Origin of the sequence: Paenibacillus sp. MSJ-34, from assembly GCF_018918005.1 — a bacterium.
Lineage (GTDB): Bacteria > Bacillota > Bacilli > Paenibacillales > Paenibacillaceae > MSJ-34.
This window is the reverse complement of sequence record NZ_JAHLPR010000019.1, coordinates 1-57,671: the sequence shown is the minus strand read 5'-3', so window position 1 is coordinate 57,671 and position 57,671 is coordinate 1. Positions and strand designations below refer to the sequence as shown.

Annotated in this window: 52 protein-coding genes (1 of these 52 running past the window's edge); 42 read left to right on the top strand and 10 right to left on the bottom strand. The window is 51.9% G+C overall.

The genetic code is table 11. From position 1 onward, the window contains the following. The 8 genes from KQI79_RS11400 to crcB (KQI79_RS11365) all read left to right on the top strand — a co-directional run. Positions 1-469, top strand: partial view of a replication-associated recombination protein A gene (locus KQI79_RS11400; RefSeq protein WP_216538392.1) — the 3' portion only. The gene continues 854 nt to the left of window position 1, outside the view; only the last 469 of its 1,323 coding nucleotides appear in the window; its start codon lies beyond the left edge, outside the window; it ends in the stop codon at positions 467-469. Between the two features lie 125 nt (positions 470-594). Beyond that, complete coding sequence (locus KQI79_RS11395) at positions 595-2,073, top strand: spore germination protein (RefSeq protein WP_216538355.1); 1,479 nt, start codon at positions 595-597, stop codon at positions 2,071-2,073. Beyond that, complete coding sequence (locus KQI79_RS11390; RefSeq protein WP_216538354.1) at positions 2,070-3,251, top strand: Ger(x)C family spore germination protein; 1,182 nt, start codon at positions 2,070-2,072, stop codon at positions 3,249-3,251. The genes KQI79_RS11395 and KQI79_RS11390 overlap by 4 nt, the downstream gene beginning before the upstream one ends. 4 nt (positions 3,252-3,255) lie before the next feature. Further along, positions 3,256-3,468 (top strand): hypothetical protein, encoded by a 213-nt coding sequence (locus KQI79_RS11385; RefSeq protein ID WP_216538353.1) that lies wholly within the window; start codon positions 3,256-3,258, stop codon positions 3,466-3,468. Between the two features lie 20 nt (positions 3,469-3,488). After that, a complete protein-coding gene (locus tag KQI79_RS11380) occupies positions 3,489-4,583 on the top strand; it encodes a GerAB/ArcD/ProY family transporter (RefSeq protein WP_216538352.1) in 1,095 nt (364 codons plus the stop codon). A 74-nt stretch (positions 4,584-4,657) separates the two neighbouring features. Then, positions 4,658-6,001: a hemolysin family protein gene (locus tag KQI79_RS11375; RefSeq protein ID WP_216538351.1), complete on the top strand. Its 1,344-nt coding sequence runs from the start codon at positions 4,658-4,660 to the stop codon at positions 5,999-6,001. A 199-nt stretch (positions 6,002-6,200) separates the two neighbouring features. Continuing rightward, positions 6,201-6,620 (top strand): fluoride efflux transporter CrcB, encoded by a 420-nt coding sequence (gene crcB / locus KQI79_RS11370; protein ID WP_216538350.1) that lies wholly within the window; start codon positions 6,201-6,203, stop codon positions 6,618-6,620. Next, positions 6,617-6,970, top strand: coding sequence for a fluoride efflux transporter CrcB (gene crcB / locus KQI79_RS11365; RefSeq protein WP_216538349.1), 354 nt, complete (start codon positions 6,617-6,619; stop codon positions 6,968-6,970). Before crcB (KQI79_RS11370) ends, crcB (KQI79_RS11365) begins: the two co-directional genes overlap by 4 nt. A 6-nt stretch (positions 6,971-6,976) precedes the next feature. Here the strand turns inward: crcB (KQI79_RS11365) and KQI79_RS11360 are convergent, their stop codons facing one another. The 3 genes from KQI79_RS11360 to mnmA are packed head-to-tail and all read right to left on the bottom strand — an operon-like array spanning position 6,977 to position 10,142. Further along, entirely contained in the window at positions 6,977-8,206 is a 1,230-nt protein-coding gene (locus KQI79_RS11360; protein WP_216538348.1) for an MFS transporter, read from the bottom strand. Between the two features lie 40 nt (positions 8,207-8,246). Continuing rightward, entirely contained in the window at positions 8,247-8,993 is a 747-nt protein-coding gene (map, locus tag KQI79_RS11355) for a type I methionyl aminopeptidase (RefSeq protein ID WP_216538347.1), read from the bottom strand. A 21-nt stretch (positions 8,994-9,014) separates the two neighbouring features. Further along, positions 9,015-10,142: a tRNA 2-thiouridine(34) synthase MnmA gene (mnmA, locus tag KQI79_RS11350; protein ID WP_216538346.1), complete on the bottom strand. Its 1,128-nt coding sequence runs from the start codon at positions 10,140-10,142 to the stop codon at positions 9,015-9,017. A 242-nt stretch (positions 10,143-10,384) separates the two neighbouring features. Between mnmA and cymR the strand changes: the two genes are divergently transcribed. From cymR to KQI79_RS11275, 15 genes are all read left to right on the top strand, one after another. Beyond that, positions 10,385-10,804 (top strand): cysteine metabolism transcriptional regulator CymR, encoded by a 420-nt coding sequence (gene cymR, locus KQI79_RS11345; RefSeq protein WP_216538345.1) that lies wholly within the window; start codon positions 10,385-10,387, stop codon positions 10,802-10,804. 68 nt (positions 10,805-10,872) lie between these two features. Continuing rightward, positions 10,873-12,024, top strand: coding sequence for a cysteine desulfurase family protein (locus tag KQI79_RS11340; RefSeq protein WP_216538344.1), 1,152 nt, complete (start codon positions 10,873-10,875; stop codon positions 12,022-12,024). A 125-nt stretch (positions 12,025-12,149) separates the two neighbouring features. Beyond that, positions 12,150-12,671 (top strand): PRC-barrel domain-containing protein, encoded by a 522-nt coding sequence (locus tag KQI79_RS11335; RefSeq protein ID WP_216538343.1) that lies wholly within the window; start codon positions 12,150-12,152, stop codon positions 12,669-12,671. 12 nt (positions 12,672-12,683) lie between these two features. Then, entirely contained in the window at positions 12,684-12,896 is a 213-nt protein-coding gene (locus tag KQI79_RS11330; protein WP_216538342.1) for a hypothetical protein, read from the top strand. Positions 12,897-13,047: 151 nt separating this feature from the next. Then, complete coding sequence (locus KQI79_RS11325) at positions 13,048-14,115, top strand: AI-2E family transporter (RefSeq protein ID WP_216538341.1); 1,068 nt, start codon at positions 13,048-13,050, stop codon at positions 14,113-14,115. Positions 14,116-14,495: 380 nt separating this feature from the next. Next, complete coding sequence (alaS, locus tag KQI79_RS11320) at positions 14,496-17,129, top strand: alanine--tRNA ligase (RefSeq protein ID WP_216538340.1); 2,634 nt, start codon at positions 14,496-14,498, stop codon at positions 17,127-17,129. A gap of 88 nt (positions 17,130-17,217) precedes the next feature. Further along, complete coding sequence (locus KQI79_RS11315) at positions 17,218-17,478, top strand: IreB family regulatory phosphoprotein (protein ID WP_216538339.1); 261 nt, start codon at positions 17,218-17,220, stop codon at positions 17,476-17,478. 17 nt (positions 17,479-17,495) lie between these two features. Continuing rightward, the gene (gene ruvX / locus KQI79_RS11310) at positions 17,496-17,912 is read left to right on the top strand and encodes a Holliday junction resolvase RuvX (RefSeq protein ID WP_216538391.1); all 417 of its coding nucleotides are present in this window, start codon (positions 17,496-17,498) and stop codon (positions 17,910-17,912) included. 12 nt (positions 17,913-17,924) lie between these two features. Next, entirely contained in the window at positions 17,925-18,224 is a 300-nt protein-coding gene (locus tag KQI79_RS11305; RefSeq protein WP_216538338.1) for a DUF1292 domain-containing protein, read from the top strand. Between the two features lie 3 nt (positions 18,225-18,227). Then, positions 18,228-18,545, top strand: a complete 318-nt coding sequence (locus KQI79_RS11300; protein ID WP_216538337.1) for a DUF1292 domain-containing protein — start codon at positions 18,228-18,230, stop codon at positions 18,543-18,545. Between the two features lie 68 nt (positions 18,546-18,613). Then, positions 18,614-19,690 (top strand): endolytic transglycosylase MltG, encoded by a 1,077-nt coding sequence (mltG, locus tag KQI79_RS11295; protein WP_216538390.1) that lies wholly within the window; start codon positions 18,614-18,616, stop codon positions 19,688-19,690. A gap of 35 nt (positions 19,691-19,725) precedes the next feature. Continuing rightward, positions 19,726-20,670 (top strand): peptidase U32 family protein, encoded by a 945-nt coding sequence (locus KQI79_RS11290; protein WP_216538336.1) that lies wholly within the window; start codon positions 19,726-19,728, stop codon positions 20,668-20,670. A gap of 16 nt (positions 20,671-20,686) precedes the next feature. After that, positions 20,687-22,000: a peptidase U32 family protein gene (locus tag KQI79_RS11285; protein WP_216538335.1), complete on the top strand. Its 1,314-nt coding sequence runs from the start codon at positions 20,687-20,689 to the stop codon at positions 21,998-22,000. Between the two features lie 159 nt (positions 22,001-22,159). Then, on the top strand, positions 22,160-24,247 hold the full coding sequence (locus KQI79_RS11280) for a methyl-accepting chemotaxis protein (RefSeq protein ID WP_230191343.1): 2,088 nt from the start codon (positions 22,160-22,162) through the stop codon (positions 24,245-24,247). Positions 24,248-24,391: 144 nt separating this feature from the next. Continuing rightward, positions 24,392-26,224: a peptidoglycan D,D-transpeptidase FtsI family protein gene (locus KQI79_RS11275; RefSeq protein WP_216538334.1), complete on the top strand. Its 1,833-nt coding sequence runs from the start codon at positions 24,392-24,394 to the stop codon at positions 26,222-26,224. Here KQI79_RS11275 and ytvI read toward each other — a convergent pair. Continuing rightward, entirely contained in the window at positions 26,221-27,324 is a 1,104-nt protein-coding gene (ytvI, locus tag KQI79_RS11270; protein WP_216538333.1) for a sporulation integral membrane protein YtvI, read from the bottom strand. The genes KQI79_RS11275 and ytvI overlap by 4 nt on opposite strands. 122 nt (positions 27,325-27,446) lie before the next feature. Here ytvI and KQI79_RS11265 point away from each other — a divergent pair, with 122 nt between their 5' ends. Then, on the top strand, positions 27,447-28,829 hold the full coding sequence (locus KQI79_RS11265; RefSeq protein ID WP_216538332.1) for a polysaccharide deacetylase family protein: 1,383 nt from the start codon (positions 27,447-27,449) through the stop codon (positions 28,827-28,829). A gap of 89 nt (positions 28,830-28,918) precedes the next feature. Here KQI79_RS11265 and ilvD read toward each other — a convergent pair whose 3' ends face one another. Beyond that, a complete protein-coding gene (ilvD, locus tag KQI79_RS11260; protein WP_216538331.1) occupies positions 28,919-30,604 on the bottom strand; it encodes a dihydroxy-acid dehydratase in 1,686 nt (561 codons plus the stop codon). Positions 30,605-30,856: 252 nt separating this feature from the next. Between ilvD and KQI79_RS11255 the strand changes: the two genes are divergently transcribed. The 4 genes from KQI79_RS11255 to KQI79_RS11240 all read left to right on the top strand — a co-directional run bounded on the left by KQI79_RS11255 (position 30,857) and on the right by KQI79_RS11240 (position 36,648). Continuing rightward, positions 30,857-31,582: a YwiC-like family protein gene (locus KQI79_RS11255; RefSeq protein WP_216538330.1), complete on the top strand. Its 726-nt coding sequence runs from the start codon at positions 30,857-30,859 to the stop codon at positions 31,580-31,582. Between the two features lie 187 nt (positions 31,583-31,769). Further along, positions 31,770-34,871 carry a DEAD/DEAH box helicase gene (locus KQI79_RS11250; RefSeq protein WP_216538329.1) on the top strand — a complete coding sequence of 1,034 codons (3,102 nt, stop codon included), beginning with the start codon at positions 31,770-31,772 and terminating at the stop codon, positions 34,869-34,871. Next, complete coding sequence (locus KQI79_RS11245; RefSeq protein ID WP_216538328.1) at positions 34,871-35,740, top strand: SWIM zinc finger family protein; 870 nt, start codon at positions 34,871-34,873, stop codon at positions 35,738-35,740. Before KQI79_RS11250 ends, KQI79_RS11245 begins: the two co-directional genes overlap by 1 nt. 152 nt (positions 35,741-35,892) lie before the next feature. After that, a complete protein-coding gene (locus KQI79_RS11240; protein ID WP_216538388.1) occupies positions 35,893-36,648 on the top strand; it encodes a polysaccharide deacetylase family protein in 756 nt (251 codons plus the stop codon). 31 nt (positions 36,649-36,679) lie between these two features. Here the strand turns inward: KQI79_RS11240 and KQI79_RS11235 are convergent, their stop codons facing one another. Further along, a complete protein-coding gene (locus KQI79_RS11235) occupies positions 36,680-37,558 on the bottom strand; it encodes an AraC family transcriptional regulator (protein WP_253298090.1) in 879 nt (292 codons plus the stop codon). A gap of 160 nt (positions 37,559-37,718) precedes the next feature. On the opposite strand from KQI79_RS11235, the gene KQI79_RS11230 reads away from it, so the two are divergent. The 5 genes from KQI79_RS11230 to KQI79_RS11210 all read left to right on the top strand — a co-directional run bounded on the left by KQI79_RS11230 (position 37,719) and on the right by KQI79_RS11210 (position 43,855). Beyond that, positions 37,719-38,897 (top strand): galactokinase, encoded by a 1,179-nt coding sequence (locus KQI79_RS11230; RefSeq protein ID WP_216538327.1) that lies wholly within the window; start codon positions 37,719-37,721, stop codon positions 38,895-38,897. Between the two features lie 39 nt (positions 38,898-38,936). After that, positions 38,937-39,923 (top strand): UDP-glucose 4-epimerase GalE, encoded by a 987-nt coding sequence (galE, locus tag KQI79_RS11225; protein WP_216538326.1) that lies wholly within the window; start codon positions 38,937-38,939, stop codon positions 39,921-39,923. 4 nt (positions 39,924-39,927) lie between these two features. Then, positions 39,928-41,484: a UDP-glucose--hexose-1-phosphate uridylyltransferase gene (locus KQI79_RS11220; RefSeq protein WP_216538325.1), complete on the top strand. Its 1,557-nt coding sequence runs from the start codon at positions 39,928-39,930 to the stop codon at positions 41,482-41,484. 11 nt (positions 41,485-41,495) lie between these two features. Continuing rightward, positions 41,496-42,368, top strand: coding sequence for a hypothetical protein (locus KQI79_RS11215; RefSeq protein WP_216538324.1), 873 nt, complete (start codon positions 41,496-41,498; stop codon positions 42,366-42,368). 194 nt (positions 42,369-42,562) lie between these two features. Next, positions 42,563-43,855 (top strand): homocysteine synthase, encoded by a 1,293-nt coding sequence (locus KQI79_RS11210; RefSeq protein ID WP_216538323.1) that lies wholly within the window; start codon positions 42,563-42,565, stop codon positions 43,853-43,855. 56 nt (positions 43,856-43,911) lie between these two features. Here KQI79_RS11210 and KQI79_RS11205 read toward each other — a convergent pair whose 3' ends face one another. The 3 genes from KQI79_RS11205 to KQI79_RS11195 form a co-directional block, all read right to left on the bottom strand. After that, the gene (locus tag KQI79_RS11205) at positions 43,912-44,709 is read right to left on the bottom strand and encodes an ABC transporter ATP-binding protein (protein ID WP_216538322.1); all 798 of its coding nucleotides are present in this window, start codon (positions 44,707-44,709) and stop codon (positions 43,912-43,914) included. Further along, entirely contained in the window at positions 44,709-45,623 is a 915-nt protein-coding gene (locus tag KQI79_RS11200) for an ABC transporter permease (protein WP_216538321.1), read from the bottom strand. Before KQI79_RS11200 ends, KQI79_RS11205 begins: the two co-directional genes overlap by 1 nt. Positions 45,624-45,783: 160 nt before the next feature. Beyond that, the gene (locus KQI79_RS11195; protein WP_216538320.1) at positions 45,784-46,884 is read right to left on the bottom strand and encodes an ABC transporter substrate-binding protein; all 1,101 of its coding nucleotides are present in this window, start codon (positions 46,882-46,884) and stop codon (positions 45,784-45,786) included. Between the two features lie 298 nt (positions 46,885-47,182). On the opposite strand from KQI79_RS11195, the gene KQI79_RS11190 reads away from it, so the two are divergent. The 6 genes from KQI79_RS11190 (at position 47,183) to KQI79_RS11165 (ending at position 53,819) form a co-directional block, all read left to right on the top strand. Beyond that, a complete protein-coding gene (locus tag KQI79_RS11190) occupies positions 47,183-48,346 on the top strand; it encodes an iron-containing alcohol dehydrogenase (RefSeq protein ID WP_216538319.1) in 1,164 nt (387 codons plus the stop codon). A gap of 207 nt (positions 48,347-48,553) precedes the next feature. Next, positions 48,554-50,854 (top strand): bifunctional 2',3'-cyclic-nucleotide 2'-phosphodiesterase/3'-nucleotidase, encoded by a 2,301-nt coding sequence (locus tag KQI79_RS11185; protein ID WP_253298089.1) that lies wholly within the window; start codon positions 48,554-48,556, stop codon positions 50,852-50,854. Positions 50,855-50,965: 111 nt separating this feature from the next. Further along, positions 50,966-51,307, top strand: a complete 342-nt coding sequence (locus KQI79_RS11180) for a hypothetical protein (RefSeq protein WP_216538317.1) — start codon at positions 50,966-50,968, stop codon at positions 51,305-51,307. A 247-nt stretch (positions 51,308-51,554) separates the two neighbouring features. Continuing rightward, positions 51,555-52,097: an NfeD family membrane protein gene (locus KQI79_RS11175; RefSeq protein WP_216538316.1), complete on the top strand. Its 543-nt coding sequence runs from the start codon at positions 51,555-51,557 to the stop codon at positions 52,095-52,097. Beyond that, a complete protein-coding gene (locus KQI79_RS11170; RefSeq protein WP_253298088.1) occupies positions 52,081-53,628 on the top strand; it encodes a flotillin lipid rafts scaffold protein FloT in 1,548 nt (515 codons plus the stop codon). The genes KQI79_RS11175 and KQI79_RS11170 overlap by 17 nt, the downstream gene beginning before the upstream one ends. A gap of 53 nt (positions 53,629-53,681) precedes the next feature. Further along, positions 53,682-53,819, top strand: a complete 138-nt coding sequence (locus KQI79_RS11165) for a hypothetical protein (protein ID WP_216538315.1) — start codon at positions 53,682-53,684, stop codon at positions 53,817-53,819. An 82-nt stretch (positions 53,820-53,901) separates the two neighbouring features. Here the strand turns inward: KQI79_RS11165 and KQI79_RS11160 are convergent, their stop codons facing one another. Then, positions 53,902-54,735, bottom strand: coding sequence for an AraC family transcriptional regulator (locus tag KQI79_RS11160; RefSeq protein ID WP_216538314.1), 834 nt, complete (start codon positions 54,733-54,735; stop codon positions 53,902-53,904). A 143-nt stretch (positions 54,736-54,878) separates the two neighbouring features. Here KQI79_RS11160 and KQI79_RS11155 point away from each other — a divergent pair, with 143 nt between their 5' ends. From KQI79_RS11155 to KQI79_RS11145, 3 genes are read left to right on the top strand one after another with little or no spacing between them, the layout of a single operon-like run. Further along, positions 54,879-55,640: a sugar phosphate isomerase/epimerase family protein gene (locus tag KQI79_RS11155; protein WP_216538313.1), complete on the top strand. Its 762-nt coding sequence runs from the start codon at positions 54,879-54,881 to the stop codon at positions 55,638-55,640. 12 nt (positions 55,641-55,652) lie between these two features. Then, the gene (locus tag KQI79_RS11150; protein ID WP_216538312.1) at positions 55,653-56,738 is read left to right on the top strand and encodes a Gfo/Idh/MocA family protein; all 1,086 of its coding nucleotides are present in this window, start codon (positions 55,653-55,655) and stop codon (positions 56,736-56,738) included. Positions 56,739-56,763: 25 nt separating this feature from the next. Then, positions 56,764-57,492 carry a ThuA domain-containing protein gene (locus tag KQI79_RS11145; RefSeq protein WP_216538311.1) on the top strand — a complete coding sequence of 243 codons (729 nt, stop codon included), beginning with the start codon at positions 56,764-56,766 and terminating at the stop codon, positions 57,490-57,492. Positions 57,493-57,671 lie beyond the last annotated feature (179 nt).

Sequence of the window (57,671 nt, the reverse complement as noted above, 5' to 3'; positions counted from 1 at the left end):
CATGGATCCGATGGTGTTCATCCGCCGCTTGACCGTTGCGTGCAGCGAAGACATCGGACTCGCCAACCCGCAGGCGATGGTGCAAGCGGTAAGCGCTTTGGAGGCATATCAGCGCATCGGCTGGCCCGAAGCGAAATATATCGTCGCCCAGGCGATTCTGTTCGCGGTGGAGAGCCCGAAATCGAATGCGGTAGCGGTGGCGATCGGAAGAGTCATGGACGCATTCGATCAGATCAAATCGGCCGAGGTGCCGCTTCATTTGCGCGATACGCATTATAAGGGAGCGGACAAGCTCGGGCATAAGGGGTACAAATATCCGCATGATTATCCCGGGCATTATGTCGAACAAGATTATTTGCCGGAATCGATTCGCAACCGCGTATTTTACCAAGCAAGCGAACAAGGGACGGAACAAAAAATTAAAGCGAATCAGCAGCGGCGGCGCGGACGTTCGCCGGACAATGAATAAAGCTGTTATGAAACCTGAGGTTGCTTACGCCTCGGGTTTTTTCATGTGCGAAATAGGCCTAAAGAGTAAAAATTAACAAAATTGGGGAACCTATCGCTCAAAAGCGAGAATCGGGTGAAAATAACATGACAGAGGTGGCGGATACGCTCCAACAATTTAAAGAAGCGATGCAGGGCATTTCCGATGTCGTATATCACGAAGTCGAGCTCCAAGGGGGCGCTGCTTGCGTCCTTATTTATATACCGAGCATTACCGATTCAAACATGCTGCAAGAAAGCGTGCTGACTCCTTTGATCAAGGCGGCGCAGCAGCAAACCCCAGTCGAGCTCAATCAATCGATTTCAAATGGAAACGTCTTTCCGATGATAATCGAGCAAACGGCGTCCGTAGCCGAAGCGGTAACTTGTGTGCTGGAAGGGAAAACGGCGTGCCACATTCGCGGATTAAGCGATATATTTATATTGCCCTTGACGAACTACCAGAAAAGGTCGATTGCCGAAGCAAAAAACGAAATGGTTATCGTCGGACCGCAGGTAGCGTTCATCGAGGATATGGATTCGAACATTTCCTTGATCAGGCATCTCGTGAAACACCCGGATTTTAAAATTCAGCATTATAAAATAGGCAAATATTCCAATTCGGATATATGTTTGTTTTACATCGACGGATTGGTGAACCAGGAAGTGTTGACCGGATTAAAGGAAAAATTGGAAGGGATAAAGATGGACGGGGTGCTCGGAGTCAGCTATATTGTGGAGCAGATTGAGTCTACGACCTATACCCCGTTTCCGCTCGTGCAGTACACGGAAAGACCGGATACGGTCGTGTCCTCTCTCATGGAAGGCCGGGTCGGGCTGTTGGTGGAAGGAACGCCGAGCGCCGTCATCGTACCGGTCACCTTTTTTTCGCTGATGCAGGCCGCCGAAGATTATTTTCAACGGTTTTTCGCTACGACATGGATCCGCTGGATCCGCTATCTATTCATCTTTGTTTCTTTTTTGCTGCCTTCTCTCTATATCGCTGTCACGACGTTCCATCCGGAAATGATACCGTCCAACTTGCTGATTACGATCGCTTCCTCGCGCGAGCATATTCCTTTTCCGGCGCTTGTCGAAGCTTTTATGATGGAAATTACGTTCGAAGGGCTCCGAGAAGCGGGAATTCGCATTCCGAAGCCGATCGGACAGACGGTATCGATTATCGGAGGCATCGTCATCGGACAGGCTGCCGTTCAGGCGGGAATCATCTCCGCCCCCATGGTCATCGTCGTTGCCTTAACGGGAATCGCGTCATTCATTACGCCCAATTTCGAGCTTGCGCTCGCGTTTCGGCTGTTGCGTTTTCCGATTATGATTTTGGCCGGGACATTCGGCATGCTCGGCATCATTCTAGGCCTGTTCCTTATTATTTGCCATCTGGTATCGCTGCAATCGTTCGGGATCCCGTATATGAGTCCGCTGGCGCCGATCGTGTTCAAAGACTGGAAGGATACGTTTGTTCGAGCGCCTTGGAAGAAAATGATTGATCGTCCCGGGACGTATGAAAACCGTGACGAGCGCCGGCAAGATACCCATATCAAAAAAGATAAGGACAAGATCGTATGAAAGTTTGCAAAATCGGGGTTCTTTTATGCGCCATCAGTGTATTGTTGTCCGGCTGCTGGTCGACGATCGAATTGAACGACAGAACGTTCGTCAGCGGGTTGTTCGTCGACAAATCGCCCGTTCCGGGGGAAGTGCTGTTAACGATAGCCACTCCCCTGACGAACCGTATGACGTCGGGCGCGGAAGCGGGGGGGCCGAGTTCGTCGGGCAACCCGTACGCTACCGTGACGAAATCCGGAAAAACGTTCCCGGAAGCGATGCAAAAAATTCAAGACGATTTGACGCGCAAATTGACGTGGGGCCAAACTCGGATTATTGTCATGGGACGGGAGTATGCGGAACAAGGAACGAAAGAATTGTTCGAATGGCTCATCCGCCAACCGCAATTTCATTTGAAAACTTACATCATCGTCGCGCCCGGCAAATCGACGGAAATTACGGAGTTGACTCCCATCTACGAGCGTACGCCTACTGAAGTGCTGCGCGAATTCGTCAATTTAAAAGTGTTGATGCAAACGAGCGTCAAAAACTATTTGGAAGCGGTCATCGCCGGCCAGGACGTTGCCGCGAGCATTTTGACGTTCGGGAAAGTGAAGGCGGTTAGCGAGAAAGGAAAAGAAACGCCGTGGGCCGGCACCGACGGCGCAGCTTTGTTCAGCAACGGTAAACTTGTCGGCACTTTGAATATGAAAGAGACGAGAATGTTGTTATGGCTGAACAAGTCGCATCAAAGTCAAATACGAACCGTAGAGCTGGATGGGGGCAAAGAGAAGATTAGCGTCACGATGCGCCAATTAAAAAGACAAATTCGCCCGCAATTGTCCGGAAACAAAATCTTGTTTCACATTACGCTAACCGCGGAGGCGGATGTACTGTCGGCAGTCTCAAGCAAAGACTTATTGGATCCGAAGATCGTGCATAAAATCGAGCAAAAATTCGCGGACGATATCCGTTCCGACGCACTGGCGATGCTGAAAAAGACCCAACGGCTGAAATCGGACATTTTAATGCTCGGCTCGATCGTCGACTGGCGATATCCCCGCAAATGGAGAGAAATTAAAGACCATTGGCGCGATTATTATAAAGAAAATGTCGATATTCAGATTCAAGCCAATATTCGAATTTCACATTTCGGCTCGGAAACGGTGCCTTTTTGGCAGCATGAGAAGATGAGGTGAGGACATGGCAATTGTAACGGTTGTAATGATCTGCATCGGCTTGTTCGATTGGAGAATGGTTCGCCGCAATAGCAGAACCTACGAAAAAGCGGCTTATATTTGCGTCTGGTTCGTTTTCTTCGTTTACATGATGCTCTCCATCCCGTTAAGGTCTTTGGCGACGCCGAATACAATCGTGTCGTTTCTGTTCGGCTGGATGGATCGATGGTTTCCATAATGAAACAGGAGGGTGGCCGCATGAAATTTATATCGGGTTCGCAATTTTCACGATTTTGGATGGTATACCTTCTATCCGCGCCGTTTGCCTTTTTAATCCGTCCTTTGCTGGAGAAGGCGGATTATCAAGGGTGGATATCGCTTCTCGCCGCCTATACGATCAGTCTTGTTTTAGCTTATTTCGCTATCCGCCTCGGGCAGATGAATCTGGACAAGTCATGGGTGGAATTCGGCGGCAAAGTTGTCGGCAAATGGCCGCATTACTTTTTTGTATGCGTCTTTTGTTTTTATTGCATCCATCTCGCTTCGCTCAATGTGGAGGAATTTACGATCTTCTTCAGCTCGATCTATTTGGCCAACACGCCGGATTGGGTCGTTTCGTCCATTTTCGTGTTCTGCACATGTTTGGCCGCCCGTCTCGGCATTCGAACGATCGTCTATTTGGCGGATATTTTTTTCCTGCTGTCGTTTATCAGTCTCCTGCTCATTATTCCCGCATTAATGCCAAGCGCGAATTACAGCATGAGTATTGGAATGATTACCGATTTCGAATGGCAGAAAGTACTTGATTCGTTCTTCTACACCATCCCGTGGTTCGGCGAAATCGTGCTGCTTCTATTTTTGTTCCCGCATTTAAAGCAAGAAAAGAAATTGATGCGCTACGCCTTTTTGGGAAGCGTCATCGCCTGGCTCTCCGTCCTTGTTTTCTGGTATATGGCTCTATTGTTGTTCGGCCCGTATCTAGGCTCAAATTTAAGGTTTACAATGCTGGAAATGATCCGGTTTGCGGAGATCGGGCAGTTTCTGGAAAACATCGATCCGCTCGTTCTTTCTGTCTGGTCGACAACGCTGCTCATCAAAGACAGCTTGTTAATATTTATCGCATCCAAGTTGCTGGCTCAAATCGTCGGCTTCCGCGATCCGAAAACAACGACGTTTCTTATCGGAGCGCTGATTGTGACCATTGCCCACTTGTTCTCAAAGGAGCAGACGCTCTTTGCCAAAACGTTGAACTCAACTGGCCTGACCTTCTATATGCTGTTAGTGCAACTCATACCGATCGTTTACGTTGCGGTGCATGCGATCAAAGGGCGCTTCAGCGGCAAAGGCTCCTGACATCGCTACCGGCATGAACAAACGAAAGGAGGTGAACCTATCCGTCTGCACGGACGGGCGGGATAGGGACTAGGTTGAACGGTCCGTTGCCTGGCGCTGTATTGAATTTATTTCTCGTTCTGCTGCTTGTATTATTAAACGGTTTTTTCGTCGCGGCGGAGTTCGCCATGGTCAAAGTAAGAGGCAGCCGAATCGACGCACTGATCCAAAAAGGGGAGAAACGGGCGAATTTCGCCAGAAACGTCGTGGACAATCTCGATTCCTATTTATCGGCAACCCAACTGGGCATTACCCTCGCCTCGCTGGGGCTCGGCTGGATCGGCGAACCGGCGGTGGCCGATTTGCTGAGGCCTCTTTTCCATTCGTTAGGGTTGGGCGATGCATTGATTCATACCGTTTCGTTCATTATCGCCTTCGCGCTGATTACGATTTTGCATATCGTGCTGGGCGAATTGGCTCCGAAGTCGATGGCCATTCGGATGGCGGAAAAAGTTACGCTGCTGTCCGCGCCGCCGCTGGTCGTTTTCTATAAGACGATGTATCCGTTTATTTGGATACTGAACGGCCTCGCGAACGGATTGCTGAGATCGTTCGGCATCGCGCCGGCCTCCGAACATGAATCGGCGCATACGGAAGAGGAAATCCGGATTTTGATGAAAGAAAGCAACCAAAGCGGACTAATCGATAACACCGAATTAACGCTGGTCGACAATATATTCGAATTTGCCGACAGGACGGCAAGGGAAATTATGATACCGCGCACGGAGATGATCTGCTTATATACGAATTTGTCCCAAGAAGAGAACAAGGAAATCGCGCTCAAAGAAATGAAGACGAGATACCCGGTTTGCGATCAAGACAAGGATCATATAATCGGGTTCATTCACGTGAAAGATTTGTTGAAAGCACGGGAAATGGCGAACCGAATCCGCGATCAAGGCATGGGAGCCATGATCCGGCCGATTGCATCGGTTCCGGAATCGATACAAATCAGCACCTTGTTGAAAATGATGCAGAAAAACAAATCGCAAATCGCGATTTTAATCGACGAGTACGGAGGAACTTCCGGTCTGGTGACGCTGGAAGATATTATGGAGGAAATCGTTGGGGAAATTCAGGACGAATTTGACGAGGAAAGACCGGGCATCGAGAAAGTCGGAGATGATGAATATTCGATTGACGGGCTGTTGCTCATCGACGTCGTCAACGATTATTTCGGCCTCGATATCGATTCTGACGATTTCGATACGATCGGCGGATGGCTCTATTCGCAAATTGAAATTCCTCCCCTGCGGGGACAATCCGTGAAAAGGCATGAATACGAATTCGCCGTCGAAGAAACGGATCATTTGCGGATTTCTCGCATTAAGCTGTATAAACGGCGAAGCGCGGCGGCTTCCCTCGAGGATAGCGAGTAATATATGGGACTTATTCTAGGCTGTCGATGTGGAAGAAATTAACGGTAGTTTTTACCGGTAGTATACGCAAAAGTCGCTATACCCACAAATCAACTCCACATTTTGGAGCTATTCCAAAAAGGCGCTTTACGTCTCTGCGCGTGTCCAACAAGATATGATAAAATGAGAAACAGCCATCATATGGACAGGAGAGAGCGTCATGATAAAGAAAATGGCCGCCGTCGGAATCGGAGGCGGATTCGGGGCTTTGGCCCGTTATTTGATAGGACTCGCCTTTGTAACGGAGGCGGGGAAGTTTCCGGGAACGACTTTTGCGATCAATCTCTTCGGCTGTTTGTTTCTCGGCTGGTTTTTTACGGTTACGTCGGAGCGTCTGCCCGTTGCGCCCGGACTGCGGCTATTCGTCGGAACCGGGTTTACGGGAGCGTTTACGACATTCTCCGCCTTTTCCGTCGAAACGGTGCGGCTGTTTGAGCGCGGGCAGCCGGGTCTCGCTTTGCTTTATTCGCTCGGCAGCGTCGTTTGCGGCCTGTTGCTGGCCGGCGCGGGCATTGTATTGGGCCGGGCGGGACAAGCCTGGAAACGGCCCGCATCCGCGGAAAGGGGAGACCACGAATGATATGGTTGGTAGGTTTGGGCGGCGTCTGCGGCGCGATTGCCCGATTCTGGATCGGGCAATGGGTCGCGTCCCGGGCGCATTCCCCGTTTCCTTGGGGAACGTGGCTCGTGAACGTCGCCGGCTCGTTTGCGCTCGGTTGCTTGTCAGGCGCCGGACCAAGCGTTCACGATTGGGTTTATGCGCTGGCGGGCATCGGCTTTTGCGGTTCTTTTACGACATTTTCCACTTTCGGTTATGAAACGTTGCAATTGTTGGAATCGAAGCGGTATTTCCATGCCGCCGCATATATTGTCGGCTCCGTTGCGGTTTGCGCCGCATTTGCCTGGTTCGGCATCGTTGTATCGCGGTAAGCCCCCTTACCGGTCCAGCGTAACCGAGGCGGCGGAACGCTTGGCGCGATGGAATGAAGCGTGCATTATGAAAAAGGCGACCGCGACGGCTGAGCCGATCACGGCGACATAACTGACCTGCGTCATGCCTCCCGAATCGTACATGATGCCAAGAATATAAGGTCCGAGCACGCGGCCGACGCTGCCGATGCCGCCCGTGATGCCGAGATAGAACGGAGAATCGCCGCCGGCATTCTCGGTAATAAAGGCGGGAACCGTCGGGCCGATCAGCATTTCGCCGAAGGTGGTAACGATCATGCCCAGCACGATGAAGACATAGCTATGATTGGCCAAAATAATCATAAAGCCGAGCAAATAAAACACGGCGCTCGCCGTCAATTGGGAAGTCAAGCTTCGGGCCGCAAATTTTTTGATTAACATAATGACAGGCTGGCCGACGAAAATCAGTACGCCGTTGATCGTCCACAGCAAGCTGTACGCGGAAAGATCCATCCCTTCGTCATACAAAAACGGCGCGACTCCCGTTCCCCACATGGAGTTTGAAAACCAAACGAACAGACTGCCGAGCCCGACAAACAGATAAAGCTTGTAGGGAATGAGCAGTCGAAAAGCGCGGACGGCTCGTCCCGACCGCAGTCCTCTGGCCGATTTGTCCGGCAACTGATCCGTCTTCATCGTCCGCAGGAAAAAATAGAAAAAGGCGGCGAATAAGACCGATGTCGTTCCGTTCAGCATGAATGTGAGTTGGAAGGAATAGTTGGCAACCAAGCCGCCGAGCGCCGTGCCGATTGCAACGCCGATATTGTTGCCGACATAGGTGGCGTTGAACATCTCGCGGCTGCTGCCCGGCCAACGGAAAGCGATAAACGCCTGGATCGCCGGCATCGAGGCGGAGCTGAACAGTCCTAGCGCCGTCATAATGATCGCATAGACGGCGAACCGATCCGTCAGCATGAGCGAGAATTGCATCGCCGCCGCCAGCGCGAGCGCGCCGACGATGAGCTTTTTCACGCCCAAACGATGGTACAGCATCCCTCCCAGCAATTGCCCTATAATGCCCGCAAGCGAGTAAAGGAGGAGGACGAAGCCGGCGTCGGCCAGCGGCCGTTCGAAAAAGGTGTATACATAAAGCGTAGTCAACGGCCACATAAAAGCGCTGCCCAGCGCGTTGACAAAACTTGCAAAAATAAAAACGCCGGCTTCCCGAGGGAAGCCGTTTAACTTGAATAGTTTCATCCGATCACCCAATTATATGTTCAGAATAGAGGCAGATTCGTTATTGCGCCGTTAAGATGACCGGGCCGTCTTGCGTAATGGCGATCGTATGCTCGAACTGCGCCGACAATTTGCCGTCAAACGTTCTTGCCGTCCAGCCGTCGTCGTCGATAAAGATATCGTAGGTTCCTTGATTGATCATCGGTTCGATCGTAAAGACCATGCCTTCCTTCAACCGGAAGCCTCTGCCCGGCTTCCCGACGTGCACCATGTTCGGTTCTTCGTGCAACGACCGGCCCACGCCGTGTGCAAGCAAGTCGCGAACGACGGAATAGCCGTTCTTCTCCGCATGCTGCTGCACCGCATGCATGACGTCGCCGATCCGATTGCCCGGCACCGCTTGTTCAATGCCCAAATACAAACATTCCTTCGTCACTTCCACCAAGCGGCGCGCTTCGTCGGATACGTTTCCGACCAGATAGGTCCAGCCGGAATCGCCGAACCAGCCGTCCGCTTCGACGACAACGTCGATCGTAACGATATCGCCGTCTTGGAGCGGTTTTTTGTCCGGGAACCCGTGGGCGATCACATCGTTAACGGATGCGCAAGTCTCGCTGGGATAGCCTTTATAGCCTTTCGTAAATTGTTTCCCGCCCAATTGCGTAATGAGGCCGGCAACCATATCGTTAATTTCCAAGGTCGAAACGCCCGGCTTGATCATTTTAGCGATTTCGCGATGGCATGCCGCCACGATCTGCCCCGCTTTTTTCATTTGTTCGATTTCGGCGGGGGATTTTAATACGACCATGTGGTTCGACTCCTTTCCTCTTCACAAATTTGCGTTTTGTTCTATTTTATGCACCTGATCGATCATTCCTCCGCCCAAACATTCTTCGCCGTCATAGAAGACGACGGCTTGGCCTGGGGTGACCGCTTTTTGCGGCTGGTCGAACGTTACCCGCACCGTATCGCCGCCGGTCCATGCGATCGTAACGCCTTGATCGGGCTGACGGTAGCGGAATTTCGCCGTACAGCGCATTTCGCCGGCAGCCTCCAGGCGGTCATTGCCGCTAATCCAGTTGACTCCCGTCGCGACGAGGCCTGTCGAATACAGGCTCGGATGCCGGTCTCCTTGCACGACGTAAAGCACGTTGCGTTCCAAATCTTTATCGGCCACAAACCACGGCTCGCCTGTTCCCGAACCGCCGATGCCGAGGCCTTGGCGTTGGCCGAGCGTATAGTACATCAAACCGTCGTGGCGTCCTTTGATCTCGCCCGTCCGAATATCGATCATATCGCCCGCTTGTGCCGGCAAATAGCCGCTCAGAAACTCTTTGAAATTGCGTTCCCCGATAAAGCAGACGCCTGTGCTGTCCTTTTTCTTGGCCGTTGCAAGTCCCGCTTCCGCCGCAATTTTGCGCACTTCCTGCTTAGGCAAATGCCCGATTGGAAACATCGCTTTGGACAGTTGCGCTTGATTGAGCGCGTTCAGGAAGTAGGTTTGGTCTTTATTGCCGTCGATTCCGCGCAGCAGCCGGTACGCATCCCCGCTCCGCTCGACGCGGGCGTAATGTCCCGTGGCCAAGTAATCCGCTCCCAAATCGAGCGCGCGGTTCAGAAATTCGCCGAACTTAATTTCCCGGTTGCACATGACATCCGGATTCGGCGTTCGTCCCCGTTTATATTCATCCAAAAAATAGGTGAATACCTTATCGTAATATTCTTTTTCAAAGTTAACCGTATAATAAGGGATTCCGATTTGGTCGCACACGCGGCGCACGTCTTCTGCGTCTTCCTCCGCCGTGCAACGCCCGAATTCGTCGGTATCGTCCCAATTTTTCATAAATATACCGATGACGTCGTACCCTTGTTCCTTTAACAGCAAGGCGGTCACGGACGAATCGACTCCGCCGGACATTCCTACGACGACACGCGTATTCGCATTGGAATTCGACATGAACATCACCATTTTCTAAGAAAGTGTAAAAACTAAATCATATTTTATCACAACATGCAACTTCTTACGAATTACGTTCGTCTGATATGTTAAAAAGCATCATTTCGTATCGAAAGATACTAAAATTTTTTCATGAATATGTCAACGATTTTTTGCCCATACAAGAGATAAATATGTTAACATTAATCATAGGTGTATAATCGGAATACATAGTTTCAAAATCATGAAAGAGGTGCCTTTTTTTGAAAATATCGACGAAGGGCCGTTACGGCCTGACTATTATGATGGAATTAGCCGCCAAATTCGGCGAAGGGCCGATTTCTTTAAAAAGCATTGCCGAGAAAAACCAGTTATCCGAACATTACTTGGAGCAGCTTGTAGCTCCGCTGCGCAACGCCGGACTCGTGAAGAGCGTGCGGGGGGCGTACGGGGGATACACGCTGGCGAAAGAAGCGGAGCAGATTACCGCGGGCGATGTCATTCGCGTGTTGGAAGGCCCCATTTCACCGGTCGATTTCACGGAAGAAGACGATCCGGCCAAACGGGATTTATGGCTGCGCATTCGCGACGGAATCGCCCAAGTGCTCGATTCGACGACATTGGCCGATTTAATCGCTTATAAGGACGAAGGCGTCCAGGACAGTTATATGTTCTATATTTAGAAAGGTCGTTCAAGAAGCCCCCTTTTGACCTTTTTGTACTTATATTTAGGAGTAGGAGAACAACTTGGATGGCACCCATATATTTAGACCATTCCGCTTCAACCCCGATGCATCCCGAAGTGATCGAAGCGATGCTCGCCTATATGCGCGATCATTACGGAAACGCTTCGAGCGTGCATTCGTTCGGTCGCGCTGCCAAGCGGGCTCTCAGCGAAGCGCGGGATCAAATCGCACAACAACTGCATTGTCAATCTAACGAACTCGTATTTACCGGCGGAGGCACCGAAAGCGACAATACGGCGCTGTTCGGAGCGGCATCCGCCATGAGGGGCATCAAAAAACATATCATTACTTCCTCTGTCGAGCATCACGCCGTATTGCACACATGCAATCAATTGGAACGAATGGGGTACGAAGTCAGCTTCGTTTCGGTCGATTCCACCGGACAAGTGGACGTTAACGAAATCGAAGCCGCCATTCGCCCGGATACGTTCCTGATCAGTATCATGTACGGGAACAACGAAGTCGGCACGCTGCAACCGATCGAACCGATCGGAGAGCTGGCGCGGGCGCGCGGCATTTTGTTCCATGTCGACGCCGTTCAAGCGCTCGGCATGACGCGGCTCGATTTAGACGAGCTTCCCGTAGACCTCATGAGTTTTTCATCCCATAAAATAAACGGACCACAAGGCGTAGGCGCGCTTTACGTTTCGCGCCGCGCCAACATCGACCCGCTGCTGTTCGGCGGGCTGCAGGAGCGCAAACGTCGAGCCGGCACCGAGAATATTGCCGGCATTATCGGGTTTGCCAAGGCAGTACAGCTTGTCGCTTCGAATATTGCGGAACATGCGCGGCATCTTACGGAACTGCGCGAAGCGATGCTTCGGTTGCTGCGTGAGTCACTAGGCGCCGACCGGGTCGTCGTAAACGGTCATCCCACCGAGCATTTGCCGCATATCTTAAACGTCAGCTTCCCGGACGTTCCGACGGAAACGATGCTGATGAATTTGGACATGGAGGGGATTGCGGCTTCGAGCGGCTCCGCATGCACGTCCGGATCGCTGGAAGTTTCGCATGTGCTTGTCGCGATGAAGCTTCCGGAGCCGGTGTTGCGTTCGGCGGTACGATTTAGTTTCGGTTTGGGCAATACTATGAAAGACGTGGAAATCGCCGCCCAAAAAATTGCAACCATTGTAGAACGGATACGTAAAAAAAATTAGGGCTTTTTTTCGAAAAGAGAAGGGGGGATGAATTGACGAACACGTCGGTGACAAGGTCGTACAGCATGAAAACGATATGCGTATAAGATCAATCTACAAACCGAACGAGGAGGCGCCCTAACGCCGTGAGATTACAGGAAATGATCGGTTTATCCGTCTTGGAAGTGGAGAAGGGTAAGCAGGTCGGTAAAGTGAAAGATTTTTTGTTGACGGAAACTTGGGAGATCCAAGGTCTCGAACTTGAAGGTAAACGGTTATTTTCCTCAACAGTCAAGACGGTATTGTGGAATGACGTAATTGCTTACGGCGAAGATGCCGTAATGATTGTCAATAAACAGGCTGTCCGCCAGACGGAAGCTGTCGATATACAACATACATTTTTGAACGGAAACGGAAAAGTCAGGGACCTTCCGGTTGTGACCGCGAACGGAACGCGGTTGGGGAGCGTAACGGACGTTTACTTTGATCCCAAAATGGGTAATACAATGATAGGATTGGAAATTTCGGATGGTTTTATTTCAGATCTCATGGAAGGAAGAAGATGGCTGCGTTATTCCGCCGATATGAAGATTGGGCAAGATGCGGTTATCGTTCCGGAGCATTGCGAGCAGCATCTGGAGAAAATCATTACTCTTGTTAACGGATAGGTGGAATTTTATATGTTGAGGTGCCCAAATTGCAATTCCAAAGACATCGGCAAAATCGGCTCCCACCAGTTTTATTGTTGGGGCTGCTTTATCGAATTGACGGTGAACGGGGAAAAGATGTCCGTCTTTCAAGTGGAAGAAGACGGTACGCTCAGCTCGCTTGACGACTTGTTCTTCAGCGAGGAATTGCCGCAGGACGTGTCCCATATACATTTGTCGACGTAAGCGAAATGGACGCGACCGCCGTTTCCAACGCTCTTTCGCCGCAACCTGTGCGAGGTTCCGGTTGAAGGGGCGTTTTTTTTGCCGTGTAAATTCGTACCCTTGTACATATACTTTAGAGTAGAGCTCAAGTGACGAACGGTGGTGAACGGCATTGGAACGGTTTACGAAGAGCCGTCTGTTTACGTACGGCATTTATACATTGCTAGGCTTGCTGATTTTATATATGCTGCTGTTGATCAAACCGCTCATCGTCGGCGTTTACGATTTTTTGAAGGCGGTGCTGGCTCCGTTTATTATCGCGATGATCATTTCCTACGTCTTGAATCCGATCGTCGGTTTGCTCAAAGACCGCAAGGTGCCGCGCACGATGGCGGTGCTGCTTATTTATGCGGTTTTTTTGACGACGATGACGGTAATCATAATGAATTTAATTCCGATGTTTATGAAGCAGCTGCAGGAATTGAACGAACATATTCCGGAATTGACGATGCGCGCGCAAAGCATTGTCGACGACTTGAACCAATCGTTTTTGCCGCAAGGCGTGCGCACGGGCATTATGAAATGGACCGTACAACTGGAGAACAAGCTGGCCCAAAGCATCTCCGACTTTATGAACAATATCGGAGCGACGCTGAACGTACTGTTTATCGCGTTTATTATTCCATTCCTTATTTTTTATATTTTGAAGGATTTCGACGTCTTCGAACGCACCGCATTGAAATACGTTCCGAAATCGCATCGCAAACATACCGTCATGCTGCTGAAAGATATCGACGAAGCGCTCGGCAACTATATCCGCGGCCAGTTCATCGTTTGTTTCATTATCGGCATATTGGCCTATTTGGGCTATTGGATCATCGGCATGCCTTATCCGCTGCTGCTGGCCGCGGTGGTGGCGATTTGCAATATCATTCCTTATTTGGGCCCGTTTCTCGGGGCGGCGCCGGCCATTATTATGGCGTCGACGATCTCGCTCAAGATGGTGCTGCTCGTCGCTCTGGTGAACATGATTTGCCAAATTCTCGAGAGCAACGTCATCTCGCCGCAAGTGGTCGGACGCACGCTTCACCTGCATCCTCTGCTCATTATTTTCGCCTTGCTCGTCGGAGGGGAGATTGCCGGGGTGATCGGCTTAATTTTGGCGGTGCCGTTCTTCGCGGCGATGAAAGTCATCCTGCAGCATATATTTACTTATTATGTGCGGAGAAAGACGATTTGACAGGATGAAGCGAGGTAGCTATACTGTAAATGAAAAAATATGAAAACGATGATGAAATGAAGTAAGCCATAGACCATGATCCAGAGAGAAAACTCCGCGTGCGCGGCCGCTTAGGTTCGCGTTCGCAGGCTGCGAGAGTTTTTGCATGAAGGATGGCCGAAAGCTGATTTCGGAGTGCGGGCAAATCCGCCGGCCGGCCGACGTTAACGGCTATACGAGGAGATCGCTGCATGCGCTCGCAAAGAGCTGCATAAGGGCGATAACCAGGGTGGTACCGCGATGTTAGAGATCGTCCCTGTTACTAGGGGCGATTTTTTGTTTTTGAAGAGGTTGTTCAAAAGTTTATTCTATTTCATTTGAACTAATTGGAGGCAATTACGATGAAAGCTAGTGAAATTCGCTCGAAATGGCTGGACTTTTTCGCAGGCAAAGGCCATAAAATTGAACCAAGCGCTTCCCTTGTACCGCATAACGATCCGTCATTGCTATGGATTAACGCGGGAATGGCGCCGTTGAAGCCTTACTTCGACGGCCGCGTCAAGCCGGACAATCCGCGGATTGCCAACTCGCAAAAATGCATACGTACCAACGATATCGAGAATGTCGGCAAAACGCGCCGCCATCATACGTTTTTTGAAATGCTGGGCAATTTCTCGATCGGCGATTATTTCAAGGAAGAAGCGATTACGTGGGCATGGGAATTTTTGACCGACCCAAAGTGGATCGGTTTCGATCCGGAGAAGCTGTCGGTAACGGTCTATCCGGATGACGAAGAAGCGTTCCGGCTCTGGAATGAGAAGATCGGATTGCCTGCGGAGCGCATTTATAAGTTGGAAGACAATTTCTGGGATATCGGGGAGGGCCCGTGCGGCCCGTGCACCGAAATATTCTACGATCGAGGCGACGCTTACGGCGATCTTTCCGATCCGGAATGCGTGCCGGGCGGCGAGAACGAACGCTTCCTGGAAGTGTGGAATCTTGTGTTCTCGCAATTCAACCATAATAAAGACGGCAGCTTTACGCCGCTTCCCAACAAAAATATCGATACCGGGGCGGGATTGGAGCGTTTTGCTTCTATTTTGCAAAATGTAGATTCCAATTTCGACACCGATTTATTCCAGCCGATGATTCAGGCGACATGCCGGATCGCCGGCGTACGCTACAAAGAAAATGCCGACTTTGACGTCGCGTTGAAAGTCATTGCCGACCATATCCGTACCGTCGTATTCTCGGTCGGCGACGGCGTGCTGCCATCGAATGAAGGCAGAGGTTATATTATTCGCCGTTTGCTGCGCCGCGCGGTACGCTACGGCAAATTGATCGGCATCGACAAGCCGTTCCTTTATCAGTTAACCTCTGTCGTCGGAGACGCGATGGGCGTGTACTATCCCGAAGTCGTCCAAAAACGCGAATTTATCGAAAAAGTGATCCGTACCGAGGAGGAGCGTTTCCATGAAACGTTGTCGGACGGCTTGGCCATCTTGGAGGAGCTCGGCAATGAAGCGCGCAGCGAAGGCAAGAGCGAAATAAGCGGCGCCGACGCGTTTAAATTGTACGATACGTACGGATTCCCGTTCGACTTGACGGAGGATTACGCGGCGGAACACGGCCTTACGGTCGATCGCGCCGGCTTCGATGCGGCGATGCAGGAACAGAGGGACCGCGCCCGCTCCGCGCGCCATGAATCGGAGAGCATGAAGGTGCAGGGCGGCGTCCTGTCCGACTTTACGTCTAAAAGTGAATTTGTTGGTTATAATGAATTGGAGATTGAAGCCCGGATTATCGCATTGGTTGTGGGCGATTCGTTCGCGGAAAGCGTGGAAGCGGGAGATGCCTGCCAATTGATTTTGGACCGTACCCCGTTCTATGCCGAAAGCGGCGGACAAGTCAGCGATACGGGCACAATCGGCCATGGAAGCGCGCTGGCCAGAGTGGAAGGTCTTTTCAAAGCGCCTCACGGCCAACATGTCCATCAAGTGACGGTCGAATCCGGCTCCTTCCGTGTCGGGGATACCGTTCGGGCGGCGGTGAACAGACCGGCCCGCGAAGATATTATTAAAAATCATACGGCGACCCACTTGCTTCATAAAGCGCTCAAGGAAGTGCTGGGCGACCATGTCAACCAGGCGGGTTCGCTCGTGGAAGCCGAACGTCTCCGTTTCGATTTCTCGCATTTTGGCAGCATTACGGCGGATGAACTGGCGGATATCGAACGGCGGGTCAACGAGCAAATCTGGAAAGGGACGCCGCTAGTCATCGAGCATAAGCCGATTGCGGAAGCGAAGGCGATGGGCGCGATGGCGTTGTTCGGCGAAAAATACGGCGATATCGTGCGCGTCGTGCAAGTCGGCGGATACAGCATCGAACTATGCGGCGGATGCCATGTGGACAACACATCGCAAATCGGGTTGTTCAAACTGACAAGCGAGAGCGGCATCGGCTCCGGAGTACGACGGATCGAGGCGTTGACCGGACGCCATGCTTACCGCTACATGGAAGGGCAATTGGAGTTGTTGAAACAATCCGCTCAATTGCTGAAGTCCAATATAACGGAAGTGCCGAAGCGCATCGAAGCGATCTATGCGCAAATGAAAGAGATGGCAAGAGAAAACGAGTCCTTGCAAGCAAAACTAAGCAGCATCGAAGCCGGACAACTGACCGACAAATTAATCGATCTCGGCGGCGTCGGCCTGCTGGCGGCAGAGGTCAATGCGAGCGGCATGGACGCTTTGCGCACGGTTGCCGATGAATTGAAAGGAAAGATCGATTCGGCAATTCTGGTGCTTGGCGCAGCTCAGGAGGATAAAGTGAACTTTGTCGTATCCGTGTCCCCGGAGCTTGTAAGCAAAGGATTCCACGCCGGCAAACTCATTAAAGAAATCGCCGCCGTCTGCGGCGGCGGTGGCGGAGGGCGTCCGGATATGGCGCAAGCGGGCGGGAAAGATCCGTCCAAGCTTGGCGAAGCGTTGACATTATCGGAACAACTGGTTCGCAGACAGATTGCAGGGGAATAGCAAAAATTTGCCCGTTATATTTCCTTCTTACGCTGCGAATGTGTTATGATAGAATAAAAGCTTTGACAAAAGCGAGGTGGTGTTGGCGATGGAATCGATGGATAAAACGGTGAAATTTAACGTAAAAGCGGAAGAGGAGGAATATTCTTCGCAGGAAATTCTCCTAAACGTTTACGACGCATTGGTGGAAAAGGAATACAATCCGATCAACCAAATCGTCGGTTACTTGATATCCGGAGACCCCGCTTATATTCCGCGTCATAACAACGCACGAAGTTTGGTCCGCAAGAAGGAAAGGGACGAACTGATTGAAGAATTGGTGCGGTTTTACTTAAGCCAACATCGGTAACAGGAGTTTAACGGATGATGAGAATTCTCGGCTTGGACTATGGGGATCGCAGGATCGGCGTCGCGATTAGCGACGCATTCGGTTGGACCGCGCAAGGGATCGAGGTCATCGAACGCAGAAGCGAAGCGGACGATTTCCGCCGCATTTCGGAGTTGATTGAAGCGCATGAAGTGACCGAAATTGTGGTGGGGTTGCCGAAGAACATGAATGGCACGATCGGCTCCCGTGGCGAAATTTGTATGGCATTTGCACAATCTTTGCAAACGGAATTGAATTTACCTGTTCACCTTTGGGATGAGAGATTGTCGACGGTATCGGCGCAGCGTATTTTGATCGATGCGGATGTGAGCCGAAAGAAAAGAAAGCAAGTCGTTGATAAAATGGCGGCAACTTTGATTTTGCAAAATTTTTTAGATTCTAAATCAAAAAGGTGAGGGTGATGAACGATGGCAAAGGACAAAGAAATACAGATGGAAGAACCGGAAATTATTTATATCCCTGACGATGAAGGGAATGAAGAAGAATTCGAAGTCATCATGAAGTTTGAAGTGGACGGTTCCGATCACAAATATATGATGGTCGTTCCCGTAGAATCGGACGACGACGAGTCGGACGAGGTATACGCGTTCCGTTATGAAGAAGATGGAGACGACTTGAAACTGTACATTATCGATGATGAAGAAGAATGGCAAATCGTTGAGGAGACGTTTAATACGTTAATCGGCGAACTGGATGAGGAGAATTAACAAATGAGCTATTTCGAAGCGAAGGATATCGTGTATACGAACCGGCTGTTTGAGACTTTTGGAAGCTATGTCGAATTGACCGGCGAAGACGGAGACGGTGAAGTATATCGCATATTGAAAGAGTTTCAACTCGGGACGCAAGGATATGCCGTCCTTCAATCGGAAGCCATGAGCAAGGAGGGCGAGGTCGAGTTTTTTCGCATTACGATATCGCAGGACGGTCATCCGGAATTGGAAACGATCGAAGATGACGAAGAATGGGAGAACGTGGCGGAACTGTTCGACGAACTTAACCTTCCCGATGCGATGGATGAACCTTAATCCAACCGGCACCGACATTTGAATAGCGGTTAGGAACGAAAAGGGCGGCGATGTCCGCTCTTTTTGGTATGGGAGGGGAACAGGGCAACGTGGGGAAATTGTTGAAAATTGTATTCGGTTTATTGCTTGCGATCGTACTGTTGGCCGGAGGAGCCGTCGGCTATGTTTGGTACGGAATGCAGCCGGCCGCCGCCAGCGGGCAGGAATTGAAGATTACGGTCGATTCGGGAATGAGGCCGGCCCAAATTGCCGATTTGCTCGAGCAAAACGGGATTATTAGAAACGGCACTTTTTTTCAATATTATTTGAAATATAAAAAAGAAGGCTCGAAATTTAAGGCGGGACCTTACGCGATGAAGCCGGGGATGACATACGACGATATCATCGCGAAGTTGAACGCCGGAGACGTCATTCCCGACGAAATGATCCGTTTTACGATTCCTGAAGGGTTCACGATCGCGCAAATGGCCGACAAATTAAGCCAGGAAGGATTCGTGGACCGGGAGACGTTTCTGCGGCTCGCCGACGATCCGCAGCCGGCGGAGGGCAAATTTGCCAAATTCATTCCGGACGACGACGGGTTGCGGCATAGGCTGGAAGGCTATTTATTCCCGGAAACGTACGAGTTCAAGAAAGGCAGCACGGAAGCCGATATGATCAACCGCATGCTGCAAGAGCTGGACAAAAGGCTGGAGAAGGAGTTGCCCGCCGATTGGGAGCAGAAACTGGCCGCGCTTAACGTCGATTTTCATCAGTTAATGACGATCGCGTCTTTGATCGAACGCGAAGTGGTCGTCGACGAGGAAAGGGCGCTGGTAGCCGGCGTCATATACAATCGCTTGAACAAAGGAATGATGCTGCAAATCGACGCGACGGTGCAATACTTGTTCGATCAGCAGAAAGAGAGACTGCTGAACAAAGACTTGAAAATCGAGAGCCCGTACAATACGTATTTGCATGAAGGCTTGCCGCCCGGACCGATTTCGAGCCCGAGCCTGGCATCCATCCAAGCGGCGCTCGATCCGGAACCGTCCGACTATTTGTATTATGTGACGAAAAAAGACGGCACGCACAAACATTTGTTTGCCAAAACGTATAAAGAGCATTTAAGAAACATTCAAAAAAGTAAGAAATCGGCAAAATAAAGCGGCCGAGCTAGAGACGGAAGGTGAATGTCGACATGGTAACTAAACCCGAGCTGCTGACAACGGCCGGCTCGCTTGCCGAAGTTGCGGCAATGATTCGCGCCGGCGCCGACGCCGTTATGATCGGCGAAGCGAAATACGGCTTGCGGCTGGCCGGCGAGTTCAAGCCGGAGCAAATTCGCGAAGCGGTTCGCGAAGCGCATGCCCACGGGGCGAAAATCGTTGCAGCGGTTAACAATATTATGAGCAATAACGTCTTAAACGAATTGCCCGCCTATTTGGCTCAGCTTGCGGATGCGGGCGTCGATGCGATCCAATTCGGCGATCCGGCGGTTCTGACGGCGGCAAAGCAAACCGCGCCGAACGTGAAGCTGCATTGGAATGCGGAAATGACTTCCACCAATTACGCAACGGCCAAATTTTGGGGCAGAAGGGGAGCGTCGCGCGTCGTCTTGGCGCGCGAATTGAACATGGAGCAGGTGCTTGAAGCGAAATCGCAGCTGCCCGACATGGAAGTTCAGGTGCAAGTGCACGGCATGACGAATATTTACCACTCGAAACGCAATTTGGTGGGAAGCTATATGGAACACCGGGGCGCGGGGGAAGCCGGCGGCGCAAGTGCCAATCGGGGCATGGACCGCGGCTTGTTCCTGATCGAGGCGGAACGGCAAGACGAGAAATATCCGGTGTTCGAAGACGAGAACGGTACGCATATCATGAGTTCGGAAGATCTATGCATGCTGGAAAATCTGCATGAATTGATGGAAGGCGGCATCGACAGTTTTAAAATCGAAGGATTGTTAAAATCGACGGTTTATAACGAAACCGCGGTGCGCGCATACCGGCAGGCGATCGACGCGTATGCGGCGGATCCGGCCGGTTACCGCTTCGATCCGGCATGGCTTGCAGCCATCGAAAAGCTGCAGGACCCGGAACGCGAGCTTTCTTACGGATTTTTCTACAAGGAACAAGTATATTAATCAGGAGGTGCCGTACATGTCTGCAACTACTGTGGCAAAGCCGAAATTTAAAGGACAAAGATACCGCCTCGACAAACCCGAACTGCTGGCTCCGGCGGGAAATTTGGAAAAGCTGAAATTCGCCGTTCATTACGGAGCGGATGCCGTATATATCGGCGGGCGGCAATACGGCCTTCGTTCCAACGCCGACAATTTCAGCTTCGAGGAAATGCGCGAAGGGGTTGAATTTGCGCGCAAATACGGAGCCAAAGTGTTCGTAGCGACGAATATATACGCCCATAATGAAGATATCGAAGGATTGGAACAATATTTGCGGAATTTGTCCGATGTCGGCATTGCCGCCATCATCGCCGCGGATCCGGTTATTATCGAAACGGCGCAGCGCGTCGCCCCGGATTTGGAAGTTCATATCAGCACGCAGCAATCGACGATGAACTGGCAGGCGGTTCAATTCTGGAAGGATGAAGGGGCCCCGCGTGTCGTATTGGCGCGGGAGGCAAGCCTTGAAGATATCGCCGAAATAAAACGTCATGTCGATATTGAGATCGAAGCTTTCATTCATGGGGCGATGTGCTCTTCTTATTCGGGACGATGCGTGTTGTCGAACCATTTCACCGACCGGGATTCGAATCGGGGAGGATGCTGCCAGTCTTGCCGCTGGAAGTACGATTTGTTCGAGGACGATCGACCCGGCGCGGCCGACGGTTCGTCCGGCCCGGATCGCTATCGGATCGGGGTTACGCAACTGCCTCTTTTTGAGCCCGAAGACAACCGGTTTACGATGGGTTCCAAAGATTTATGCATGATCGAGCATATTCCGGATTTGATCGAAGCCGGCATCGACAGTTTCAAAATCGAAGGCAGAATGAAGTCGATTCATTATGTCGCTACAGTCGTCAATGTGTACCGGCAGGCGATCGATTCGTATATGGCCGATCCGGCTCGCTACCGCTTAAAGCCCGAGTGGATCGATGAGATTAATAAAGCGGCGAACCGTCCGTTAAATTCCGGATTTTTCTACGATACGCCGGGACACGAAGATCATATTTACGAGCCGGAATCGAAGGCGGCGCCGTACGATTTTGCGGGTCTCGTCCAGCAATACGACGCGGAGACAGGCATAGCCGTCATCGAGCAGCGCAATCATTTCAAACCGGGTCAAGAGATCGAATTTTTTGGGCCGAACGGCACATTCTTCAAACAAACGGTGGAAGCGATATGGGACGAGGACGGCAATCCGCTCGATGCGGCGCGCCACCCGCTGCAACGGGTGCGGATTAAGGTGAATCAGCCCGTCCGTCCGTTCGACATGATGCGCAAAAAAATATAGCCGATCAGGAATGAACCCCCCGAAAAATAGTTCGGGCGGTTCATTTTTTTTGTTTTTTTGCGAGAAACGCATAAACATTTTGGATCATTATGCCGATACATAAGTAGTGTATGGAGAAGCTTCGATTCTTTTTTTAAAATAAATAGGGTGGTGTCAACTGTGGGTCTACAGCTCAAAACACTGAAAGAATTAGGTGGCAAAATTCAAATCAATCCGTTCAAATCGATAGGAGTGAAGCTTTTTTTAATCTTTTTTGTAAGCAGCTTGGTATTTGTGCTTGCACTCGGACTATATTCCTATAGTCAGGCGAAATCGATTATTAAAGAACAGGCTTCCGAAGCGCATTTTCAAACGATCGTGCAAGCGTCGGAAAAAATCGATTTTATGTTGCAAAATTACGTCGACATTACGTTGTCGATTTTGATGAACAACGATCTTCAGAAAGCGATCACCGAAAGCTCCAGCCAACATATTTCCGATTACGAGAAATTGATCAATTCGCAAAAAATCGAAGAAATTTTGCAGCGCACGACGCTGGGCAACAATACGCTTCTCGGCGCGACCTTGATACCCGTTGAAGAAAAAGGGAAGTTCTATTCTTCCAACGGATCGAGCACGGAGATCGAACAGTTGAAAAAAGAGCCCTGGTTCCAGCAAACGATCGATAGCGAGGGCAGACCTGTATTCATTCCGTCCCAAAGCAACGGAATCGCTACGCACCAAGGGCAGGCTTCGTTCGGTTTGGCGCGGCTCGTCAAAAATACCGGTTCCGGCAAAGCGACGCATGTATTGATGTTGGAAATGAAAACGGCCGCTTTCGACGGACAAGTCGGTTCGTTGAACTTGGGCGACGGCAGCAGCTTGCAAGTCGTGACGGCGGACAACCAAGTCGTTTATTCGAATATTCCGGAAAATATCGGACAGGCCGCCGAAGTCGAATTGAAGAAAGACGAGAGCGGAGCGATTGTAAACGGCGGAGAAAATATGAAGGATGCCGCGGGCAAAGAAGTGCTGGCTATATTCAACGGGTTAAAAGCGGCAAACTGGTCGCTTGTAGGCATGATCCCGGTTGAGAAGCTGGTGGAGAAAACGCAGCAAATTCGCATATTGACGATCGTCGCCGCGCTGATCGTGACATTGGTCGCCGCATTGATCGGCGCATGGATGATCCGGATGATCGCCAGACCGCTCGTTCAATTGCGCAATTTGATGAACGAAGGCGCGCGCGGCAACTTGGCAGTCCGGACGAAGAGCAAATCGCAGGACGAAATCGGCCAGCTGTCGGCCGGCTTTAACGAAATGATGGATCAGATCACCAATTTGGTGCAGCATACGAATGAATCGGCCCGTTCCGTTTTGGATACCGCGTCGGAATTAAGCGAAGCTTCCAAGAAGACGGCGATTTCGGCGAAGGAAATCGCGGTGGCGACGGAAGAGATCGCCAACGGGGCGACCAATTTGGCGGTGGAAGCGGAAAAAGGCAATGACTTGACGATGAATATGGCCAAACAAATGAAAATGGTTATTGAAGCGAACGGTGAAATGGGAAGCTCGGCGGCGAAGGTGGAGCAATCGAGCGAACATGGTATCCGGTACATGGAAGAACTCACCGAGAAGACGAGCTTGACGGAAGAAATGGTCCGTTCGATGGTCGAAAAGGTCGACTCGCTGCAAGAAAGCACGCAGTCCATTCGCAAAATTTTGGATATGATGAACAACATTTCGAAGCAAACGAATATTTTGTCGCTGAACGCAACGATTGAAGCGTCGCGCGCAGGGGCGGCCGGCAAAGGTTTTATGGTCGTAGCCGATGAAATTCGCAATCTCGCCGAACAATCCAGACAATCGATCGGCGTCGTCGGCGAAATGATCGAAACGATCCAGCGGGAAATCGGAGATACGGTAAACGTGCTGTCCAACGCATACCCAATCTTCAATCAACAAATTCAATCGGTGAAAGAAGCGAATGAAATATTCTCGATGGTACGCACGCAGATGGGCGGATTTATCCAGCAATTGGATTCTGCTACCGATTCCATCCAGCAGCTGGATCAAGCCCAAGTCGTATTGGCCGAAGCGATGAGCAATGTCAGCGCGGTCGCCGAAGAGTCTTCCGCAACTTCGGAAGAGGTCGCATCGCTTAGCAACGAACAGCTCGGCGTAAGCGGCAATCTGGTGGATTTATCCAACAAGCTCGAAGACGTTTCCGCGAAATTGAAAGAAACGTTGGCGCGCTTCACGTTATAAGAAGACAAGATCTAAGCAACCTGTCCGTTTACGCGGGCAGGTTGTTTCATTTCCCCGCTTATTGCGCTCCGAACTGGGCAATACTTGGAACATATAGAATCATTGGAATGCGGCCGGAGACAAGACGAGGCAGGAGGGGCGGGAATGTTTAAGATAAAGAAGCGATTATTCATCGGCTTGATCGGGATGACGACGCTGTTCGTCCTATTGGCCGTGCGGTTGTTCTGGATTCAGTCGACGGCCGGCCGGCCGGCGGCAGCGAGCGGCGGACGGAGCATGCTGCAAATGTCGGTCGTTCAACGCGAGCGCGGCATTGTGCTCGACAGCGGCAGAGGCCATTTCTACGACCGCCGCGGTTTGCCTATTACAGGCAATATCAAGCCGGTGCTGGTACTGTTCCCGCTTCGGGCGGAAGCAAGGGGAGAGCCGGAAGCGATCGGCGCGCTTTCCGCCGTACTGCGCACGTCCCCGGAGGAACTGAAACGGCGCTGGGATGCGCTTAAAGCGCCTTACATTTGGCAGGCGGCGGACGGGAAAGATCCGCTCGCGCTCTCGCAGGACGAAATCGAAGCGATTGGGCGGCTGCCGCTCAACGGAATCCGCGTGCTTCCGTATCAAACCCGCTATCCGAACGACTTTCCCGCGAAGCAATGGCTCGGCTTCGTCGCGCAAAATCCCGACCGGCTGCGGCGGGAATACGCCTTAGGCTTGGACCCGCATCATATGCCGATATCGACTTCGGTCGGCGCTGCCGGCCTGGAACGGACATTCGACGATTTCCTTCGAGGCGTCGGTTCCACAACCGTAACCTATTTCGTCGACGCTGCGAAACGGCCGATGTTTGGCCTGGATACGCGCATGACGGCGCCGGACAATCCATACTATCCGCTTCAAATCGTAACGACGATCGATCTGCGTTTGCAAAACGAAATCGAAGCGTATGCGGACCGCGTCGGCATGCGGGAAGGGGCGATCGTCGTGCAGGATGCGAGGAACGGGGATGTGGCGGCGATGGTATCGCGTCCCGCGTTCGATCCGCGCCATATCGACCTGAAGGAAGGGAATTGGAGCAACCGGGCGCTGAAAGCGATGGTGCCGGGTTCGATTTTCAAAACGGTTATGGCCGCAGCCGCATTGGAAACGGGGGCCGCTTCCGAGCGGGAACGGTTCGAATGCCGCGGCGAATACGGGAAATACGGTTTTTCATGTTGGAAGAAAGAGGGACATGGCGTATTGACGCTGCAGGAAGCGTACGCGCATTCTTGCAATATCGCATTCGGCGCTTTAGGCGAAAGGCTTGCGCCGCAGCAAATCGAACGATATGCTTCGATGCTCGGCTTAGGGCGGCAAATCGGGTGGGAGGCGAACCGATTCATGGATCGGGCGCCTTTTCGACAATGGGATGCGGAGGAAAGCGGCCGAATTTTCTTGCCGGTATGGGCTCGAATGGCACCGGGCAAGACGCGCCGGCCCGGTCCGGAGGACGGAGGGGTCCGCGTGCAGACGGCCGTAGGACAGCGGGATACGCTTGTTACGCCGCTGCAGGCGTCCAATCTTATCGTGACGCTGCTCCATCGCGGCCAAGTGCCCGCTCCGCGCATCGTGAAGGAAATCCGCTATGCGAACGGCCAGTTGATGGCCGAATTCGCGCCGCATCGTTCTCCTTCGCCATACGGCGCCATCAGGCCGCAAACCGCCGATCGGCTGCTGCGTTGGATGAACGATGTCGTACGGTCGGGAACCGGCAAATCATTAAGAAGCGCAAAGTGGAGTGTAGCCGGGAAGTCGGGCACCGCGCAAGTCCGGGAACATGGGGCGCCGCGCAACAATCATTGGTTTATCGGATACGGACCGACGGAAGCGCCGCGCTACAGCGCCGCCGTCGTCGTTCAAAACCAGCCTGAGGGCATTGCGAATCAGGCGGCGATTGTATTTCGCGGCGTGATGGATATTGCGGCTCGGTATACGGAGAGTTAATTTTTCGGCGGCGGCGTCTCGAACTCTTCCTTCGGCAGGCGAATCCAGCTTTGCAAGTAGCCTTGATCCATGAGCGCTTTGATCAGGATCAACAATACAGGCGAAAGAATCAATCCTGCGACGCCGAACAGCGAAAGGGAAATAATCATGCAGGACAGCATCGTAAAGGCCGAGACGCCGAGCGAGTTGCCGGTTATTTTCGGTTCGAGGATTTGTCTCGTTAACATGACGACCCCCAGCACGACCAGCATCCAGACGGCTAGCCACGTATCGCCGATGACGAACAAATAAATCGCCCACGGTATAAAAATGACGGGGATTCCGAGCAGCGGAAGCAGATCGAATAATGCCGACAATAAAGCGATCGTAAAGGCATTGCCCACGTTCAGCAGCAGCATGGCGATGAATACCATGATGAAAGTGACCGAGATCAATTTGAACTGCGCTTTTAAATAGGCGGCAATCCCTTTGAATACGTTGTCGCGCAAAAAGGCGAACGCCTGTTTAAACGTGTTCGGCGTCTTCTCCTTCGCGAATTTGCGCCAAGTGCTGATTTCGACGCTCAAAAAATAGGCCAAAATGATGGCGATTCCGAAATTGACGAGGAACGACGAGAAGGAAGTAAGGAAAGAAAACAACCAAGCGAGAAATTCGCCCATCAGTTGCGAAACTTTGGTCGTTATCGTTTGCAGCGTCTCGTTCAGCTTCAGCAGCACTTCCGCCGGCAGGAGCTCCGCTTTACCCATCAAATAAGTAAACGTTTCGTTAAACGCCGTTTGCAGCATATTGATATAGGTTGGGAATTTGCTCTGCAATTGCGCAATTTGCGATACGAGAATGACTCCCGCTCCGAAAAAGAAGCCGAGGATGATAATAATAAAGCAGAGCACGGAAATGGCCGATGCGATCGCTTTTTTGAATCCTCTTTTATTCAGAAATTTGGCAAAGGGTTCGATAATGAAAAATACGATGAAGGAAAGAAAAATCGGTGTCGCGATATTATACAGGAAGCTGAATACAAACATGATTAAATAGACGGTTAATGCGATCAGCCCGATATCGAATGCGGTTCTCCAATATTTTTTGTAGAATGACAACATATCCCTTTACTCTCCTTCTGAAAATATATAATATTGATTGTACACTATTTTCAAAAAACGTGCCTATTTTTTCATCCATATGGTACAATAAAAGAAGTTCATTGAAAAGCGGGGAAATGTAGATGGAGAATTTGCTGCTCTGGATATTTTACATTTTAACTTTTTATGCGTTTCTCCCGGGCTTGGTTAGTCGTACATTCGGATTTCGCGTGTTCAAGAGAGGTCGGGCGGAGAAGGAAATTTCCTTAACGTTTGATGACGGACCGGACGCTTATTATACGCCGTTGTTGCTTGATTTATTGAAAAAATACAACGCAAAAGCTACGTTCTTCGTCGTTGGCGTAAACGCTGAGAGACATCCCGATATCATCAAGAGAATGCATGATGAAGGACATTTGATCGGTATTCATAATTACGTACACAAGAGCAACTGGTTGATGCGGCCGAAGACGGTCAAAAATCAAATAAACCGGACGATCCAAATTATTCAGTCGATAACCGGTTCGGGTACCGTTTATTACCGGCCTCCTTGGGGGGTCGTCAATTTGATCGATTTTGCGAAACTGGGACATTTGCAAATCATTTTATGGTCCGCGATGTTCGGAGATTGGCGCAAACGTCTTGGAGCCGACCGGCTGGAACGCCGAATGATGAAGAAGATGCGCCCAGGCGAAGTGGTGCTGCTGCATGATTGCGGTACGACCTTCGGAGCGGATAAAGACGCTCCGGCGAATATGATGATCGCATTGGAGCGTTATATGCAGGCGGCACAGCGTAAACATTTTCGCTTTATCCGTATCGACGAAATGATGCGGCTTACGGACGCGGTTCGCATGCGCCAACCAAGCTTGTACAAACGCACAATCGTAAAGCTGTGGTTTGCGTGGGAAAAATGTTTCCATTCTGTATTCGGACTGAAGACGACGAACAAGGAAGATCCTGTTTTTTATTACCGGGTAAGACCTTATCAAGGCGAAGCGGTGGCGCTTGATCAGGGACAGACGCTTGTCCAAGGCGATAAAGTGTTAGAAATTCATTTTGATAATAAGAAGTTATACGAAATGAGCAAGAAGTCCCGTTCCACGATGCAAATCGCCATTCAAATGATTCGATCGGTCGAGAAGACGCTGCCCGAATTAGCCGATCTCGCGACAGCCGACCCGCAGTTTGCCGACGTCAAAGCGTTGTATGGCGTCAGCATGCTGAACCGGGGGCCGGAGAAATTCGGTTTCAAAGTATTGGATTTGCCGAAGGGCTTTTTTGCCCGGTCGTCGCAACTTTACTTGAAATTTCTGCTTTCCGTCATTCATCCGCGCGGCTCTGCGAGGTTGAAAGAGAATAACGAATTGCTGGTGCCTAAAATGATGATCATGCCGTTCGATTTTCTCATTCACCGTTACAGTTCCGTCGCGAAGAACGATGCCGGGAAGGCGGAACCATTCGCGGCGCCGCTGGCGGCGAAGCGAGCGGAAGGATTCGAGAGCACGCCGCCTCCGTTTGCGTGAATGGCTCTCCTAATACAAGGGACAGAAACAATATGCTTATGAAGAAGGACCTGGGGATCAGCCCCAGGTCCTTTGATCTTTGCGCTTGCTTATATTTTCAATACGCCGCCCATGCTTGCATTCGTAACGAGTTTGGAATAACGGGCTAAATAACCGGTTTTCACTTTCGGTTCGAAGCCTTTCCAGTTCGCTTTGCGGCGCTCTAATTCCTCGTCGCTTACTTGCAGTTCGATTTTGCGGTTGACAAGATCCAACTCGATAATATCTCCGTCTTCGACGAATGCGATCGGACCGCCTTCTGCCGCTTCAGGCGAAATATGGCCGATGCTGATTCCGCGCGATGCGCCGGAGAATCGTCCGTCGGTAATGAGACCGACTTTCGCGCCAAGCCCCATGCCGACGATTTGCGAAGTCGGCGCGAGCATTTCCGGCATGCCCGGTCCGCCCTTCGGCCCTTCGTAACGGATGACGACGACGTGGCCTTCTTTTACTTTCCCGTTCGCGATGCCTTCCAGCGCTTCGTCTTGCGAATCGAAGCAAATGGCAGGCCCTACATGGCGGCCGCCGACCGATTTGTCTACGGCGCCTACTTTAATAATGGAGCCTTCCGGCGCGAGATTGCCGAACAATACGGCCAAACCGCCCTGTTCGCTATGCGGGTTGTCGAGCGTATGGATGACGTCCGTATTTTTAATCTCGCAACCTGCCACGTTTTCTGAGAGCGTTTTTCCGGTCACGGTAATGCAATCGCCATGCAGCGCTCCCGGTTTTTTGAACAATTCGTTCAGGATGGCGCTGACCCCGCCGGCGTTATGCACGTCTTCAATATGATAATCGGAAGCCGGTGCGATTTTGGCCAAGTGCGGCACGCGAGACGCGACTTCGTTAATGCGCTCGATCGGATAATCGATTCCCGCTTCGCTCGCGATCGCAAGCGTATGAAGCACCGTGTTGGTCGATCCGCCCATCGCCATGTCGAGGGCGAAAGCATTGTCGATCGCTTCCAAAGTGACAATATCGCGCGGTTTAATGTCCGCTTCGATTAAATTCATCAGTTGTTTCGCCGACTGTTTGACAAACTCGCGCCGTTCCGGAGCGACGGCCAGAATCGTGCCGTTGCCCGGCAAAGCGAGGCCCAATCCTTCGGCCAAGCAGTTCATCGAGTTCGCGGTGAACATGCCGGAGCAGGAACCGCAAGTCGGACAGCCGTACTGCTCAAGCTCGAGCAGCCCTTTGTCGTCGATTTTGCCGGCTTGATAAGCGCCGACGCCTTCAAATACGGACGACAGCGAAATCGATCTTCCTTTGCTGTCTTTGCCCGCTTTCATCGGCCCGCCGCTGACGAAGACGGTCGGAATGTTGACGCGCAGCGCGCCAAGCATCATGCCCGGCGTAATTTTGTCGCAGTTCGGAATGCAGACCATGCCGTCGAACCAGTGAGCGGAAACGACCGTTTCAAGCGAATCGGCGATAATTTCCCGGCTCGGCAGCGAATAACGCATCCCGATATGTCCCATTGCGATCCCGTCGTCGACGCCGATCGTATTAAATTCGAAAGGAACGCCTCCCGCTTCGCGAATCGCTTCCTTCACCAATTTGCCGAACTCTTGCAAGTGCACATGGCCCGGAACGATATCGATATAAGAATTGCAGACGGCGATAAACGGCTTATCGAAGTCCTCTTCTTTCACGCCGGCGGCGCGCAGCAAACTGCGGTGCGGAGCGCGGTCGAAGCCTTTTTTTATCATGTCTGAACGCAATTTTTTGGCACTCATGATGTCCCCTCCATCAATATGATTTGATCGTGTACCCCCGGTACAAGTTTAAGCCTATTCTTTGAGTCTATCACAACCGCTTTTGTTTTACCATATATTCATCGGCGATGAATGCGAGCGAATCAATGACTTTACTAACGATTTTAATAGGCATGAATTGACAATTTGTTGAACGCAATGTACTTTTCGGCCTGCGATCGGTACGATGGAGTCAAAGTATACGATTCAATGATAAAAGGAGGGCAAATGCCGATGAAAAACTATATTCCGAAACAGCACGGCGCTTGGGCCATGTTGATCATTCCGTTTCTGTTCGGCATGTTCGCTTCGCAACCTCAATGGCTGCATCTATTGCTTGGTTTCGTTTGGCTGTTGACCTATTTGTTTACCTACCCGCTGCTCCAATGGATACGAACGGGGAGAACGGCAACATATGCGAAACCGCTGTTGTTATACGGAATATTGCTGCTTCCTTCCGCCGCGGCGCTCATCGCATGGAAACCGGATCTGCTGCGGATGGGGCTCGTTCTTCTGCCGTTCTTTCTCATTAATTGCTATTTTGCGAAGCGCAATCGGGAACGCGATGCTTGGAACGATATCGCAGCGGTCGTCCAATTCAGCCTGATCGTTTTCATCGCCTATGATGTCGGCGGGGGGACCGATTGGCGCTTGGCGGCGGAACTGTTCGCCATTAGCGCGCTTTATTTTACAGGGACCGTATTTTACGTCAAAACGATGATTCGCGAAAAAAAGAACAGGCGTTATTATTACGTTTCGATCGCGTATCATTCGTTCGTCCTGCTGGCAAGCGCAGTTGCCTTTCCGTGGCCGCTGCTCATTCCGCTGGCCGTACTTCTGATTCGGGCCGCCGTATTGCCCGGACGAAAAATTACGATTAAACAGGTCGGCATAAGCGAAATCGCATTGTCGATCATGGTCGCCGCATTCGTACTTGCGCCCTTTGGAACGACGAATTGACTTTGGCGCATGATTGCTGTTTCGCGGGAGATCCCTCCGCTTTTAAAGAAGTTTTGAAGTGGGTAAAATAGCATAATCGGAAAAAAACGGGAAGTTCAATTTGTTCGGTGTTATAATAGAATTTACTGTATGGATGTAAGAACGATGCAGTCGTTTTATCGGAAAGTAGAATCGGAGGGATACAACGTTGTTGGCAAACGGCAGGTGGCACGGTATCTGGATTGAGGACCGGTTTTTTTGTTATTCGCCCGAGGAGGACGCTGCACAGATCGAGGAAAGTTTGGATGCGGTCCGGGAACGGGCGTCGGAATCGGATGATTCGGTCTGGAAAAATGCGGTCGTCCGCCGGTTCGAATTAAAACTGCCGATTTTCACGAAGAAAGGGACGTTGCGCGGGGAACGAATGCACCAATTGCCCAGGCGGGAAGTGTCGGGATTTACGCTGCCGATCGCATCCGCATTTGCGCTTTTGATTCAATCGGATTTTGAAACGTATTTCACGAATGCGTTCGGGGAGCGGGCGACGACGGGGGACGATTTGCGCTTCTGGCAAAGATCGGCTTTGTTCGCCTTGGAATTGCTGCTGCGCGGGCGATACGTGCCCGACCTGGAGCTTCAGCTCAAGACGGGAAGAGGGGTATGGAGGCCAAGCCTGGATATGGAAGGCGATTTGGAGCGTTATTATATGTTGGCCGACGCGATGCCTCCCGTCTGTTTGGCGCATGACAACCGCGATTCGAAGGGCCCGGGCCGGTCCGCGGAGGAATCGTTGTTTTCCTTTATCGGCGCGATCATCGATAACCAAGTGAGACAGCGGATGAGCGACCGGAAAGACTTGGCATCGATGCTGCAATTTCCGGCGGCGGCAAACGATCGCGTCGCCGTATTATGGTGGAAATCGCTGCTGAATCCGGGCCATGCGCCGGCGTTTATCGTAACGCCCCAGGAGGGGGAACGTTTGGCCGCGGAAATTCGCGACTGGACGAAGGCGTACCATCCGCTCCGGAACAAGCAGGAGGGCAAAGCCGATCTGTTGCGGCTCGGCCTGAGGCTGGACCCGCCGGACGGCGGCGAAGCGGGAGCCGCCGATTGGACGCTTCATTTCCATCTGCAGCCGCAGGACGATCCGAGCTTGCAAATTCCCGCAATCTTCATCTGGCAGCAGCGGAAGGAAGAAATGCGCTGGTTCGAACGGCGGTTTTATAACGCGCAAGAAGCATTGCTGGCCAGATTGGCGGAGGCGGCAAGATTATACCCGCTGCTGGAACGGGAGCTGGAACGCCCGCGCCCGCAAGCTCTGCGCTTAAGTACGGAGGAAGCGTACCGGTTTCTGCGGGAGTATGCCCCCGTTCTGCGCGAAGGAGGAACGTCCGTGGAATTGCCGGCATGGTGGACTCGGGAAGGGCGCCGCCGGATCGGGCTGCAATTGAAATTGAAAACGCCCGGAGCCAATCAGGACGTCTCCGCGTCTTCGAAAGGCAGGCTCGGCATCGCGCAGATTGCGCAATTCGACGCCAAGGCGGCCGTCGGCGACGAGACGGTAACGGCGGAAGAACTGGAGCGGCTTGCATCGCTTAAAGTGCCGCTTGTTCCGTTTCGCGGCGAATGGATGGAAGTCAATCCGGAAGAAATTCGCCAAGCGCTTCGTTATATGAAAGAACGGCCGACGATCGAATTGTCGTACGGAGAATTATTGCATATTGCGACCCAGGGCGGAAGCGATGCGGAAGTGCATGGAATTCCGGTCGCCGATTACGAGCTTCCGCCGGCGGTACTACGGTTGTTGGACGGCGATTGGGACGCGATCGTCCGGGAGCGGGCCGTGCCCGGCGCTTTGAACGGGACGCTGCGCCATTATCAGGAGCGGGGATTCCATTGGCTTGCGGCGATGAGCGAGCTAGGCTTCGGCGTTTGCCTCGCGGACGATATGGGCCTGGGCAAAACGATTCAGGTGATTACGCTCTTGCTCGATTCGTTCGAGCGGGGCGCCGCCGAACCGGCGCTTGTCGTGTGTCCCACATCCTTGCTCGGAACGTGGCGGCATGAACTGGCGCGGTTCGCGCCGAGCTTGCGCGTCGTCACGCATCACGGGCCGGTGCGCGAACACGGCGACTTCTTCATGCGGCAGGCAAAGCGATTCGACGTCGTTCTAACGACCTACAATTTGATCGCCCGCGATGAAGCGGATTTTAAAAAAATCGTTTGGTCGAATCTGATTGTTGACGAAGCGCAAAACATTAAAAACGAAACGGCCAAACAGACGCAAAGCATCATGAGATTGTCCGCGGCGAATCGCGTCGCGGTGACGGGGACGCCGATCGAAAACCGTTTGAACGAGCTATGGTCGATACTGCATTTTTTAAATCCGGGATATCTCGGCACCGTTTCAACATTTCGCAGCCGGTTCGCGCTGCCGATCGAACGGTATCACGATCGCAGGCGCACGCAGCAATTAAAGCGGCTTGTCGCGCCCTTTATATTGCGCCGTTTAAAGACCGACCCAAACATTAGCAAAGATTTGCCGGATAAAATCGAAACGAAAATTTATTGCGGCCTGACGAGGGAGCAAGCTTCGCTCTATCAAGCGACCGTACGCGACATGCTCAGCCAGGTCGACGATTCGGAAGGAATCCGGCGCAAAGGCCTTGTTCTTGCAGGACTTACGAAACTGAAGCAAATCTGCGATCATCCGGCCTTGTTCTTGCAGGACGGCGGCGCTGCGCCGAACCGGTCCGGCAAATTGAAACAATTGCTGGAACTCGTGGCAAGCATTCGGGAAACGTCGGAATGCGTTATCATCTTCACGCAATACATTAAGATGGGCGAGATGCTCGTCGAATATTTGCGGCAGCAGACCGGAGAGGCGCCGCTCTTCCTGCACGGAGGAGTGCCGAAAAAAGACCGGGACGTCATGATCGATTCGTTCCAAAGGGACGGCGGACCGTCCGTATTTGTTTTGTCGTTGAAAGCGGGCGGCGTAGGCTTAACGTTAACGCGCGCGAGCCATGTCATTCATTTCGACCGATGGTGGAATCCTGCGGTCGAGAATCAAGCGACGGACCGTGCGCATCGAATCGGCCAGACGAGAAACGTTCAGGTTCATACTTTTATTTGTACAGGGACGCTGGAGGAAAGAATCGATGAAATGATCGAAGCGAAGCGAATGTTGACCGAACAAGTCATCGGTACGGGAGAACATTGGATTACCGAACTGTCCGGGGCCGAATTGCGCCATTTGCTCGAATTGAGGGAAAACTCGCTCCAAGACGATATGGAGGAGGCTGAATAATGGATGGGACGAAAAAGCACGGGTCAACGTGGTGGGGTTTGAAATGGAGGCTGGCGCTTGAGTCCTTCAACTGGAAAAGCCGGTTGCAGCGGGGAAGAACATACGCGCGGGGCGGAATGGTAAGAACGATTTCCGTCTTGCCCGGCGTCGTGCAGGCGGAAGTTGCCGGCAGCCGCGCCAAACCGTACCGGGTATGGATACGGCTGACGCCTTATACGGAGCAGCAATGGGAGCGCGTCTTGCACTCGTTCGCGTCCCGGCCGCTTTTTGTCGCGAAGCTGCTAGCCGGCGAAATGCCCGAACAGATGGAATCGGCGCTGGAGGATGCGGGTTTGCATCTGTTCCCGGTAAGAGAATCGGACCTGAATACGGAATGCTCTTGCCCGGACTGGGTCAATCCTTGCAAACATATTGCCGCCGTATATTATAAGTTGGAAGAACGCCTCGACGAAGATCCGTTCCTGCTGTTCAAGCTGCGGGGGATGGATCGCGAAGAGATGCTGCGGCATTTGCGTCAAGGATGGGCGAATGCGGATCAAGGACAGGATGCATTGGATCCGGCGAATTCGTCTGCGATCTCCCATGCATTGGATATGGGAAACAGCCTTCTTTCGGAAGAAAAGCATGATCTGTGGGAGGCGGCCCGGCACGGCTCATTCTGGATGGCAGGCCCGGAGCTGGATAAAGTGCAAGTCGATCTTCATCCTGAAGCGGTCGCGCCCGACAGTCTCGTACGCTCATGGGGAATGCCGCCCTTCCTGCCGGCCGAGTCGGCCGCTTTATCCGTACTGGCGGAACTTGTTCGGCAGGTCAGCGACGAGACGCGCGCGCTCATCGAGGAGTTGGAGAAAAAGGGAGACGGAAAATAGAGATCCAAATAGAGTTCCATGGATCTCTATTTTTCGTTGTCGGAGTTTGGCATTGCTTTCCAAAATAAAAGCAGGCAAAACGGAGAAATCTAAAACGGTGTAATGAATGAATAACGTGTAGGGGTGACCCGTGAATGCTGCTTGCTTGCAAAATGTTGCTGGCTTTAACGTTTGGCCTGGCGCCCGCTATTCCCCAATTGTCGGACGATATCGCCGTCGATGCGATAAAACCGCATAAAGGACGCAACTATTACGAGTCGCGCGGCGACATTGTCTGGGACGTGCCGACCGATCGCAAAATGATCGCACTGACGTTCGACGACGGCCCGGATCCGAGATATACGCCGGATATTTTGGATTTGCTGCGCAAATACGATGCAAAAGCGACTTTTTTTGTGATCGGCAAACGAATCGGCAATTATCCGGATATCGTTCGCCGCGAAGTGAAGGAAGGCCATGAGTTGGCGAATCATACGTATTCTCATACTTATTTCTCAGGCTCGTATTCGGTGGATAAAATCAAAAAAGAGATCGAGCAAGCCCATGATCTTATCGTGCGGACGACAGGCTATAAACCGCAGCTGTTTCGGCCGCCGGGAGGGTATTATAACGATTCGATCATTGAAGCCGCCAAAAAACAAGGATATCTCGTCGTTCTCTGGTCATGGCATCAGGATACGAAAGATTGGCGCTCTCCCGGCGTGAACCAAATTGTAAACAAAGTGTTGCGCAATGCGAGAAACGGCGATATTATTCTGTTTCACGACCATGTGGAAGGAAAGTCCAATACGGTCGAGGCGCTCAAAATCATTTTGCCGGCATTAAAGAAGAGGGGGTACTCATTCGTCACCGTGTCGGAATTAATCTCGAACAGCATGAAGCTCATTCCCGTAGAGCAAGTCAAATGAACAAGGGGAATCGCGATTTCGCGGTTCCCCTTTAACGTCTGTCTTCGGACAAACGGTTCATCGCATTCCGGTATTCCGTCGGGGATTGTTGGTAGAATCGCCTGAACTGCCGCGAGAAATATAGCGCGTCTTGAAATCCGACCGATGCCGCGATTTGCTCGACCGTCAGCTCCGTACGTTCGCGAAGCAACTGCCTGCCCTTGTCGATCCGAAGCTTGAGCAGAAACGTAACCGGAGACATTTGCGTCGCTTGCTTGAAAATACGCGATAAGTAGGCGCGGTTATACCCGAGACTTTCCGCCATCTTCTCAATCGAGATAGGCTGGGCGTATTGGGTGGACATATAACGGATCATCTGTTTGACCGTTTTCTGCACATCGGACTCCAGTTCGAAATCGTACGAATCTCTTTTTCGTATTTTGCCGTATGCGGCCATAATAAGATGCAAATAACCGATCGCATCCAAATTGCTGTATACGTTATTCATGCGAAAAGATTGGCGGATATGATCGATATATTCGGAGACGATACGATTGTCCGACGCGAGGACGACCGGGTTTCGGGTCGAAAAACCGACCGTACGGGCCAAACCCGCCGCATCCTTGCCCTTAAACGCGACCCAGCGATAGCGCCAAGGCGTTCGTTCGTCCGACATATAACTGACGAGCTGCTCGGGCTCGATCAGAAAGCTGTCGCCCGCTCCCAGACGGTACGATTCATACTCCGTCGTATAAAACCCCGCTCCCGATTCGATCACGTGCAGCAAAAAATAGTCATATACTTTCGGTCCAAGTTTATGCACCGGTTTCGTCTGGCTTTCCCCCGCAAACAACACCTGAAATTCGCTGTCGGCGGCATAAACGGGATTTGAAGCAACCGAGTAAGTATAAGCTTCGGTTGAGGACATCATTGCACCCCCCGTTTCAATTCATGCTACGATATCTATTTTATCTTATAAAGTCACATTAATCCATGTGAAAGCAACATCGGTTTATTACAAAAGCACAATATGTTCTGTATACTGAAATTATTACGAATGAATCATTCATCTAAAAAAAGAAGGTGAACCCATGAATCAACAGTTAAAAGAAAAGCTTCATCGAACGTTTATCGAATATTACGGGTCCGGCGATCGTCCAGTAAACGTCTTTCATGCGCCGGGTCGCGTCAACCTGATCGGAGAGCATATCGATTACAACGGAGGTTACGTGCTCCCCGCCGCGCTGGAATTCGGCACGACGCTGCTGATCAGGGCGCGCGACGACGATCGGATCTCGCTTTCGTCCGCACAGTTTCCGGAACGCGCGGAATTTGCGTACGGGCAATTGCCCGCCGCCAAGTCGGATCAATGGACGGATTACCCGACCGGCGTGATGGTCACGTTGCAGCAGGCGGGATACCCATTATCCCGCGGATACGATCTGTTGTTTCACGGCGAAATTCCGAACGGCTCGGGTCTTTCGTCCTCGGCGTCGATCGAAGTCGTGACCGCGTTTGCGCTGCTGACGCTGGAAGGACATCCGGTCGACCGCAAGCAAATCTCTTTATGGGCGCAAAAGGCGGAGAACGCTTATGTCGGGGTCAATTGCGGCATTATGGACCAGTTCGCCGTTGCCAACGGGAAGAAGGACCATGCGATTCTGCTCATGTGCGATACGCTCGAATTCGAGCTGGTTCCGTTCCAAACCGGGAACTACAAGCTCGTGATCGGCAACACGAACAAACGAAGAGGTCTCGTCGATTCCAAATACAACGAACGGCGGTCCGAGTGCGAAACGGCCGTTAACGAGTTGAAGGCGGCATTTCCGGAATTGACGCTGCTCGGCCAGCTTAATCGGGACCAATTCGCGCAGCATGCCGGCCTCATTGCAAGCGAAACGGTGCGCAAGCGCGCCAAACACGTCATCGAAGAAAACGAGCGCGTGCTGCAATCGGTGCAGAAATTGAAAGAAAACGATTTGGCGGCGTTCGGGCGTTTGATGCGGGAATCGCATCTCTCGCTGCGCGATCTGTATGAAGTAAGCTGTTTCGAGCTTGATGTCATGGTGGAAGAGGCGCTTAAAATACCGGGAGTCGTCGGATCCAGAATGACCGGAGCGGGCTTCGGCGGATGTACCGTATCTCTTGTCCGCGAAGATCAGGTCGAGCGATTCGTTCGCGAAGTAGGGGAAGCTTATGAGAAGGCGACAGGCCTGGAAGCCGCTTTCTACGTATGCGGCGTCGGCAATGGGGCGGAGCAAATCGAATAGAAAAGCAAACCTTCACAAATCTTGTTAGGGGGAAACAACATGGCTATTATGGTAACGGGCGGAGCCGGTTATATCGGCTCGCACACCGTCATGGCGCTGCTTGAGCGCGGCGAAGAGGTCGTCGTGGTGGATAACTTGCAGCAAGGGCATCGCGGCGCGGTGCAAGGCGGCAAATTGTATGTAGGAGACATACGCGACCGGGCATTTATGGATACGGTATTCGGAGAGAACGACATCGAGGCGGTGATTCATTTTGCCGCAAACTCGTTAGTTGGAGAAAGCATGCAGCATCCCGCCAAATATTACGACAACAACGTGCACGGCACGTTATGTTTGCTGGAAGCGATGAACGCTGCGGGAGTGAAGCGGATCGTGTTTTCATCCACGGCGGCGACGTACGGTGAGCCTGAGAAATTGCCGATAGAGGAAAGCGACCGGACGGAACCGACCAATGTGTACGGCGAGACCAAATTGGTGATGGAGCGAATGATGCGTTGGTTTGACAACGCTCATGGCATCAAGTATGTGTCGCTTCGCTATTTCAATGCCGCAGGCGCTCATGCCAGCGGGCTGATCGGCGAAGACCATCAACCGGAGACGCATTTGATTCCGCTTGTACTGCAAACCGCGCTGAAGCAGCGCGAATTGATTTCGATTTTCGGCGACGACTACGCTACGCATGACGGTACCTGCATTCGCGATTATATTCATGTCAGCGATTTGGCTGATGCGCATATTTTGTCGGTGCATCATTTGCGCCAAGGCCGGGAGAGCGCCATATTCAACTTGGGCAACGGCCAAGGTTTCACGGTCAAGGAAGTGATCGAAACGGCGAAGAAGGTAACCGGGATCGATATTCCGGTCGTCGTACAACAACGCCGGGCGGGGGATCCGGCGATACTCGTCGCTTCTTCGGACAAAGCGCGCTCCACGCTTGGCTGGAATCCGTCCAGAACTCGGTTGGAAGATATGATTCAAAGCGCATGGAACTGGCATGTACAACATCCGAACGGATATGGGGACTGATCTTATGACGAACGGACGACAACGAGCCGGATTGGCGATCGAACAGTTGCTGCGATTTGCGCTTCGCAAACGTTTGATTCAATCGGCGGATCTGGCCTATTGCCGCAATCAACTGCTGGATTTGTTTCAAATGCCCGAACCTTACGACGGCCCTGTCGGGGAAGAAACGTACGATGAGCCGCATGCAATGCTTGCGACGCTTATCGAGTACGGCTTCGCGCTCGGGCTTATGCCTGAGCAAAACGGAACATATGCCGACTTGCTGGACGCAAAAATTATGGGATTGCTGACCCCGAGACCTTCGGAGGTGGAGGAAACGTTCCGCCGCAATCGCGAGGAAAGCGGCGTCGAAGCGGCGACAGGAGCGTTCTACCGGCTATCCATCGATTCCAATTATATTCGGATGGACCGTATCCGGAAAAACGTATATTGGCTTCACCCTTCGGAGTTCGGCGAGATCGAAATGACGATCAATTTGTCCAAACCGGAGAAAAGTCCGCAAGAAATCGCGTTGGCCAAACAACAGACCGCGTCCTCCTATCCCAAATGCTTGCTATGTGCGGAAAATGTAGGATACGCGGGACGGCTCAATCATCCGGCCCGGCAGAATTTGCGCATTATTCCGGTTCGCCTGAACGGGGAGTCCTGGTATTTTCAATATTCGCCTTATGTGTATTACAACGAGCATTGCATCGTTTTCCATCATGATCACGTGCCGATGAAGCTGACGAGCGATACCTTTGCGCGGCTGGTTGACTTCGTGGAACAATTCCCGCATTATTTTATTGGAACGAATGCGGATTTGCCGATTGTCGGAGGATCGATTCTGACTCACGACCATTTCCAAGGGGGACATCATACGTTTCCGATCGAGAAAGCGCCGACAGAGGAGGGTTTCTCGCATCGAACGCATTCGGGATTGCGGCTGCGGATCGTGAAGTGGCCGATGTCCGTGCTGCGGTTAAGCGGGAAGAATCGCGATGCATTGCTGCGGGCGGCAAACGAGATTTATGAATCGTGGAAAGCGTATAGCGACGAGGAAGCGCAAATCTATGCATTCTCCGGCTCGGGAGCAGAACGAGTTCCGCATAACACCGTTACGCCGATCGTCCGTTTGAACGGGCAAGGCGAATTCGAGATGGATTTGGTGCTGCGGAACAACCGTACCGATGAACGGCATCCGGAGGGGATATTCCATCCGCATCGCCACCTGCATCATATTAAAAAAGAAAATATCGGACTGATCGAAGTGATGGGCGTGGCGATTTTACCGGGACGGTTAAAGCGGGAACTGGAGCAGATCGGCGCGATTTTGCGCGGCAAAACGGCCTGGAATGCGGAGGCGGCGAACGGACCGCTCGCCGGGCATGCCGCCTGGATTCAGGATCTGATTGAGCGGTACGGCATTGCCGATCGTTCCGAGGAAGAAACGATGCGAAGTTTGCAGCATGAAGTGGGAAGCAAATTTGTAGAAATTTTGTCCAACGCCGGCGTTTACAAACGGACGGAAGCGGGAAAGCAAGCGTTCCGCCGTTTTGTGCAAAGTATGGGTTGGGAATAGGAGGAAATTTCATGTCTACGACAGTGGAAACAGTGCAAACGGCCGAATGGGGCCAATGCCTCGAGCTTCGGCATGGGGATTACCGCCTGCTGGTTACGCTCGATTGCGGGCCGCGGATCATTCATTGCAGTTACCGGGACGGAAACAACATATTTTTCGAAGATCCGAAAGGCGAAATGACGAAAGACAACGGTTGGAAAATGATCGGCGGACACCGCTTATGGATCAGTCCGGAAATGTATCCCCGTACGTACGATCCGGGCAAAGAGGCGATCCAATGGGAACGCACCGGGACGGGAGCCGTCATCCGTTTTGCGGAACGGGGCTTGACGGACGCGGATAAAGAGATCGAAATCGGCTTCGAAGGGGATCGGATTCGACTCGATCATCGGATCCGCAATGCGGGCGCTTGGCCGATCGAATTCGCGCCTTGGGCGCTATCCGTCTTGGCCGCGGGAGGAACGGCAATCGTGCCTCAGCCGAACCGGGACACGGGGCTGCTGCCGAACCGTAAATTGATTCTATGGCCGTATACGGATATGTCCGACGAACGCGTCGAATGGGGCAAGGATCATATCGTCGTGCGGCAAATGCCGGACCGTCCTCCGTTCAAGTTCGGTTTGAATAACGAGCATGGCTGGGCGGCTTATTATAATAACGGCGTTATTTTCAAAAAAACATACACACATATCATGGAAGCGGAATACCCGGATTTCGGCAGTTCTTTCGAACTTTATACGAACGGCCATTTTATCGAGATCGAGACGCTGGGCGCTTTGCAAAACGTTCAGCCCGGAGAACAAGTTGCGCATCGCGAATATTGGCAATTGGAAGCTTGTCCGAGTGAAGAGCGGTTTCTCGCTCTGGCGAAAGAGTGGCAATAATCGAACGATTTTTCAGCCTGCAGTGCTTTGCATTGCGGGTTTTTTGTTATATAATAGTGAATAAGTATAAAACAAAGTATTCTTAGTTATTTACTATGAATAGTCTTTTATTTTTGCTGAAGATATGAGACAATGGAAATGTTAAAATTTGAAAAGCCCATTATTGTTACATGATATTAAGGGAGGAACTGTGTATGTCACAAGAACGCAATTATTTATTTGATACGCTTGCTGTCCATGCGGGACAGGAAATCGATCCGACGACGCTGTCGCGCGCGGTGCCGTTGTACCAAACGACTTCCTACGGCTTCCGCGATACCGACCATGCAGCCGATTTATTCGCCTTGAAAGAGTTCGGCAACATTTATACGCGCATTATGAACCCGACGACGGATGTATTCGAGAAAAGGGTTGCCGCGCTCGAAGGCGGTCAGGCGGCGCTTGCTACTTCCTCCGGTCAGGCGGCGATCACGTTCGCGATTCTGAATATTGCCGGCTCCGGCGATGAAATCGTATCCGCGTCGAGCTTGTACGGCGGTACATATAATTTATTCTCGACGACGCTCGCTAAGCTGGGCATCAAGGTTCATTTCGTCGATCCGAGCGATCCGGAAAATTTCCGCGCGGCGATCAACGGCAAGACGAAAGCGCTGTTCGCGGAAACGATCGGGAATCCGCGCGGCGACGTGCTCGATATCGAAGCGGTGGCGAACATCGCTCATGAACACGGAATTCCGCTCATCGTCGACAATACGTTCCCGAGCCCCTATTTGCTTCGTCCGCTTGAGCATGGGGCGGATATCATCGTTCATTCCGCAACGAAATTTATCGGCGGCCACGGCACTTCGATCGGCGGCGTCATTGTGGACGGCGGCAAATTCGACTGGAAAGCGAGCGGCAAATTTCCGGGCTTGACGGAGCCCGATCCGAGTTATCACGGAGTTGTGTACACCGACGCGGTAGGACCGATCGCGTATATTATTAAAGCGCGCGTCCAACTGCTGCGCGACATGGGTTCCTCCATCTCGCCGTTTAACTCGTTCTTGCTGCTGCAAGGATTGGAGACGCTGCATCTGCGTATGGAGCGCCATAGCTCGAACGCGCTCAAAGTGGCGCAGTTCCTTGAGGCGCACGAGGCGGTCGAGTGGGTGAACTATCCGGGCTTGCCGAGCCATCCGTCCTATAAGCTTGCGCAAAAATATTTGCCGAAAGGCCAAGGCGCCATTATGACGTTCGGCATTAAAGGCGGCGTCGAAGCGGGGCGCAAATTGATCAACCATGTCAAGTTGTTCTCTCATCTCGCCAACGTAGGCGATTCGAAGTCGCTCATCATTCATCCGGCCAGCACGACGCATCAGCAGTTGAACGAGCAGGAGCAGCTTTCCGCGGGGGTTACGCCAGGCATGGTGCGCCTGTCTATCGGTACGGAAGCGATCGAAGACATCATCTACGATCTCGAGCAGGCGATTGCCGCAAGCCAGCAATAATTGCATATTATCATATAAGAAGGCTGTCCCTCCGGGGAACAGCCTTCTTATATGGTTTAGGAACCGAGCACGACGCGGTCGTCCACAAATTTCTCGCCGCGAATTTTTTCGAATTCATGCAACAGTTTCTCCACCGTTAAATCTTGTTTGTCCGCCGTCTTGATATCGAGAATGATCCTTCCTTTATCCATCATAATCAATCGGTTGCCAAGACGAATCGCCTGCTCCATGTTATGGGTGACCATTAATGTCGTCAGATGGAAATCTTCCACGATTTGTTTCGTCAGCCGCGTAATCAATTCCGCCCGGGAAGGATCGAGCGCGGCGGTATGTTCGTCCAGCAGCAAAATTTGCGGTTCGGTAAACGTAGCCATCAATAAACTTAACGCTTGCCGTTCTCCGCCGGATAATAGGCCGACTTTGGCATTGAGCCTGTTCTCCAATCCGATGCCCAGCTTCAGCAAATGCTCGCGGAAGATGGCGCGCCGTTTATTCGTGACGCCAAGACGCAAGCCGCGCTTTTTGCTGCGCGCGTACGCCAATGCCAAATTTTCCTCGATCGTCATGGACGGCGACGTACCCGCCATCGGGTCTTGGAATACGCGTCCGATCCATTGGCTGCGCCGATATTCGGGCAAGTTTGACATATCTTTGCCGCCGATTTTCACTTGTCCGATGTCGGGCTGCATGACGCCGGATATAATGTTCATCAGCGTCGATTTTCCCGCTCCGTTGCTGCCGATGACGGTTACGAAATCGCCTTTCTCCAACTGCAAGTCGATGTTCGTCAAAGCGATTTTCTCATCCGGCGTGTCCGCATTAAATATTTTCGTTACGTTATGAATGTTAAGCATTAACGCGCACCTCCGTTTTTCGCCGTCATTTGCTCGCTTCGTTTTTTGCCCACCAGCTTGGAACGGAATCGTTTCTGAATCATCGGCAGCGTCAAGGCGAGAATAACGATCAATGCCGTAATAAGCTTCATATCTTGCGCATTCAGGCCGATTCGTAGCGCAATGACGATGATCATGCGGTAAATAATCGCGCCCAGCATGACGGCGAGCGTGACGCGGAACACCGTTTTCGTGCCGAAGATCGCTTCCCCGATAATAACGGAGGCCAAACCGATGACGATCATGCCGACACCCATTTGGACTTCGGCATAACCGGAGTTTTGCGCGACGAACGAGCCGGCCAGAGCGACAAGCGCGTTGGACAAGCTGACGCCGATAATGATCGTACGGTCGGTATGCACGCCGAAACTGCGAATCATCCGGGCGTTGTCGCCGGTCGCGCGCAGCGCCATGCCGAGTTCCGTATGCAGAAACCAATCGAGCGCAAGTTTAATGGCGATGACGACGACGGCCATGACGGCAATCATGATCCAAGGATTGTCCAGCCAGGAATAGATCGTCGTCTTGCCGAGCAACGGAATGTTCGGCTTTCCCAAAATGCGCAAATTGATGGAGTACAAGGCGATCATCATTAAAATACCGGACAATAACGGATTAATTTTTCCTTTCGTATGCAATATGCCGGTTAACATACCTGCGATGGCTCCCCCAACGAAAGCGAAGAGAGAAGCAAGGACCGGATGAATTCCAGCCGTAATCGAGACGGCGGCGATCGCCGCGCCCGTTACGAAGCTCCCGTCCACGGTTAAATCCGGAAAATCCAATACCCGGAACGTTAAATAAACGCCCAAGGCCATAATTGCATAAAGGACGCCAGATTCCAGCGAACTTTGAAGCAATGGTATGATAGTCATAAACTTGCCGCCTCCTCCATAGATCCTTAAGTCAATGTAATTGAATGCGAAAACGAGTCGATTTCCGTAAAAGTGCGTGTTCGAAAAGTCGACTTTTTGAACAACCTCTTAAAGCAAAGGGAGAGCAGCCTAGCCAGTAGACTACCCTCTTGTCCTCTTCTTATTGTCTTTCGATTTTCTCGAACAGGTTCTCCGGTTTCGTTACCATCGCTTTGATCGCATCGGTCACTTCGATGCCTTGGTTAGCTCCGGCTTCCAAGTTGATCGCCAGATCGAGCGTTTCCGGATAGCTTGCAGGAACGTCAGCCGGCTTCTTGCCGTTTTTCAGGATTTCCACGGCCATTTTGCCTGTCGTATACCCGAGATCGTAATATTCGAATCCGTACGATGCGAAGCCGCCGCGTTTCACCGAATCTTTCTCCGGCACGAACAACGGAATTTTATTTTTCTCGGCTACTTGAATGACCGATTCCAAAGAGCTGACGATCGTGTTGTCCGAAGGGACGTACATCGCTTGCACCTTGCCGACTAACGATTCTGCCGCCAGTTTGACGTCGGAGCTGTTCACGACCGGTGCCTTTACTACTTTCAGGCCGAGCTTTTCCAAGGAGTCGGCTGCGATTTGCACGTTCACCGCGGAGTTCGCTTCGCCTTCGTTCGTAATGATGCCTACCGTTTCGACGTTCGGAAATTGATTTTTAATAAATTCCATCAGTTTCGGCACGGCATCCGGATGGAGGTCGGCTGTGCCGGTCACGTTGCCGCCGGGAGATTCCATGCTTTGCACCAATCCGGCATCCACCGGGTCGGTTACGGCCGTAAACAAAATCGGCGTATCTTTCATGGCCTGCGCTGCAGCTTGCGCCGACGGAGTCGCGATCGCTAACACCAGATCTTTTTTGTCGGATGCGAATTTCTGGGCGATCGAAGTGTTGATGCCCGCGTCGTTTTGCGCGTTTTGGAAATCGATTTTCGCCGTTTGGCCATCGATATAACCGGCATCCTTCAACGCTGCTTCGAAGCCTTCGCGCGCCGCGTTCAAGGAAGGATGTTCAACATATTGAATGATTCCGATATTGACGGTTTTGGCCGGTTCCCCCGATTGTCCCGTTTCTCCGGAACCTGTCTGCGATTCCGATTGCGTGTTCGTTTCGCCTGTCGAACCGTTCGGTTCGCTGCCTCCGGAACCGCTGCCGGAGCAGCCGGCGACGATGACGAGGATGGCTGATAATAGTGCGATTAATGTCAGTTTGAATTTCATGTTGCATTTCCCCCTTCATTTCATTTTTTCGTCGGTTTAACTGTTCACTGCATAAAAGCATAAACAATTTAAAGCGGTCTGCTATCATTATATCTATATATCGCTGCACGTCAATGCAATCCCTTCGATTTATAGCGAAAATTTGCGGTTTTCGCCCAATCGAATTGGATGCAATAGGGGAAGCGGAAAGTTATCGGTCCGATTGTGGCAAAAAGCGTTGACTCCTTGAAGCGATTAGGCAATGCTATATAAGGAAGGGATATGACAGTTTACGATGTTAATAAGGAGGGTTCTGCTTATGAATTCGTTCACGTTTCACAATCCGACGAAATTGATTTTCGGCGCGGGACAGTTGCAGCAATTGAAGGAAGAAGTTCCGAAATACGGCAAGCGCGTATTGTTGCTGTACGGGGGAGGCAGCATCAAGCGCAACGGCATATACGACAACGTAATCCGGTTGTTGGACGAAATCGGCGCGGCGGTCGTCGAGTTGGGCGGCGTCGAGCCCAATCCGCGCCTTTCGACGGTTCAGCGCGGCGTCGATCTATGCCGCGGCGAGGGGATCGAGTTGATTCTTGCCGTCGGAGGCGGCAGCGTCATCGATTGCGCGAAGGCGATTGCGGCCGGCTCCCGATATGAAGGCGACGTCTGGGATTTCTATACGCGCAAGGCGACGGCCAAGGATGCGCTGCCGATCGGAACGGTGCTTACGATCGCGGCGACGGGATCGGAAATGAACGGCTCCACCGTCGTTACGAATTGGGAAACGAAAGAAAAGCTCGGTTGGGGCAGTCCGTACGTCTACCCGAAATTTTCGATTCTCGACCCGCATCATACGATGTCGCTTCCGCGGGATCAGACCGTATACGGCATGGCCGATATTATGTCGCATGTGTTCGAGCATTATTTCCATCGGGAGACGAATACGCCGTTGCAGGACGGATTTTGCGAAGCGCTGCTGCGCACGGTGATCGAAGCGGCGCCGAAGCTGGTGAACGATTTGCAAAGCTACGAACAGCGGGAGACGATATTGTATTGCGGCACGATGGCGTTGAACGGAATATTGAATATGGGATACCGCGGCGATTGGGCGACGCACGATATCGAGCATGCCGTCTCCGCCGTATACGATATTCCGCACGGGGGAGGGCTCGCCATTCTGTTCCCGAATTGGATGACATATGTATTGGAAGAGAATGTGGGCCGGTTTAAACAATTTGCCGTGAACGTGTTCGGCGTTCGCGCGGAAGGCCGAAGCGACCGCGAAGTCGCGGAAGAAGGCATCGCGGCATTGCGGCGGTTCTGGACGTCGATCGGAGCTCCCGGCCGTTTGGCCGATTACGGCATAGACGATTCGCAGCTTGAAGCGATGGCCGACAAAGCGACGAAATTCGGGCCGATCGGAAACTTTAAGAAGCTGAACCGGCAAGACGTGTTGAACATTTACCGCTCGGCGCTGTAGAGGGGGGCGCAAGCTTCGTTTTACGCGCTATTTCCGATCAGGGAGGCGAAAATGAAACTTTCTTTCTCCGATTGACAAATAGATAGAAATATCGTTTACTAAAAATGGGGTATTTTACCACATCCGATGCGCAGTTTCCCTGCGGGGGCGATATGCCGTTTTATGCCGGGAACTGCGCTTCACCAAACTTGTCAGGAGGGATTTGGTTTGAAATTGAAAGCGTTTTCCCTATGTCGTTCTCTCATTGTTCCCGCATTAAGTTTGATTTTGGCCTTCCCTGCCATATCGTCGGCAGCGGACGCCAAAAACCCCGAGCTCAAGCTCCGCATCATGGAGACGACAGACATTCACGTCAATCTTGTGAACTACGATTATTACAAAGACAGTGCAACCGACGAATTCGGCCTGGCAAAAACGGCAACGCTGATCAAAAAGTACAGGGAAGAAGCAAAGAACAGTCTGCTGTTCGATAACGGCGATCTGATTCAAGGAAATCCGCTCGGCGATGTGATGGCCAAGATCGATCCGTTGAAGGAAGGCGAAGTCCATCCTGTCTATAAAGCGATGAATCTGTTGGATTACGATGCGGGCAATATCGGCAATCATGAATTCAATTACGGCCTTGAATTTCTGGACAGATCTTTACAAGGCGCCAATTTCCCATACGTCAATTCCAATGTTTATATCGACGATAAAGACGGCAATCCCGACAACGACAAAAATTATTTCACGCCGTACCTGATTTTGGATCGTACATTCAAGGACGAGAGCGGCCAGGATCAGAAATTGAAAGTCGGCGTCATCGGCTTTGTACCTCCGCAAGTGATGAATTGGGATAAAGCGCATTTGGAAGGCAAAGTAACCGTGAATGGAATCGTCGAGTCGGCCGAGAAATTCGTTCCGAAGATGAAAGCGGAGGGCGCGGATATCGTCGTCGCGATTCCGCATTCGGGTTTCGGTTCGATCGAAAGCACGAACAACGACGAAAACGCCGCCTATTTGTTAAGTAAAGTGCCGGGGATCGACGTCATCCTGTTCGGGCATGCCCATGTCACGTTCCCGAGCGACAATTTCGCAGGTCCCGCGGGCGTGGATTTAGCCAAGGCCGGCGTAGATATGAGGAAAGGAACGATTAACGGCGTCGCGGCCGTCGAGCCCGGTTTCTGGGGAGACCATCTGGGCGTCGTCGATCTGCAATTGCAGAAGACGGACGGAACGTGGAAAGTGATCGATTCCCAGTCGAGCGTCGTGCCGATTTACGATAAGACGAATAAAAAAGCGCTGGCCGAGGCCGATCAAACGGTTGTCGATGCGGTGAAATCCGAGCACGAAGCCACGTTGAAATACGTGCGCGGTTCGGTGGGAACGTCGACGGCTCCGATCAACAGTTATTTCGCGCTCATTCAAGACGATCCGTCCATCCAAATCGTAACCAACGCGCAGAAGTGGTATGTGGAGAAACATATAAAAGGCACGGAGCTGGACGGCATCCCGGTGCTGTCGGCGGGCGCTCCGTTTAAAGCAGGCGGACGCAATGGCGCAAGCTACTATACGGACATTCCGGCAGGAAGCCTTGCCGTCAAAAATATGGCCGATCTCTACGTCTATCCGAACACGCTGCAGGCCGTTGTTGTGACAGGGGAGCAAGTGAAAGATTGGCTCGAGATGTCCGCGGGACAGTTCAACCAAATCGACGCGAGCAAGAAGGAAGAACAACCTTTGATCAATGCCGGCTTCCCGACATACAATTTTGACGTGATTGACGGCGTTCGCTATCAAATCGATGTGACGCAGCCGGCCAAATACGATATCGGCGGCAAATTGCTCAATCCGGACGCGAATCGCATCAAGGATTTGACGTTTGAAGGGAAACCGATCGCCAAAGACAAGAAGTTTCTGATCGTCACCAATAATTACCGCGCGAGCGGCGGGGGCAATTTCCCGGGCATTGACGGGACGAATATTGCAATCGAATCCCCGGACGAAAACCGGCAAATCATCATCGATTATATTCGCGAGAACGGCACGATCAATCCGGCGGCTGACGGAAACTGGTCGCTGGCTCCGATCGAAGGGGACGCGTTGGTTACATTTGAAACATCGCCCAAAGCGAAGGATATTGCCGAGCAATACCATCTGAAGTATGTGAGCGAGGACAAAGAAACGGGATTCGCCAAATTTGCCTTGGATTTTGCCGGCATGGCGGCATCGGGCGGCTTGAACGAAACCGAGGAGAAGCCCGCCGATCCGGCCCAGCCTGCGGAGGAACCGGCGCAGGAGCATGGCGGCGAAGCGGCGGAACCGGAAGTAACGGTCGAACCGGCTAAGCCTGCGGAAGGAAACGGACAGGCGAAAACCGAGCAGATTTATATCGTGAAGAAGGGCGACGTATTATCGAGAATCGCCTTGAAATACGGGTTGGACTGGCGGGAATTGGCGAAATACAACGGATTGAAAAACCCGCATCTCATATTGATCGGACAGCAGATCAAAATTCCGGTTAACTAATTGCAAGTTGAAGTATTACCGTCCGCTTTCCTCTAAGAAGGCGGGCGGTTTCATTTCCACAAACGATTCGATAAGGATGAGCAAAGTTTAACGGACTTTGGAGGCCTTACTTTGTCCAATAACGCTGTTTTGGCGGAGTTAGCGGATTTTGAGGTCTCTATTTTTATCGAAACTCCAAAAACCAAAGATTCTCAGGCCGATTGCGACATGGTAACGGTTCGAAAATCCGTTAATTCCGAAAATTCGGATGAAACGAGAAAAATAAGACCTTGGAAATCCGTTATATTGTCATGGAACCGTATCCCGGCTAGAAGATGTCATGCAGCGCTAGTGGGGTCTAACTGCAAAAATCCGTCTAATGCGCGGCACAACCGCCTTGTGATGCAAAGCAACTGCAAATATCCAACTAAACAAGCTACAGTTTCCTATTTATGTAAATTTGGGCGAGATTAGCTGGAAAAATGCACTTACTAGGGCCGTTTCCGCCCAAATCGGGTAATGTAAATGAAAATTGCAGTTACATAGAGTGAGCTTGACGAAGACCGTCTATGCGGGAAGCGGCGATTTAGCGTATTTCCGTATTGTAAAGTCCATATCTATGCTTCATAATTGGTTATAGTCCCAATATATTGAAACGATCGGGATTTAACAGCGTATTACTTCATATAAGGAAGTAACGGGTGAACAGGAGGGGGAGCGCATGATTACGCTATTTTGGGCTTGTTTGGCGGGAGGCGCTTTGTTCGCCGTCGTATCGGTAGTGCTCGGCGATTTAATGAGCAATGCGCTGGACGGTCTGCTCGACTTTTTGTCTGTCGACTTTTTGCAGCCGATGGTGATCGCGAGCGCCGTTACCGCGTTTGGCGGCGCCGGCATCTTGCTTGACAAGTATACGGATCTCGGATGGATTGCCGTTCTGGCGTTGGCCGTTATCATTGCCGTATTGCTTGGCGCCGCGGTCTATTTCGGATACGTCAAACCGATGGCGAACAGCGAAGTTTCAACCGGGTTTTCGCTTCAGGATTTAGCCGGTAAAGTCGGCCGCGTCACAGTGGCCATCCCCGCTCACGGATACGGGGAAGTGATGGTGCGGGTCGGCGCCGGCAATACGAATCAGATCGCATCGAGCTTCGATGCTGCCGATATCCCGGCCGGAGCCGAAATTGTCGTGATCGATGTGAAGGAAAGCGTCCTCCGCGTATCCCAATTCGAAATAGGAAAAGGAGATGAGCAGCATGCCTGATTTTATGTTGGTTCCCGCCATCGTCGTAGGGGTCATCGTCGTGTTGGGGCTCGCGTTTTGGGCGAGATACAAGACGGTCGGACCGGATGCGGCGATGATCGTAACCGGATCTTTTCTCGGAAGCAAAAATATTGCCACCGACGATTCGGGGCGGAAAATCAAAATCGTCCGCGGAGGCGGCGCCTTTATTTGGCCGATTTTTCAACGGTCGCAATTTCTATCGCTATTATCCCATAAGCTTGATGTTTCGACACCGGAAGTTTATACGGAACAAGGCGTTCCGGTTATCGCCGACGGCGTTGCGATTATTAAAGTGGGCGGTTCCGTAGAAGACGTGGCGACGGCCGCGGAACAGTTCATGGGCAAGCCGATCGAATCTTTGAAGAGCGAAGCCCAAGAAGTGCTCGAAGGCCATCTGCGGGCGATTCTAGGTTCGATGACGGTCGAGGAAGTGTACCGCAACCGCGACAAATTCGCGCAAGAAGTGCAGGGCGTGGCGGCCAGAGATTTGAAAAAAATGGGGCTGCAAATCGTTTCCTTCACCATTAAGGACGTACGCGACAAGCAAGGATATTTGGACGCGCTTGGGAAACCGCGGATTGCCGCCGTTAAGCGCGATGCCGAAATTGCGGAAGCGGAGGCTATGCGCGACGCCCGCATCCAGAAAGCGAAGGCCGAGGAAGAAGGTCAGAAGGCCGAATTATTGCGCGATACGAATATCGCGGAGGCGTCGAAAGAAAAAGAATTGAAAGTCGCCTCGTTTAAGAAGGAACAAGATACGGCCAAGGCCGAAGCGGACCAAGCCTACCACATTCAGGAGGCAAGAGCGAAGCAGACGATGGTCGAGGAGCAGATGAAGGTCGAATTGGTTCGCAAAGAGCGGGAAATCGATCTGCAGGAAAAAGAAATTCTCGTGCGCCAAAAACAATACGACGCGGAAGTGAAGAAAAAAGCGGATGCGGACAAATATGCCGTCGAGCAGGCGGCGGAAGCGGAGAAATCGCGGAAAATGCGCGAAGCGGAGGCGCTGCAATATTCCATCGAAGCGCAAGCGAAGGCGAATGCGGAGCAGAAGCGGCTCGACGGTCTGGCCATTGCCGAAGCGGAACGGGCGAAAGGTACCGCGGATGCGGAAGTGATCCGGCTGCGCGGTTTGGCGGAAGCGGAAGCGAAGGAAAAGCTGGCCGAAGCGTTCCAGAAATTCGGCGAAGCGGCGGTGCTCGATATTATCGTCAAAATGCTGCCTGAACTTGCCGAACGGATCGCCGCTCCTTTGCAATCGATCGATAAGCTGACCGTTGTCGATACGGGGAACGGGGAAGGCGCCGCCAGAGTCAGCAATTATGTGACGCAATTGATGGCAACGGCGCCGGAAATGCTCAAGAGCGTGTCCGGGATCGACCTTGAGCGGCTCATTCAAGGCTTGACGCAAAAAACAAGCGCTTCGGCCGCCAAATCCGCGCTGCCTGCAGGCAAAGCGCCGAAAGACGGCAACGTCACGGCCGACAAGCCTGCGAGCGATAAAGAATAACTTGGTTGAAAGCGGGGGAAAATCGGCATCCTATGGCGAGGAGGTGATGTTCCTTGCCGAACAACAAAGCAGAGAAAAAGAACAACCTGCAAAACAAATCGCGTTTGAAGGAAGAAGCGATAACGCTGCAGGCGGATAAAGCCGCGGACTATCCCCCGAGCTTGAACAATATCAATAAACGCGAACAATAAAAGATAAACAATGCCCCCTGCGAAGGCACGGATTCGATCTGTCGTGCCGGCAGGGGGCATTCTTGTCGCCGTCTGCCGGCGTCTATTTCCTCCGGTTTAGTTCGCGGTACCGGCTGGGGGACACGCCCAACTTGGATCGGAACGTCCGGTGGAAATACGAATAACTGCGAAAACCGCATGCTTCCGCGATATGCTCCAACGTATACGAACTGTATTCGATCCGTTCGCAAGCAATGGACAACCGCACTTCGATCGCGTAATCCATGATCGATTGTCCGAACGTTTCTTTAAATAAATGGCCCGCGCGCGACGGGCTAAGCCCGACATGCCTCGCGACTTGCTCCAGCGTAAACTGCTCCGTGGCGCGCTGCTCCACGAAATACTTCATCTGGTCGCATAAAGCGGCATAACGCGATTTGCGCGGCGAAGCGCCGTATTCATCCATCATTCGGTCGAGCATAAGGAAAAACGTCATCGTCAAATATTTGGAAATCTCTTCGATTTGATCGTGAACCCGCCGTTTCTCCTGCGCAATTTGCCGCCACACCGTCAACAGCCGGTCGTCGAGACCGAGGCTTAATTTTTTCGGCCTGTCCGCATCCTTCCACCATTGATCGATCCAGGTTCCCGTTAAGATGAGATAATAATCCATGCTGTTGAATCTTGGCAGCGTTTCGTTCGTGTACGGATTATGGTACCCGATTTTCAACTCGTAATCGTCGCCCGGCTGAAACAGCAGCAAGTCGCCCGACCGAACGGTGACGTACGATTCGTCGATCCATGTATGGGCATATCCTTCCGTCTGCAGCCTGACGAGGTAATGAGCTATTTTTTCTTTCGAGTAGTACGGTTTCAAATGTCTTGCGTTTCCTACGGATAATACGTTTACATCGACCTGTTCCGGTTCATGCTTCATGTTCGATCATCCTCTTCCAGATAGCTAAGTTAGCAAAATAGTTCATGAATAGGTGATATCATTCATTCCCATTATAACGATGATGAGGGTAGAATAGAATAGAGTATTCGGAATCTATAATGAAGGAGAGGCGGGATGCGTCTATGAAAGTCGGATTGCAATTGTATACGCTGCGCGAGGAAACGGCCGGCGATTTCGTCGGAACGTTACAGCGGGTCGCCGAGATCGGATATGCCGGAGTCGAGTTTGCAGGTTACGGGGGGCTGCAGCCCGAGCGGTTGAAACAGGTTTTGGACGAACTCGGTCTTGCCGCCGTAGGAAGCCATGTCGGCTTGGAACGGCTTCGCGAGCATTTGGACGAAGAAATCGCCATGAACGTGGCAATCGGAAGCCGTTATGTGGTATGTCCGTATTTATCGGAAGAGGACCGTTCGGAAGCAGGGCTGCCGGGAACGATCGCCGTTTTTGCGGAAGCGAGCCGCAGATTGGGCGAACACGGTATCCGTTTCGGATACCATAACCATGATTTTGAGTTTACGGAGAAGATCGGGGACAAGCTGTTGTTCGATCAAATCTTTGCCTCGATGACGCCCGAACAATTGCAAATTGAGCTTGACGTATGCTGGGTGCGGCACGGAGGCTATGATCCCGTCGATTATATCGGCAAATATGCCGGAAGAGTTCCGCTTATTCATTTGAAAGATTTACGGACATTGCAAGACGGCCGCGGGCAAACCGTCATTTTGGGACAAGGGGAACTGGACTTGAAAGCGGTTATCGAAGCGGGCGGCAAGGCGGGCGTCGAATGGTTCGTCGTGGAGCAGGACGAATGCCAGGAACCGCCTCTGGCAAGCGTAACAAGCAGTATGGAATGGTTAAAGCAACATTCGGATCTCATATCGTAGGAGGATGACATCATGTCTAACATATATCGCGTCGGAATGATCGGCTGCGGCGGCATCGCAGTCGGCAAACATATGACCAGTCTGAAGAAATTGCCGAACGTGGAGATGGCGGCTTTTTGCGACGTTAGCTTTGAACGCGCTCAGGAAGCGGCCGAGCGATTCGGAAGCGCCGACGCTAAAGTATATCGCGATTATAAAGAATTGATTGACGATCAATCGATCGATATCGTACATGTTTGTACGCCGAACGATACGCATGCGGAAATCTCGATCGCCGCTATGGAAGCGGGAAAGCATGTCATGTGCGAAAAGCCGATGGCGAAGACGGCCGCGGAAGCGAGAATGATGGTGGAAGCGGCCAAGCGGACAGGCAAAAAATTAACGATCGGTTATAACAACCGGTTCCGGGCGGACAGCCGATATTTGCACCGGCTCTGCTCGGACGGCGAACTGGGCGAAATTTATTTTGCGAAAGCCCATGCGATTCGCCGGCGCGCCGTGCCGACATGGGGCGTTTTTCTGGATGAAGAGAAGCAGGGCGGAGGACCGTTGATCGATATTGGTACGCATGCGCTCGATCTGACGTTGTGGATGATGAACAACTACAAGCCGAAAGTAGTGCTCGGCACTTCCTACCATAAGCTATCGGCGAAGGAAAATGCCGCGAACGCTTGGGGACCTTGGGATCCGCAAAAATTTACGGTTGAGGATTCCGCATTCGGCATGATTACGATGGAAAACGGAGCGACAGTGCTGCTTGAGTCGAGCTGGGCGCTGAACACGCTGCAGGTGGGCGAAGCGAAATGCACGCTGTGCGGCACCGAAGGCGGAGCCGATATGTGGGACGGTTTGACGATTAACGGGGAAAAGCATGCAAGATTATACGAACAGAAAATTCAGCTGGATGCGGGCGGGGTCGATTTCTACGACGGCAGCGGGGACAACCCGGCGGATGTAGAGATGCGGCTATGGATCGAAGCGATCGAGAACGATACGGATCCGGTTGTCACGCCGGAGCAAGCTTGCGTCGTCTCGGAAATATTGGAGGCGATCTACGAATCGGCTCGGACGGGAAAAGCGGTTTATTTCAACAACTAATGACGGAAATGAAGGAGAATAACCAATGTCAGCTACGTTAAACGTTACCGTTTGGAATGAATTTCGCCATGAGAAACAGCATGATCGCGTTAAGGAAGTGTATCCCGACGGGATTCATACGGCCATCGCCGCAGGCTTGTCCGGAACGTACGCGGTACGCACCGCTACGCTGGACGAGAACGATCACGGCCTAACCGACGAGGTGCTGCAATCGACGGACGTGTTGATTTGGTGGGGACATATGGCTCATGACGAGGTAAAGGACGAAATCGTGCAAAAAGTGTATGAGCGCGTGCTGCAAGGGATGGGACTGATCGTGCTGCATTCCGGCCACTTCTCGAAAATATTTAAAAAATTAATGGGCACGAGCTGCGACCTGAAATGGCGGGAAGCGGGAGAAAAGGAAAGACTCTGGGTCGTGTCGCCCGGTCACCCGATCGCGGAAGGGATCGGCGAATATATCGAGCTGCCGCAAGAAGAAATGTACGGCGAGCATTTCGATATTCCGCAGCCGGATGAGCTCGTATTCGTCAGCTGGTTCGCAGGCGGAGAAGTATTCCGCAGCGGCTGCTGTTATTCGCGCGGCCAAGGGAAAATCTTCTATTTTCGTCCCGGCCACGAAACGTATCCGACCTATTATAATGAAGAAATTCGGCGCGTGATCGCGAACGCTGCCGCTTGGGCGGCGCCTTCCGGCCGGATTGCGCCGAAATACGGCAACGCGAAGCCGCTTGAAGCGATCGGCGGGGAATGATACACGATAAAATGGATGGAATTATTTCATATTTTTGCTAAACTATAGATGCAATTGAATATAGGATCTCGGAATAAACCGGGCGATTGAGGCTCAATTTGGGGTGCTTGAGTTAAAATTATCGATGTAAACGTGTTTTTGAAAGCAATTTTCAAAAATGCGTATGCTAAAGAACCCGA

Bases quoted from the DNA above. Each gene is read 5' to 3' on its own strand.
- crcB (WP_216538349.1), top strand. From the start codon at position 6,617: ATGATATGGTTGGTAGGTTTGGGCGGCGTCTGCGGCGCGATTGCCCGA.
- KQI79_RS11145 (WP_216538311.1), top strand. From the start codon at position 56,764: ATGTCAGCTACGTTAAACGTTACCGTTTGGAATGAATTTCGCCATGAG.
- KQI79_RS11395 (WP_216538355.1), top strand. From the start codon at position 595: ATGACAGAGGTGGCGGATACGCTCCAACAATTTAAAGAAGCGATGCAG.
- KQI79_RS11305 (WP_216538338.1), top strand. From the start codon at position 17,925: ATGGCAAAGGACAAAGAAATACAGATGGAAGAACCGGAAATTATTTAT.
- KQI79_RS11215 (WP_216538324.1), top strand. From the start codon at position 41,496: ATGTCTACGACAGTGGAAACAGTGCAAACGGCCGAATGGGGCCAATGC.
- KQI79_RS11155 (WP_216538313.1), top strand. From the start codon at position 54,879: ATGAAAGTCGGATTGCAATTGTATACGCTGCGCGAGGAAACGGCCGGC.
- KQI79_RS11285 (WP_216538335.1), top strand. From the start codon at position 20,687: ATGTCTGCAACTACTGTGGCAAAGCCGAAATTTAAAGGACAAAGATAC.
- ytvI (WP_216538333.1), bottom strand. From the start codon at position 27,324: ATGTTGTCATTCTACAAAAAATATTGGAGAACCGCATTCGATATCGGG.
- KQI79_RS11230 (WP_216538327.1), top strand. From the start codon at position 37,719: ATGAATCAACAGTTAAAAGAAAAGCTTCATCGAACGTTTATCGAATAT.
- KQI79_RS11255 (WP_216538330.1), top strand. From the start codon at position 30,857: ATGAAAAACTATATTCCGAAACAGCACGGCGCTTGGGCCATGTTGATC.
- KQI79_RS11290 (WP_216538336.1), top strand. From the start codon at position 19,726: ATGGTAACTAAACCCGAGCTGCTGACAACGGCCGGCTCGCTTGCCGAA.
- KQI79_RS11330 (WP_216538342.1), top strand. From the start codon at position 12,684: ATGTTGAGGTGCCCAAATTGCAATTCCAAAGACATCGGCAAAATCGGC.
- KQI79_RS11240 (WP_216538388.1), top strand. From the start codon at position 35,893: ATGTTGCTGGCTTTAACGTTTGGCCTGGCGCCCGCTATTCCCCAATTG.
- galE (WP_216538326.1), top strand. From the start codon at position 38,937: ATGGCTATTATGGTAACGGGCGGAGCCGGTTATATCGGCTCGCACACC.
- KQI79_RS11170 (WP_253298088.1), top strand. From the start codon at position 52,081: ATGAGCAGCATGCCTGATTTTATGTTGGTTCCCGCCATCGTCGTAGGG.
- KQI79_RS11380 (WP_216538352.1), top strand. From the start codon at position 3,489: ATGAAATTTATATCGGGTTCGCAATTTTCACGATTTTGGATGGTATAC.
- crcB (WP_216538350.1), top strand. From the start codon at position 6,201: ATGATAAAGAAAATGGCCGCCGTCGGAATCGGAGGCGGATTCGGGGCT.
- KQI79_RS11385 (WP_216538353.1), top strand. From the start codon at position 3,256: ATGGCAATTGTAACGGTTGTAATGATCTGCATCGGCTTGTTCGATTGG.
- KQI79_RS11340 (WP_216538344.1), top strand. From the start codon at position 10,873: ATGGCACCCATATATTTAGACCATTCCGCTTCAACCCCGATGCATCCC.
- KQI79_RS11315 (WP_216538339.1), top strand. From the start codon at position 17,218: ATGGAATCGATGGATAAAACGGTGAAATTTAACGTAAAAGCGGAAGAG.
- KQI79_RS11195 (WP_216538320.1), bottom strand. From the start codon at position 46,884: ATGAAATTCAAACTGACATTAATCGCACTATTATCAGCCATCCTCGTC.
- KQI79_RS11265 (WP_216538332.1), top strand. From the start codon at position 27,447: ATGGAGAATTTGCTGCTCTGGATATTTTACATTTTAACTTTTTATGCG.
- mltG (WP_216538390.1), top strand. From the start codon at position 18,614: ATGGGAGGGGAACAGGGCAACGTGGGGAAATTGTTGAAAATTGTATTC.
- KQI79_RS11300 (WP_216538337.1), top strand. From the start codon at position 18,228: ATGAGCTATTTCGAAGCGAAGGATATCGTGTATACGAACCGGCTGTTT.
- KQI79_RS11390 (WP_216538354.1), top strand. From the start codon at position 2,070: ATGAAAGTTTGCAAAATCGGGGTTCTTTTATGCGCCATCAGTGTATTG.
- KQI79_RS11160 (WP_216538314.1), bottom strand. From the start codon at position 54,735: ATGAAGCATGAACCGGAACAGGTCGATGTAAACGTATTATCCGTAGGA.
- ilvD (WP_216538331.1), bottom strand. From the start codon at position 30,604: ATGAGTGCCAAAAAATTGCGTTCAGACATGATAAAAAAAGGCTTCGAC.
- alaS (WP_216538340.1), top strand. From the start codon at position 14,496: ATGAAAGCTAGTGAAATTCGCTCGAAATGGCTGGACTTTTTCGCAGGC.
- KQI79_RS11190 (WP_216538319.1), top strand. From the start codon at position 47,183: ATGAATTCGTTCACGTTTCACAATCCGACGAAATTGATTTTCGGCGCG.
- mnmA (WP_216538346.1), bottom strand. From the start codon at position 10,142: ATGTCGAATTCCAATGCGAATACGCGTGTCGTCGTAGGAATGTCCGGC.
- KQI79_RS11275 (WP_216538334.1), top strand. From the start codon at position 24,392: ATGTTTAAGATAAAGAAGCGATTATTCATCGGCTTGATCGGGATGACG.
- KQI79_RS11220 (WP_216538325.1), top strand. From the start codon at position 39,928: ATGACGAACGGACGACAACGAGCCGGATTGGCGATCGAACAGTTGCTG.
- KQI79_RS11200 (WP_216538321.1), bottom strand. From the start codon at position 45,623: ATGACTATCATACCATTGCTTCAAAGTTCGCTGGAATCTGGCGTCCTT.
- KQI79_RS11175 (WP_216538316.1), top strand. From the start codon at position 51,555: ATGATTACGCTATTTTGGGCTTGTTTGGCGGGAGGCGCTTTGTTCGCC.
- KQI79_RS11150 (WP_216538312.1), top strand. From the start codon at position 55,653: ATGTCTAACATATATCGCGTCGGAATGATCGGCTGCGGCGGCATCGCA.
- map (WP_216538347.1), bottom strand. From the start codon at position 8,993: ATGGTCGTATTAAAATCCCCCGCCGAAATCGAACAAATGAAAAAAGCG.
- KQI79_RS11205 (WP_216538322.1), bottom strand. From the start codon at position 44,709: ATGCTTAACATTCATAACGTAACGAAAATATTTAATGCGGACACGCCG.
- KQI79_RS11245 (WP_216538328.1), top strand. From the start codon at position 34,871: ATGGATGGGACGAAAAAGCACGGGTCAACGTGGTGGGGTTTGAAATGG.
- KQI79_RS11360 (WP_216538348.1), bottom strand. From the start codon at position 8,206: ATGAAACTATTCAAGTTAAACGGCTTCCCTCGGGAAGCCGGCGTTTTT.
- KQI79_RS11235 (WP_253298090.1), bottom strand. From the start codon at position 37,558: ATGATGTCCTCAACCGAAGCTTATACTTACTCGGTTGCTTCAAATCCC.
- ruvX (WP_216538391.1), top strand. From the start codon at position 17,496: ATGAGAATTCTCGGCTTGGACTATGGGGATCGCAGGATCGGCGTCGCG.
- KQI79_RS11210 (WP_216538323.1), top strand. From the start codon at position 42,563: ATGTCACAAGAACGCAATTATTTATTTGATACGCTTGCTGTCCATGCG.